We start from the raw sequence: 56712 nt of genomic DNA, 5'->3' as shown, positions 1-56712 counted from the left end.
ACGATCGATCTGGGCCGCAATCATATCGTGCGGTTCCTGCCTGACAACCGGACCGAGATTGAAATACCCGACTTCCAGCTGATCGAAGTGCAGGCCAAGGGACGTCGCCTGACGACAAATCTGCCCTCTGAACTGCCCGACTGGATTTCCGCATCTGAACGGCGTGTTGGCGTCACAACGCCTGAGGGCCGGATCACCATGACGGGCGCTCGGACTGAAGTGTTCAACTATTTCCCGGGTTGGGAGCTGTTCTGGTTCACGCTTGACAGTCCCTACCACGGCCATGGGCTTGGAGAGATCCTGTTTGGCGCGCAGATCGATCCAAACCGTTCGAATATCGCAGGCGCAATCTCTGACTGGTGGAACAACGCGATGTGGCGGCATAAGGATGTGGCCTGGGCCATCGGAGAAACGATCCTGATGGCATTTCTGGGCACGATGGGTGCCGCGATGATCGCGCTGCCTCTGGCCTTTCTCGCCGCCAAACGGTTCTCGCCGATCATGCTGCTTCGCGCCGCAACGCGCCGTCTGTTCGACTTTGTGCGCGGCGTGGATGCTCTGATCTGGACCGTGGTTCTGGCACGTGCCTTCGGTCCCGGACCATTGACGGGGGCCTTGGCCATCCTGATCACCGACACGGGTACGTTTGGCAAGATTTTCTCGGAAGCGTTGGAAAACGTTGATCAGAAACAGATCGAAGGGGTGTCCTCGACCGGGGCTAAACCGCTACAGCGTTACCGGTTCGGGGTGATCCCGCAGGTCGTTCCCGTGTTGCTGGCACAAGTTCTTTATTTCCTCGAATCCAACACCCGTTCAGCAACGATCATCGGTGCGATCACCGGAGGTGGCATCGGCCTGATGCTGACACAAGCCATCCAGACGCAAAAGGATTGGGAAGAGGTTGCCTATTATATCGTCCTGATCATCATCATGGTGATGTTCATGGATTGGGCCTCGGGCTGGTTGCGCGGCAAGCTGATCGGGCGGAAAGACTGATGGCGCGGCTTTCAGCGGAACAGCCCTGCATTCACCCCGAATGTGAGATTACCGAAAGCACGTTCGGGGCCTATGTTGAAATCGGCAAGGGCAGCCGCGTCGTACATACAAAAATGGGCGACTACAGCTATTGCGATCGTTATGCCGACATCGCCAACGCGAAGGTCGGTAAGTTCGCCAACATCGCCGCGTTTTCGCGGATCGGCGCGACTGATCACCCGCTGCACACGGCGTCCTGTCACCATTTCCTGTATCGCTCGAACGATTATTGGGACGATGCGGATCGGGACGAGGTGTTTTTCAGTCACCGCAAATCCCGAATTGTCCATATCGGGAACGATACATGGATTGGCGCAGGCGCGATGATAAAGCCCGAGGTCACACTGGGTGACGGGGCTGTTGTTGCTGCGGGTGCCTTGGTGACGAAGGATGTAGACCCCTACACAATTGTTGCCGGTACACCTGCAAGACCCTTGCGACTGCGTCAGCCACGACACATCGCCGATCGGTTGATCGCTTTGGCCTGGTGGAATTGGTCTCATGACAAGTTGCGGTTGGCGCTCGACGATTTCCGTGCTCTGAAGGCTGATGCGTTTCTGGAGAAATACGAACCTTAGCTCTCAAGGGTCAGTGTCACCCGATCTCCAACAAACCAGGTTCGGCCAAATTCAACCGGTTGTCCCTGTTCGTCAACATTCACTCCGGATGATCTAAGCAGCGGATCACCTTCCGAAACCTGCAGATGCAGAGCTTGAGTGGCCGTTGCGCGCGTGGCCGTCAGACGGGTTGAGGCCCGAGTATAGTCAGTGACGCCCGACCTGTTTAACGCCTCGGTAACGCTGCTGGTCTCTTGCAGCGCAGCAGTGATGCCAGGCAGGCGCTCAAGGGGAAACATGCTTTCGAACACGGCAATCGGGTGTCCATCCGCCAATGAGAGGCCGTGATACGCACAGATCTGATCACCGGGTGAAACGGACAGTGCGGTGGCCTCGCCCTCGGTCGCTGCCCGTTCTTCAACATGAAGCACCCTCTTTTCTGGTCTGCGACCAGCAGCGATGAGGTTTTCATGGAATCGCACCCGCGAGCCGATGGGGTAATCGGTGGGCGTGGCTGCCACGAAAGCGCCCGCGCCCCGGCGCGTTCGGATTAGGCCCTCATCCACAAGGGCCGAGATGCCGTGACGCACCGTATGGCGGTTCACACCGAACCGCTCTGCCAGTGCCGCTTCGGTTGGCAGCTTATCACCCGGGCCATAGCGCCCTTCGGCCATATCGCTGCGAAGTGCGTCGGCGATGGCCTTCCAGATCGGGGTTTTGGTGGGAGTGTCACGCAAGTTTCACAAAATTCCTCTGTCTGACGGCGGCAAATATGATAAGATGTGTATAGTTGTATAGTATATGGAAAAGTTGTCGAGATGAAAGACACTTTTGATGAAAACGCGGACCGGAAGGCTTGGATGAGCCTGCTGGCCAAAGCGCCGGAGGGACGCGTGGCCGCCCTGTTGGATGCAGCGATGCCTCGCCCCGGCTTCACATGGCTGCGTGCTCCTGAGATTGGCAGCACCATGGTTCGGGCTCGCGCAGGTGGGACTGGTGCGCCCTTCAATCTGGGCGAAATGACGGTAACACGCTGTGCGCTGATGCTGGGCACGGGCGAAGTCGGGCATGCCTATATACAAGGCCGTCGGAAAGAAGATGCCGAAGTCGCCGCGCTGGTTGATGCACTGATGCAGACAGATGTGTCTGATCTGTTGCGCACAAAAGTGCTGACCCCTTTGCGAGATGAGCTGACCAATGCAAAGGCCGCGCGTGCCTCCAAAGCCGCAGCCACTAAGGTTGATTTCTTCACCATGGTACGAGGAGAGGATTGATGCAGTCAGAAGCCCTGATCGGCGGTTTCAAGGATCCCGCGATCCAATCTGCTCACGCCTTTCGCAGCGTGATGGAAGCAATGGCGCGTCCCGGTACCGTGCAAGAGATTTCTGGCGCAGTTCCTCCGGCCCCAATGTCACCAGCAGCGGGTGCGGTGTTGTTGACGCTTTGCGACACTGAGACGCCCGTTTATCTGGCAGGTGCGCTAGATTGTGACGCCGTACGCAGCTGGCTTGCATTCCACACCGGCGCACCGCTGACCGGCCCGTCGCATTGTATGTTTGCCATTGGTGCGTGGTCGGATCTGGGACCATTGAACGCATACCCGATCGGGACGTCTGAATATCCGGATCGTTCTGCCACGTTGATCATGGAATGCCCCGAACTCATCGCTTCAGGGGCGACTCTGACAGGTCCGGGAATCAAGGATAAAGCCGCGCTTTCATTGCCCGAGCTTGAGGCGTTTCAGCATAATCAGACGCTATATCCACTGGGGCTCGACTTCATCTTCACGAATGGCAACCGCCTAGCGGCTTTGCCAAGAACGACCGAGGTGTCCTGATGTATGTCGCAGTAAAAGGTGGCGAGCGTGCGATTGAAAATGCCCACACTTGGCTTGCCGAAGAACGCCGTGGTGATACCGATGTGGCGGAACTGAGCATCGCGCAAATCCGCGAACAGCTGAGCCTGGCGGTCAATCGTGTCATGGCCGAAGGCTCGTTGTTCGATCCGGATCTGGCCGCGCTTGCGATAAAGCAGGCGCGCGGCGATCTGATCGAGGCGATCTTCCTGATCCGCGCCTATCGCACGACGTTGCCACGCTTTGGCGCATCCGAGCCTGTTGATACCGGGGCAATGGCTTGCGACCGGCGCATTTCGGCAACCTTCAAGGATTTGCCGGGCGGGCAGGTGCTTGGGCCGACCTTCGACTACACTCATCGCTTACTGGATTTCAAACTGGCTGCTGATGGTGAGGTGCCCAAAGCCCCAGCGCGCGAAGCTGAACTGGGTGAAGTGCCGCATGTCACGGATTTCCTCAATCGCGAAGGCCTGATCGAGGAAGCGCCGCATGACGATACGCCGCCACCTGATCTGACCCGCGAGCCGCTTGAAATGACCGCCGATCGCGCCCTGCGCCTTCAGGCGCTGACCCGCGCGGATGAGGGTTTCACCCTCGGTCTGGCGTATTCCACACAGCGCGGATACGCGCGCAATCACGCCTTTGTTGGTGAGCTTCGGATCGGGTCCGTACCGGTTGAAATGGAGATCCCTGAACTCGGCTTTGCCATCGAAATCGGTGAGGTCGTTCTGACCGAATGTGAAACGGTTAACCAGTTCAAGGGCTCCAAAACCGAGCCGCCGCAATTCACCCGAGGTTATGGGCTTGTGTTTGGTCAGACTGAGCGCAAAGCGATCTCGATGGCTCTGGTCGACCGCGCACTTCGGTGGGAGGAACTGGGTGAGGACAATGTCGGCGCACCTGCTCAGGATGCCGAGTTTGTCCTCTATCACGCGGACAACATACAGGCGACGGGGTTTCTAGAGCATATCAAGCTGCCGCATTACGTCGACTTCCAGTCTGAACTGGAACTGGTGCGCAAACTACGCCGCGAGGCTGGCGCGGATCAGGTGCAGGAGGCTGCGGAATGAACGCCTATAACTTTGCTTATCTGGACGAGCAGACCAAGCGGATGATCCGCCGTGCAATTCTGAAAAGTCTGGCGATCCCGGGCTATCAGGTGCCGTTTGCCTCGCGCGAAATGCCTATGCCGTATGGCTGGGGTACGGGCGGTGTGCAGGTCTCGGCCGCTGTGTTGACCCCGGATGACACGTTCAAGGTGATCGATCAGGGCTCGGACGATACCACAAACGCGGTCTCGATCCGCACCTTCTTTGAACGCACTGCGGGGGTTGAAACAACCACAACGACAAGCGACGCCTCCGTGATTCAGACCCGCCACCGGATTCCCGAGGAGCCGCTGCAAGAAGGTCAGATCCTTGTCTATCAGGTGCCTATCCCTGAGCCGTTGCGCTTTCTGGAACCGCGAGAGAGCGAAACCCGCAAGATGCACAGCCTTGAGGAATACGGGCTGATGCATGTGAAGCTGTACGAAGATATCAGTCGTCACGGGCATATCGCGACGTCGTATGCTTACCCGGTGAAGGTCGAAGGCCGCTATGTAATGGACCCGTCGCCAATCCCGAAATTCGATAACCCAAAGCTTGGTGATATGGCTGCGATCCAGCTGTTCGGAGCTGGGCGTGAACAACGGATCTACGCGCTGCCACCCTACACGCAGGTTGTCTCACTGGATTTTGAGGATCATCCGTTTGAGGCGTCCAAGGCCGACCAAGCCTGCGGCTTGTGCGGTGCCGAAGACAGCTATCTGGACGAGGTAATCATCGATGACGCGGGTGGGCGGATGTTCGTCTGCTCGGATACCGACTATTGCGAGGCGCGCCAGGCGGCGGGTCACAAAGGAAAGGACGCCGCATGACACCTTTGCTGTCTGTTCGGGACATCACAAAGCGCTATGGCCCAAATATCGGCTGTGCCGATGTGTCATTCGACCTCTATCCCGGTGAGGTCATGGGGATCGTTGGCGAAAGCGGGTCAGGTAAGTCGACACTGCTGAATTGCATGGCCGGGCATCTGACCCCGGATGCCGGAGAGGTTGTGTTCGACACCCGCGCAAAAGGTCCGCAGGACACGGTAACGATGTCCGAGCCCGAGCGCCGGATGCTGAGCCGCACCGATTGGGCATTTGTCCACCAACATGCGCGCGACGGGTTGCGCATGGGCGTCAGTGCCGGTGGGAATGTAGGTGAACGGCTGATGGCCGTTGGAGAGCGTCACTATGGCGACATACGTGACAAGGCCACGGATTGGCTTCAACGAGTTGAGATCGATGCCTCCCGCGTGGATGATCGCCCGACGACCTTTTCGGGCGGGATGCAGCAACGCCTGCAGATTGCACGAAACCTCGTGACCGGTCCTCGGCTGGTGTTTATGGATGAGCCAACGGGCGGTCTGGACGTGTCCGTTCAGGCGCGGTTGCTCGACTTGTTGCGCGGGTTAGTTCGCGACATGGGCTTGTCGGCGATCATCGTCACGCATGATCTGGCCGTGGTGCGCCTGCTGGCAGATCGGTTGATGGTGATGAAATCGGGCCGCGTGGTCGAGGCAGGCCTGACCGATCAAGTGCTGGATGACCCGCAACACGCCTATAGCCAACTTCTTGTCAGTTCCGTTTTGCAGGTGTGAGCAATGATTGAGCTTAACAACGTCTCAAAGACTTTCACTCTCCATAATCAAGGTGCGGCCGTGATCGAGGTGCTGAGCGATGTATCCTTCTCGGTCTCTCCGGGCGAATGCGTGGCGCTGACGGGCGCGTCGGGGGCGGGCAAGTCCACCCTCATGCGTATGATCTATGGCAACTATCTGGCCCGAAGCGGAGAAATTCGCATCGGTGATGTGGATATCGTGCAGGCAGAGCCTCGGACAGTTATCGCCCTGCGCCGCGAGGTTCTGGGCTATGTCAGCCAGTTTCTTCGCGTGGTTCCGCGCGTGCCCACCGTCGATGTCGTGGCCGAGCCCTTGCGGGCTGTGGGCATTTCCGCTGCTGACGCGAAGGCGCGGGCTGAAGCTCTGTTGCGGCAACTGAACATTCCTGAGCGGCTCTGGACCCTTTCACCGACTACCTTCTCGGGTGGTGAACAGCAGCGTGTCAACATCGCACGCGGGTTCGCCCATTCTTATCCCGCGATGCTGTTGGATGAGCCGACTGCCAGTCTGGATGCGGCCAATCGCGAGGTTGTTCTAAGGCTCATCGAAGAGGCAAAAGCGCGTGGTACTGCAATCATCGGCATCTTTCACGACGAAGCGGCTAGGGCGCGCGTTTGTGATCGCGAAATCAACGCCAGTCAGTTTTCACCCGAGGTCGCTGCATGACCCGGGGTCGCCTCATCGCTGTGGTTGGCCCGTCGGGGGCTGGCAAAGACAGTGTGATGCTAGGGCTTTGTGACTTGTTGCCCGATTTGCATTTGGTGCGCCGCGTCATCACCCGGGCACCAGAGTTGGGCGGGGAGGACTATGACACCGTCGAAATCGCCGAGTTTGAAGAAATGGCAGCGAATGGTGCCTTTGCGGTGCATTGGGTTGCTCATGGGCTTTGCTACGGGATACCGGTTGCCGTCAAAGATCGGCTGAGTGATGGCGCAGACTGTCTGGCAAATTTCTCGCGCAAAGCTCTGCTCGAGGCCGAAGAAAATTTCCCACGCTTCATTGTCCTGAATATCACGGCGAAGCCGGAAACTCTTGCACGGCGTTTGGCGTCTCGCGGCCGAGAAAGCGATAGCGAGATTGCAAATCGGCTTGCTCAGGCAGAAAAACCCTTGCCCGATGGGTTGGACGTTATCACCATTTCCAACGATGGCCCACTGGCCGAGACGGTTGCGCGCGCCGCAGGGGTCCTTCAACCGGCGAGCGCGTACCGATGAATAAGCTCGAAACGCCCATCAATGCGCTCGCCGCACAAGGCAATTTGGTCGATGACGAAGGGCTCGGGCAAGGCTGGCAAATGGCGGCGCAGCGCCTCGGTCCATACAGGAATATCGCCATTCGGCAGCCGACCCGTCAGCGTCATGTGAAACCGAAACTCGTCCATCACATAGGGATAACCCCACTCGATCAACAGTGCGTCTTGACGTGGGCTCAACCTTGCACCGCGCCGACGCTCAAGTTCAGCCTCATTGGTTGGGGCGCGAAACGGGTCAAGCTCACGTACACAGGCCGCAGCAATTCTTTGCAAGCCGCTCACATCGCCCTGTGGGGTCAAAGCGAGAAACCGGCCCAGCCTCGTCAGACTCAGCCCTTCACAGCTCGAAGGCGCCAGGCCAGCGGCCATCTCAGACGCCGCCGCTTTCAGGGCTTCAAGCGAATAACCTCCGGCAAGATGAAAGGGTGGTTTCAGCGTTCCGTGAAAGCCGTATTTGCGCGGTGTCATCGTAACGTCATGCAAATCGGGCAGATCGGGCTGAGGCACCTCGCAGCCCTGCACGACATCCCATCCCAGCCAGCGCGCGCCGAACTGTTCCAATGGTCCTTCGGGCGGCACGTAGTAGATTGCAAATCGAGAGTATGACATGAATTCCCCTTTTCCCGCGCCCTCTTTGGCAAAGGCTTGTGACAGCGATATGTCAGATAATCTGTGCCTTGCGAATGCCCAGCTTGTGATGCCCGATCGGGTAGTAACCGGTTCGGTGACAATCGAACAGGGCATCATTTCCGAGATCACCGAAGGGGATCATGTTCCGACCGGCGCGGTCGATTGTGCAGGTGATTACATCCTTCCGGGACTGGTCGAGCTGCACACCGACAATATCGAACGTCATATCGAGCCTCGCCCGGAAGTGGACTGGCCTCATCTTCCGGCCCTGATCGCGCATGATAGCGAGCTGGCTTCGACCGGAATCACAACTGTGTTCGACGCCATGCGAGTAGGTTCCATTCACAGCGGCAAGGGCCGTTACATCGACTATGCCCGCAAACTGGCGGACGAACTGTTGTCGGCGCGCGCCGCAGGCTATTTCAAGATCAGCCATTTCCTTCACCTGCGGGCCGAGATCTGCTCGGAGACACTGCTTGAGGAATTGGCGACCTTCGGGCCGGAAGACAGGGTTGGCATTGTCAGTCTGATGGACCACACGCCGGGTCAACGCCAATTCAGCGATCTGAGTGCATTGAAGACCTATGTCGCCAAAAAGCGCGGTATGACCGACGCCGATTTCGTTGCACATGTCGAGAACCTGCGTGGTCTGCAGCAACGTTTCGGAGAAAAGCACGAAGCCGGTGCAGTGATCGAGGCCGCCCGTCTTGGCGCCGCGCTGGCCAGCCATGACGATACCACGGCGCAGCATGTCGAAAAATCGTCCGAAAATGGTGTGACTTTCGCCGAGTTCCCAACCACGTTCGAGGCGGCCGAGGCCTGCCGTACCCGCAACATCGCCGTCATGATGGGTGCCCCGAATCTGATCCGTGGCGGCTCGCATTCCGGCAATGTCGCGGCTGAAGATCTTGCAAAGGCCGATCTTCTGGAAATTGTGTCTTCCGACTACGTGCCCTCTGCGCTACTGCTGTCGGCTTTTCATCTTGCCAATGTTTGGGACGACCTGCCTCGTGCTGTGGCCACGGTTACACGTAATCCTGCGACGGCTGTTGGTCTTGATGACCGTGGCATCCTGAATGTTGGCCTGCGCGGTGACGTTCTGCGTGTGCGTCGCATGGGTCAAACACCAGTTTTGCGCGGTGTCTGGAGCCAAGGCAACAAGGTTGGATGAGTTGTGATTGGTTGAATCGCACTTGCCAAACAGAACATGGCTGGCGGCCGAAAGCTCGCGGATTACCAGATGGGATCTGCGCCCTTGCTCCGCTTGATTTTTTTGGACCCGCATCTTGATAAACCGATGTCGTGCCAGAACATTAAACTCGTAAAGAATATGGTTACTTTTTTACCGCACTTTCTCCTGTAACGCAAAATGCGGGCAGCAAGCTCCACGATTAACTGACTGGAAATTTGTTGCTTATCTCAGAGTTGAAATCAGGAGCTTTAGCGGGATGAGGGCATGGTTGTCGGTTGTGATAGCCACTATTATTTTGGCGGGCTGCAGTCAGGATTTACAGGGAACCAAGTCCTTTGATCCCGGGGCGACACCAGCCCCCGCTCCCTTATCGGGGGGGAATAATCTGAAGGGAAATGTCGCACGCACTGAATTCGCTGAGTTGGTGCGAAGGTCTGTCGCGACATCGCCCACCACCGCAGCCGGAGCCGCCAGCGTTTTGGCTTCGAAATCCCGCATTGATGCCGAGCAAGGCGCGTTCCTGCCGCAGATCGAGGCCGAGACATCCCTGACGTCCGATGGGGATACAGTACCGATCCTGCGGCTTAGCCAGATCATCTATGATGGTGGCAAAGTCTCGGGTCGTGTGGGTTTGCGTCAGATTGAAGCCCGGCAGACCTGGTTAAACGAATTGTCAGAGCTGAGCGCGCTGAGCTTCGAGGCCATCGAGACCATAATTGATCTGGATCGAAATCGCCGCCTCGAAGAACAAGCCCAGCAGAATCTGGATCGTACGGACGTTTTGGTCAGCGACCTCCAGTCCCGTTTTGATGCCGGGGCCGGATCGGTGGCAGATTTGCTGGCGGGGCAGGGGCGGAAGTCTAACGCCGAGACAGAATTAGCGCAGGCTCAGACGGATGTGGAACTGGCGACGGCAACATGGGTCGAAGTCTTCGGAACGCGACCCGATATAATTCCGACCATCCCCCCCGCACCCATTCTGGCAGCGGCCACCTCGCAGCAAATGGTTGCACGCAGCCCGCGTCTGCGTACTCAGGTCGCCTTCAGTCAAGTGCGTGCGCAAGAGGTTGTGGTTGCCGAACGAGCGACCCGCCCAACACTCTCTGCGATTCTTGAGACAGATTTCGACCAGGGCAGTATCGACGACGGTGTGCAGGCCCGATTGGGTGTAACGGTCCCGATTTACCAAGGGGGATCCGCGCGCGCCAATGTCGAAACCGCAAGGGCGAATCTTCAACAAAGCCGGGCTGATGAAGAAGAATTGCGGCGCGAGTTGCAACGTAATCTCTCCCAGGCCTTGGAAGAGACCAATTCAATCCAGCGACGGCTCGCCACAGCCCGGCGCGCTGTCGAGATCAATGAGCAAGCGCTGGATGCAGCTCGTGGACAGTTTGATATCGGGCGCAGCACGCTGGTACAGATATTGGATGCGTTGCGCGAGTTGAATCTTGCGCAGGTTCGGGTGATCCAGCTTGAGGCCCAGGCACGTCGTGCAGAATATGCCGTGCTGGCGGTCACGGGCGATATCCTGGACGCGTTGGGTGTTGCACAGCCGACCGATCCAACCTTGTGATATCCGTCATGAACCCGACTGCGACTATCCCGCTGAATACGCACCTCCGACTTCTGACAGAGCATTTGGGTCTTGGGTTGTCCGAGGTGGATATCTTTCGGGTGTTCTAGGGCGATGAAGTCGCCTAGGCCGTCAGCGCAGTGGAAGCGGTGGGCTACAGTCAGGTTTTGGGAAAGCGCGGTTACTCAAACTGGACCTGTACTTGTTTCTGGTCCTGGCGTTTGCCCCAGATGTTCAACCTTTAGTGGTTCTGGATCGAGAAGACACCGACGCTTTCTTGCGATCGATGTCAGCACCGGATTCAGCGAACCTCAGATCTGGCGGCGACAGGAAACACGACTGCGCAAGACGCGCAGGATATTGCGCGCATAATGCTCGCGCCGTTCGGACGAGGACCGCTCTGCCCCGCAAGGCCAATGGTTTTGGTCTGCGTTCAGCGATCTGCGCGTGGTCTACATTCAGAATATGTTGGCCGCGATGGTGATAAGTGTGCTTGGGCCGACGACGTCGCTGTTCACCATGGTCGTTCATGACCCCAATCTGCCAAACGAAGTGGTTGATAGCTTACTGGCTCTGGTCGTCGGAGTTGGCCTTGCACTGTTGTTCGATTTCCTGATCAAGAAATTGCGGACACGGTTCATCGATGCAGCGGGAAAACGGGCGGACCTGAAGATCACCGAGCGGCTGTTCAATCAGTTGATGGCGCTTATAATGAAAGCCCGGGGCGGGCAGAATGGACGCATGGCCTCGATCCTTCAGGACTTTGAAGTCGTGAGGGATTTCTTTACGTCTGCCTCGCTGGTTGCTTTGGTCGATCTGCCCTTCCCGTTCGTATTCGTGGCGTGATCTAGGCGATTGGCAGGCCGCGACAGGCGATTGCGATCGCGTCGCGAGCGAGACTTGAGGCTCAGATATCCGGACAAGAATTTGATCTTCCCGACCGTACAGGTGTGGAGGCGGCGTTTCTGGAGGAATAGATTGGCGTGATCCAACCTCTGGTCGAGCGCGGCATCGAAAGTCCGCTGGCGATGATTGACTTGCGCCGGCAGCTTAGCCGCCAAATTGGACAGCTTAGAGAGGCCGGTAGCCGAATACTGATGACTTTGTTGGAACGATGAGCGGAGAACTCTGTCTGATTTCAGCCTGGCCAGAACCAACTCCCAACCAGGCTGTTGATTGAGTCAAAGGCACTCAGACAGTGTTTTGGCCAGATTGCGGATGAGTTGCGGGTACAGATTTACTCCGGGTTCCAGATCAGATCCCAGCGGGTCCATGATGCCGGTTTTAGCTTCGGTGCCGTCGAGAACGGTTGCGACAATTCCGGGGTTGAACTGGGGTTCAGCCATGACACAATCCACACCTTCGTCGCGGATACGCCCCTGAATTTCGGCGATCCTTGCCGGGCTTGGATCGGTCGCATCGCTGAGGGAAATTGCACCCGAGGCCGGGAAGCCAAAGGCATCTTCGAAATATTGATAGGCATCGTGGAACACGATGAAGCTGCCACCTTTGACCGGCGCCAGCGTTTCGGCCACTTCCGCAGACAAAGCAGCCATTTCTTCACGCGCAGCTGCCGCATTTGCAAAATAAGCACCTGCGTTGTCTGGGTCAGCCGAAGAAAGCTGCGCCGCGATCGTTTTCAGCCAGATTTCTGCGTTGACCGGAGAGAGCCAGGCGTGCGGATCATGTTCGCCATGCGCGTGGCCCTCATGGTCGTCATGTCCGGCGTGGTCCTCATTATCATCGTGGTCATGCTCATCCGCATGCTCTTCGTCATGATTATGATCATCATGCTCTTTGTCCTCGGCATGATCCTCGTGATCGTGGTCATCGTCTTTTGCATGATCGTCGTGGTCGTCGTGATCATGACCATCATCCTCAGCATGGTCGTGATCGTCATGATTGTCATCCCCATGATCTTCGTCGTCGCCATGGTCATGCGCTTCGAACAAAGCACTTTCACGGAAATCGAGCAGAACCGTTCCGTCCGACTCAAGCAACACCGTAACAGTCGCCCCGTCGCTGAGCGTCTCGACAGCGCCTTCCATCCACGGGGTCAGGTCCTCGCCAATCCAGAATACCAGATCTGCCTCTTGCAGTGCGGCTGCTTCTGACGGACGAAGTTTGTATTCGTGTGGCGAGGCACCGGGCTGCACTATCAATTCAGGCGTTCCTACCCCCTCCATCACCCGGGCCACGAGTGAGTGAACGGGTGCGATGTCAACCGCAACCTTGGGTGCATCCGCCATGGCGGTTCCGCCCATCAATGCAGCGGTAATCGATAGTGGGAGCAGCTTTCTGGACATCAGACCCTCTGTGTGATTTTATAACGTTACGAGCGGCATATATGATATGGTATAACATGACAAGTGAGATGCACTCCATTTCGGTTGGTGAAGATGCGCCGGTAGGATTTCAGGAGCATGATCACAAGAATTGCGTCGAAACGGCGTTGGCCACAGCGGATGCTCGGTGCAGGGAAGAAGGGTTGCGGCTAACCCCTGTGCGGCGAAAAGTTCTTGAAATGCTGTTGCAAGATCACAAGTCGCTTGGGGCTTACGCTATACTTGATCGTTTGCGCGAAGCCGGTTTTGGCTCGCAGCCGCCGGTGGCTTATCGCGCGCTGGATTTTCTGGTCCAGTACGGGTTCGTCCATAAGATTGAACGTTTGAACGCCTTTGTGGCCTGCTCTCATCCCGGAGAGGTCCATTCCCCGGCCTTCATGATCTGCAGAAAATGCGACGCTGTCGCCGAAGCTCAGTCGGCACCGTCCAATGGCGTCCTCGGCGCAGCCGCGCGCGCGGCGGGTTTCGAAATCGAACGAACCGTTGTAGAAGCCGAGGGACTCTGCCCAGACTGCACCGAGAAGGCGTAGACATGACCCTGATCACCGTTGAGAACCTCAGCGTGCGTTATGGCGCGAATACCGTTCTGCGCCATGTCGGTATGACGATCGAGGCTGGTGAAATCGTCACGATCGTTGGTCCAAACGGATCGGGCAAGACCAGCCTGTTGCGTGCCATTATCGGCGCGACCAAGCCTGCGGAAGGTAAGGTTACACTGAAGCCTGGGCTAAAAATCGGGTATGTCCCCCAAAAACTTCACATTGATCCGACCCTGCCGATATCAGTGGAAAGATTCATGCGTCTGACGGATCGTGTCTCTAGGCTTCAATGTACAGAAGCGCTTGAAACTGCTGGGGTGCCGGATCTGCTAAAGCGCCAAATGTCGCAATTGTCAGGCGGACAGTTTCAGCGCGTCTTGCTGGCGCGGGCGTTGATCAATCGGCCCGACGTTCTGCTTTTGGACGAAGCCACTCAGGGTCTCGACCAACCGGGGTCTGCGGCGTTTTATCGTCAGATCGAAGAGGTCCGGCGTGAATCCGGATGCGCCATATTGATGATAAGCCATGAATTGCACGTGGTCATGAGCGCGTCGGACAGGGTGATCTGCCTCAATGGTCATGTGTGCTGCCAAGGGTCCCCCGCAGTCGTAGCCTCGGCCCCGGAATATCGGGCCCTGTTCGGAACGGGTACCGGAGGCGCACTGGCCCTCTATCGCCATGATCACGACCATGATCACGATCACGATCACGGTCATTGTGAAACCTCTCAGGAAGCCGCAGAATAATGCTGGATGATTTCATGACGCGCGCGACGCTTGCAGGTGTTGGCGTTGCTTTTGCTGCGGCACCACTGGGGTGTTTTGTTGTCTGGCGTCGAATGGCCTATTTCGGGGATGCCACCGCCCATGCGGCAATCTTGGGTGTCGCTTTGTCGCTGACGTTTCAGTTGTCCGTCTTTACTGGGGCGCTAGCTGTTGCGCTTGCAATGGCACTTACCGTGACACTGTTGTCCGGACGTGGCTACGCGATGGATACACTGCTGGGTGTTCTAGCACATTCTGCACTTGCCTTCGGTCTAGTCGCCGTATCGTTCCTGTCCGGTGTTCGCATCGACCTGATGGCCTATCTCTTCGGTGATATTCTGGCGGTGTCACGCACCGATCTGGTTGTGATCTGGGGGGGCGCAGCGCTTGTCGTGGCCCTGATCGTATGGCGCTGGTCGCAGCTATTGACAGCGACCATGAATGAAGAGCTGGCCTATGCCAGCGGCTTTGACCCCAAGCGAGAGCAGTTGATCCTGACGCTGTCTCTGGCAGTTACAGTGGCCGTGGCGATAAAGGTCGTAGGTGTTCTACTGATTGCTGCAATGCTGATCATCCCGGCGGCGGCTGCGCGCAGTTTGGCCAGATCTCCGGAAGCGATGGCATTGATTGCGGCGGCGATTGGCGCATTCTCCGCAATCGCCGGGCTACGGGCTGCTTACATGTTTGATACGCCTGCAGGGCCATCCATTGTTTGTGTTGCTGCAGTAGTGTTTGCATGTTTCAGCCTGATCGGATGGCAAACGCGGCGCGGAACCTAGGGCATCTGCGAAGATCAATGCGGTCGCGTCGACACGGTCACGAATTCAATTTCGTCTGACAGGATGTCCCGCACCCCATGTGGGAGCTTGGCGTCGAAGCTGAGCGTGTCACCTTCTGACATCTCGAACTCTTCGGTCCCACAGCCATAGATGGCACTGCCTTCAATCATGTAGATGAAGACGTAGCCTTCGTGCTGATAGTTAGGCAACTTGCGTTGGTCTTGTTTTGAGATGCGGATGCGTGCGGATTGGAATGACCCGCTAGGCCCGCTATGTTTGCCGAGCAGTAGATAGTCATGGGCATGGTCTGGTGTGATACGCCGCGACGGCAACCCGGTTCCCGCCTGAACGTGATGCACATCCGAGGTCGTGTCGGTATGGCTGAACATCGCCATCAGAGAGACAGATAGTGCATCTGCCAACGCGTGCAAGGTACTAAGGGACGGCGAAACATGACCATTTTCGATTCGGCTGATCATGGGCGCGGAAACCTTTGACTGCGCAGCAAGTTCGGTCACCGTGAGCTGACGTTCCTGTCGCAAACGCTGCAGGGTGCGCCCGATCTCAAGTTCTGGTTCTGTTTTCTTGTCCTGCATCGGGCCGCTTTGACATTCCTTCTTCCAGTTAAAGTAGCTGTGGCCTGAATTGCAGGATAGTAAAAGTGTGTTCTGACAAAAAACAAGCTTAGCTGAGCGATTGGCGCAAAACTGCGCCAATGCGATGAAGGCAGCGGTGTTTTGAACTTATTTTCCTTTCCAGACCGGATCACGCTTTTCAGCGAAGGCCTTTGCGCCTTCAAGCTGATCCTCGCTGGAATAGAGGATATCGACGGTGCGCAGCTGGCGCTTGGTGATGCGGTTCATGGCGTCCTGAAATTTGCTGTCTTCAGCTTCGCGCACGACCTCTTTGATCGCAGCATAAACCAGCGGAGGACCCGAGGCGAGCAGACGCGCCAATTCCCAGGCACGATCCATCAGTTGATCGGCGGGCAGGACTTCATTGACCAAGCCCCAGCGCTGACCTTCTTCGGCATCGAACCAGCGTCCAGTCAGCAATAGCTCCATCGCGATGTGGTAGGGAATGCGTTTGGGTAGCTTGACGCTCGCCGCATCTGCAACGGTTCCGGATCGAATCTCAGGCAGGGCAAAAGTTGCGTGTTCAGCGGCCAGGATCATATCGGCTGAAATCGCAAGCTCGAGCCCGCCACCACAGGCAATACCATTGATGGCCGCGATGACCGGTTTGTTCAGATCGCGTAACTCCTGCAAACCGCCAAAGCCACCGACACCATAATCTCCATCTACGGCATCGCCTTCGGCGGCTGCCTTCAGGTCCCAGCCAGGGCAAAAGAATTTATCACCTGCTCCGGTCAAGATCGCGACGCGCAGTTCGGGATCATCGCGAAACTCGGCAAATACCTGCCCCATGATGCGGCTGGTAGCTAGATCGATTGCATTGGCTTTTGGCCGATCCAGCGTCACTTCGAGAATTGCGCCGTCACGGCGGGTCTTGATCGGGTCCATTTCTCAGGCCTTTCTGATGAGCGCATCCACCGCCACCGCCCGGGTGGGCGTGCAGAGAAGCGGGTTGATTTCGACCTCGCCGAGCGTTTCGGCATTTTGCATTACATAGTCTTGAACGGCCTGAATGGCGGCAACGATTTCATCCATATCAGCCGCTGGTTGGCCGCGATAGCCTGACAGCAGCGGCGCGACTTTCAACTCGCCCAGTGCCGCGCGAATACTGCTGGACGTTGCCGGGATCAAAAGCGAGGTGGTGTCGCGCAGTATTTCGGTCAGGACACCTCCGGCACCCAGAGTCAGCACAAAGCCGTGGGCAGGATCCCGCACGACGCCGACGAGTATTTCTGCCACCGCACCTGTGATCATCTCTTCGATCAGAATCTCTTCGGTTCCAATATCCGCTGCTACACCCGCCACATCGGCAGCCTGTACCCCCAGCCGTACAGCGGAATGTTCAGACTTGTGGGCAAGGCCGACACCTTTGACGGCAAAGGGCGCTTCCATCTCGCGCGTCGCGCTTAGGGCTTCTTCGGCGCCTCGGACAGACCTGTTCTGAGGAATGCGCAAACCATGCGCGGCCAGAGCCTGCTTCGCCTCGGCTTCGGTCAGCGTCTGCGTGGCATCTAATGTGCCCGGCAGGCAGATTGGCGTGTCCGAAGGCGCGGCGACTTGAGCCGCCGCGCGTGTAGCGGCAAGCGCTTCACGAAGGCCAATGAAGGGAACTACACCGCCTTCTACCAGGGATTGCGCAGTGTTTTCAGGGAACAATTCGGGCAGTGTAGAAACCACTGCGAAGCGCGCGCCCGTTTCTGCCCGCACCTTTAGTGCCGTGCGTGTCGCGGCAGCCCAATCCGTTGGATCGGTGGTCGGGTAGTCGACGATCGAGAAGGTCAGATCCAGGTCGTCGCCTGTCATCCCGGCCCAAGCTTTCGCCATCGCATCTTCATCGCGCCAGATATAGGTGTGGTAATCGAGTGGATTGCTTAGTGCGACCATCGGACCAAGCGCATCGCGCAATCGGGTTTGCTTATCTCTGGACAGTTCTGGAAATCTGAGGCCAGTGCCGATCGCCATATCTGCGATCAGGCTGGCCTCGCCGCCCGAGCAGCTGATCGAAGCAATGTTGCCCCCCGGCAAAGGCCCATAACAATGCAACAATTTCAGGGTTTCCAGAAACTCGGGCAGCGAGGACAGGCGCGGGATGCCCAGCCGGTTTAGCAAAGCCTGCGCACCCGCATCACTCCCAGCCAGTGAGGCGGTATGAGAAACTGTTGCTGCCTGCGCCTGTTCGGATGCGCCCACCTTAAGTGCGATCAGAGGCACGCCTTTCCGATGTGCCTTGGCAGCAAGGGCCTCCCATTCGCGGATATCCTTGAAGCCCTCGATATGTAAACCGACGGCAGTGACCCGTGGATCATCGATCAGCGACATGGCGATCTCAGCCTGACTGGTCTGCGCCATGTTCCCGCAAGTCACCATATAGGCAATCGGCAGAGCTCGTTTCTGCATAGTCAGGTTGATCGAGATGTTGGAGCTCTGGGTCAGAATGGCAACGCCTCGATCTACTCGAGCAGCTCCATGCTGATCGGGCCACAATAGCGCACCATCAAGCGCATTTATAAAGCCATAGCAGTTCGGCCCAAGAATGGGCATGCTGCCTGCAGTATTGATCAACTCTGATTGCAGATCTCCTCCTGCCTGATCCTCGGCTGCAGCTTCCGAGAAGCCAGAGGCAAAGCAAACTGCGCCGCCGCTGCCCATGTCTGACAGAACCTGAACTGCCTCAACGGTGGCGTGACGGTTGATGCCAACAAAGGCCGCGTCCGGGGACGATGGCAGGTCTTCAATCCGTGCGTAGGCCTTGTGCCCGGCAATTTCATCCGCCTTGGGATGGACAGGCCAGATTTTCCCTGCGTAGTCCATGCGTTCCGATTGCAGGATAACCTGCTTGCACCACGCGCCGCCGCCGATCACCGCGATGGATTCCGGGCGTAGAAGACGGGAGATATCCTTGCTCATTCGGGCCTCAGGCACCCAGAGGCCGCAGCAGATCACGACTGATGATATGCCGCTGGATTTCACTCGTACCATCCCAGATACGTTCTACGCGCGCATCCCGCCAGAACCGTTCGATCGGGAAGTCGTCCATCAGACCCATGCCACCATAGATTTGCAGCGTCGTATCCGTGACCTTAGCCAGCATTTCCGAAGCATAAAGCTTGGCCGAGGCGATCTCGCGATTTGAGGGCAAGTCCTGATCCAGACGCCATGCGGCCGCGAGCGTCAGCCAGTCAGCAGCGTCGATCTCGGTGATCATGTCGGCGATCTGAAAGCCGACACCCTGAAACTTACCGATCGGCTGGCCGAATTGCTTGCGTTCAGCCGCGTAGTTCAGCGCATAATCAAAACAGCGCCGCGCGCGCCCGACCGAAAAAGCAGCAACCGTCAGGCGCGTTGCATAGAGCCACTCGTTCATCACGGCGAAACCGCCATCGACCTCGCCCAGAACCTGTGCGTCGGGCAGGCGGCAATTGTCAAAATACAGGATATAGTTCTTGTAGCCTTTATGGCTGACTGAGTTGTACCCCTCGCGCACTTCAAAACCCGGCGTACCACGATCTACGAGGAAGGTAGTGATCCGTTTTTTGGGGCCTTTGGGAGTTTCATCCACACCTGTTGCGATGAACACGATGAAGAAATCCGCGTGCTCCGCGCCCGAGATGAAGTGTTTCGAACCGTTGACGACCCAGTCACCGCCATCGCGTACGGCCTGACATTTCATGCCCCGAACATCTGAACCCGCGTCAGGTTCGGTCATAGCCAGAGCATCCATCTTTTCGCCACGCACGGCAGGCAAAAGATAGCGTTCACTCTGGTCAGCGTTGCAGGCCATCAGGATATTCTGCGGGCGACCGAAGAAATGGGTCAATGCCATCGAACCTCGGCCGAGCTCGCGTTCGACAAGAGTGAAATCAAGATGCGAGAGACCTGCGCCACCAACTTCTTCGGGGAAGTTACAGGCATAAAAGCCCAGTTCGATGCATTTCCGCTTGATTTCGTCGCCCAGCTCCTGCGGCACCTGTCCGGTGCGTTCGACCTCAGCTTCGTAGGGGTAAATCTCGTTCTCAACAAAGCTCCGCACTGTTGAGACGATCATTTCCTGTTCTTCGGTTAAGCCAAATTGCATGACGCGTTCCCTTGATGTCTGATTGGCAATGAAACGTAATTGCCTGACACGATGACATGCAGTAATCGTACGATATCATGCCGAGTTAGAAAAATTTGACCCAGATATATAACTTTTTGCTGTTCAACGGGTTCTCGAACCTTTGCCTCGCCAACATGGTCGAGCCTCTGCGCGCGGCGAATACACTGGCGGGGCAGGATCTCTATGCCTGGCAGTTTTATTCACCCCATGGTGCGCCAGTCCAAAGCTCCAGCGGGTTGCAGGTCGCGCCTCATGGAGCGATGGGCATTGAGGCGGGTGATGCTTTGGTTATCATGCCGTCTTATGGGTATCTGGAACACTCGGTTCCCGATACTCATCGCGCTTTGCGCAGGGCCGCGACCCGTCATCGCAAACTGGCTGGTCTGGACACAGGGAGTTGGTTGCTCGCGCGCGCGGGACTGTTGGAAGGGCATCGCGCGACCATTCACTGGGATGAACTTTCCCGGTTCGAAGAAACTTTTACCGATGTCGAGGTCGTGCAGGAACGTTTTGTGATCGACCGGGACCGGATCACCTGCTCAGGCGCGATGGCTGCTTATGATCTGGCGACTGCGCTGATTCTTGCGGATCACGGGCCGCTGTTGTCGATGGAGGTGGCGCATCTTCTGATGAACCGTGGTGAACCAAGTGCTGCTTCACCACAGATGAAATCCGAAGACAGGCTGGTGAATCGGGTGCTGGGCGTCATGCAGGGCACGTTGGATGCGCCAGTAATGATAAAGGATATCGCTCGTCAGCTCGGGTGCTCTCAAAAGAAGATTGAGACCCGGGTTTTGTCCGAGCTGGGTGTAACACCGCAGGCGCTCTATCGTCGCCTGCGTCTGAATTTGGCGCGTAAACTTGCGGTCGAGACCCAGCAGTCCGTGGCCGAGATCGCCAGCCGCTGCGGGTATGAGAACCCAAGCGCAATGACGCGGGCGTTCCGGATGCAATTCGGGCAGACACCAACAGCCTATCGAAACGGGGAGTAACTTTGGGATTAGCCTCGCACGCGTGAGAGGTCCGGGTCATACGGGGACGGCGCAATCACCTCGGCCGCGATCATTTCTCCGCACAGGTCAAGTTGCATTCGGCTGCCGGGTTCGGAAAATTCCGGATTCACAAAGCCGTAAGCAAGGTTTAGCCCTGTTCTGTGGCCCCAGTCACCTGACGTGATTGTGCCAATAAACATGTCGTCCAACATCAGGGAGGCTCCACCATGCGCCGGTGCTTTGGTTGCATCGATTTTCAGGCTTACCAGTTTCTTCTTCGGACCGCTCTCAAGGCGTCTCTGCAACGCATTTCGGCCAATGAAATCGCCTTTGGTCAGTTTCACGAACCGATTCAAACCGGTCTCAAACGGGTCGAACTCTGTGAGCAGATCGGCTTTCCAGTGCAAGAACCCTTTCTCCATCCGCATGGACTCGACGGCGCGAGCACCAAATAATTTCAAGTCATGCGTCTCGCCAGCTTTTCTGAGCGCCAGATAGGTCGCGTATAGTGAGGCGTTCGGGACATGTATCTCGTAGGCCAGTTCCCCTGAGAAGCTGATATTCAATACAGTTGCTGGCGCGAACCCGACAAAGCACTCGCGAACTGACAGCCAGGGAAAAGCTTCTCGCGACCAGTCTCCTCGAGCACAAGCGGACAGCACGTCGCGCGATTTGGGTCCGGCCAGCACTAATATTGTCTGATCATTGGTGAGTGAGCGGATTTGCACATCTTCGCCATCATGCAGATGCGCCTTTAGCCAGTCCATATCATGGTATTCGCTGGCGGCGGCGGACCCGTACCAGACCCGTGCCGGGCCGCGATCACTCGCGGGAAGGTTGGCGATGGTGGCCTCGGCTTTGACCATCCCGTGGTGGTTCAGCAGATAACCAAGGCCGACCCGCCCGTCGCGTTTTGTCACCGCGCCGCACATCATCCGATCCAGAAACCGATGCCGATCGGTTCCAGTGATTTCCAGCCGGTTGAAGCCGTTCACTTCGGCCAGTCCGACATTTTCTTGAAGGTTTCTGATTTCCGCTGCCACGACGTCAAAGGTCTCATCAAAACTGAAACTCAGCGTTGGGTGAAAATCTGGTGCAGGCTTGATGTAGTCGACCCGCTCCCAACCGTTGACCACTGTAAATTCAGCCCCTTCTGCTGCGAGGATCGGGGTCAGCGGTGTGGTTTTGGCGGGGCGACCGGCAGGCCGGTGTTCGTGCGGGAAATGAAAGCGGAATTCATTCTGGTAATCTTCGATGGCTTTCAGCGCGGTCAGCTCCACATTTGTGTGGCCGGTAAACCGACGCGGATCAAGGCACCACGTGTCATAACAGGCCTCGCCGTGAACGATCTGTTGGGCCAGCAGCCAGCCATGGCCACCCCCTTCGCCCAAACCCGCGCGCAGACCGATGATGCAGAAAGCATTGCGCTTTCCGGGGATTGGCCCGACCAAAGGTGCGCCGTCAATTGTGTAGGTGATCGGACCATTCACCACTGTATGAATACCGACATCCATCAGTGCAGGCATGCGTGCGAAGGCACCTTCCAGCACATCCGTCACGCGGTCCAGATCGTCAGGGCACAGCGCGTTCACAAAATTCGGATCGATCCCGTCCATGCCCCAGGTTTTGCAATCCTGCTCGTAGAAGCCGACCAGCAAGCCGTTCTTCTCCTGCCGACAATAATAGTCGCTGATCGGACAGCGCAGCAGGGGCATCCGATGGCCTGCGTCGCGGATCGCTTCGATTTCTTCTGTCAGAAAATACTGATGCTCCATCGAAGCGACAGGGTGGTGCACGCCCATCATCGCGCCCACTTCGTTGACCCGATAACCACAAGCGTTAACTACGATATCGCAATCAATATCGCCGTGTTCCGTGCGAACCGTCCAGGTATCGTCCTTGTGCTGTGTCAGTCCTGTGACCGGAGTATTGCGATAAACCTCGGCCCCGGCTTTGCGCGCACGGCGCGCCAGAGCTTGGCACAGTTGAGCCGGATCGATGTCGCCATCTAACGGATCCCATAGCCCACCGAGAAGGTTGTCGGTGGAAATCAACGGGTGCCGGCGGGCGCATTCCACTGCATCTATGACCTCGAAATGCACATCCATTCCGCGCGCCATAGACGCAAAATGGTGGTACCCCTGCATCTGCTCAGGCGTATTTGCAAGCCGGATGCCGCCGTCACCGTGATGGTAGTTGATAGGATAGTCCGGATCCTCGGCCAGTTCCTTGTACAGGTTGATCGAGTGGGTCTTCAGACCAACCATGGTCTGGTTCATGCCAAAATTGGTCACCTGCGCGGCCGAATGCCAAGTTGTGCCGCTGGTCAACTCATCGCGCTCGACCAGCACCACATCGGACCAACCTTCACGGGTCAAGTGATACAGAGTCGAGCAGCCGGCGATACCGCCGCCAATGACGACCACTTTAGTGCGCGATTTCATCAAGGACCCTCCGGTACGTAGTTTTTGGGGATTAGCCTGTTCTGTCAGTTGGTTCACAAGCGGCTGGATATTGTTACGTAAAAAATCGAAAATAAAAGCTCATTAACTCGTAGTAATTCGAATGCGGTTGAAATTGGCTTTAGACGTTTAGTTGAATTGATCAACCTGATGCGGTTGGAGGATCACAAATGGCTGCGCCGCAGGCGAAAAGGTCCGGTCGAAAAGGACGTATCGCACAGCGGGCTGAAAAGCCTGCGCTCGACCCCTGTCCGCCAGGTCAACCGGGAGGCACTTACAAACCCTTGACTGGGGTTGAGCTTGAGCGGATTTACAACACAGCTCTGGATCTTCTTGAGAAGCTGGGGATCGGCGAGGTGCCGGATCGTTTGCGTTCTGATTTGTTGGCGGTTGGGGCGCAAGATAGCGGGGAGGGGAGGATACTTTTTTCGCCTCAACTTGTGGAACAGGCGATTGATCAGGCCGCCAAGACCTTCGTTCTGCACGGGCGTGATCCAGCCCGATCCATCGAAGTTGGCGGTAATCGCGTCTATTTCGGAACCGGAGGGGCGGCGGTTCAGACGCTTGATCTGCGCAGTGGTCGCTATCGGCCTTCAACCTTGCAGGACTTGCATGATTTCACGCGTCTTCAAGATGTCTTGCCAAATGTCAGCTGGTTCACCCGCTGTTGCGTTGCAACCGATCTGGAGGAAACCTTCGATCTGGATGTGAACACCGTCTATGCGCTGTTGAAGAATACCTCCAAGCCCACCGCGACGTCATTTACATTGGCGCAGCACGTTGCGCCAATTGTTGAGATATTGGATATCGCAGCCGGGGGACCCGGTGAATTCGCAAAACGCCCGTTCATGAAAGCACATATAAGCCCGGTGATCTCGCCGATGCGCTACGGCGAAGACGCGGTGGATGTGGTCTACGCCTGCATCGAACACAATATTCCGATTTCTTGCATCACCGCTGCTCAGGCCGGCGCGACTGCACCAGCGACCTTGGCTGGTTTTCTGGCGCAGTCATTGGCAGAAACTCTTGCGAGTCTAGTAATGGTCCACGCGATCCAGCCCGGGTTTCCTATGGTCTTTTCGAATTGGCCACTGGTGATTGACCTTCGGACCGGCGCGTTCTCAGGTGGCAGCGGAGAGACGGCTGTCCTGAATGCAGCATCAGCACAATTATCAAATTGGCTTGGGCTGCCTTCAGGTGTGGCCTGTTCGATGTCTGATGCCAAGGCGATCGACGCTCAATACGGGATGGAAAAGGGACTGACCTCAATGGCGGCAGCGCTGGCAGGTGGTAATCTGATCTATGAAAGCTCGGGCATGACGGCCTCGTTGCTGGGTGCAAGTTTTGAGGCGTTCGTGCTGGATGATGAGATGCACTCGTACACCTACCGCGCTTTGAGGGGCATAGAGGTGACACACGAGAATCTGGGCTTTGACGCGATCTGCGAAGCAGTTCTGGGCGAGGGCCATTTTCTGGGTGGTCAGCATACTTTTGCGGCCATGGAACGGGATTACTTTTATCCCTCACTCGCAGACAGGGACGAGCCGCGAACCTGGGCAGAAAACGGAGCGCAAGATGCCTGGAGCCGCGCGCGACATCGGGCGCAAGAAATTTTGCAGACCCATACGCCAAGATACCTGTCAGACGAACAGGATCGGCAAATCCGAGATCGCTTCAACATTCTTTGAAGGCTGATCCAGTGCTATTCGATAAGTTTGAAACTATCCGTCAGCCACGGGGTATCATCGCGCAGTGGTGAAATGATGCGGTCATTGATCAGTGATCGGGTTTTGGCATCCACAAGCTCAATCACTGATCTTGAACAATCCGGCGTCGCGACCAGCGCCAGTGTGCGTGCAAAGCTCTTGCCCGGAAACGGGTGCATGCACAGCTTTGATTGGAACCGCTTTGCCCGAGAATACAGCAGCGGCGTCGTGATGGTCCAACCCGCACCGGAGGACACCATCGACATCAACGTCTGATTGTTGCTGCATTCAAACCTGTGAGAGGACGAAATCCCCATCCGGCGTAATTGGGACTCGATCTGGCGCGCGATGATCAGATTGCTGGAATATCGTAGAAACGGCAATTTAGTTCGACCCTCAACAATGTCTTGCAAAGACTTGTCACTCACCGCAGGCAAAACGATCACAAATGGATCGCGCAGAAGGGGGCGATCCTGCAGATCGCGCATACGTTCGCTAGGAGTAGTGGAAATCCCCAGATCCAACTGCCTGTCGCGCAGCATGTCGATAATCGCGTGGCTGGAATCCGTGTGGTACATGAAATCACAGGCGGGCATATTCGCGAATAGATAGACCGCCAGCTCTGGAATTATGTCGCTGTCGAAGTCTTCGATCGTGCCGAAACGCAGATAGCTGGCCTCGGTGATGCTTCCTGCAGACGCTTCGGCCTTGGCCTTTCGGATCAGGTGCAGCGCATCGTCGATATTGCGCAGGAAGACCCGGCCCTTTGGGGTCAGAACCATGGGTCTGCGGGTGTGGTTGAACAGCTCAACGCCCAGATGGTCTTCGAGATTGCGCAGGTGATGGGAAACGGTGCTTATCGTCAGCCCTGTTTCCTTTGAGGCCGCCTGCAGCGACCCTTTCTGCGCGCATATCTGAAACAGTTCCAGCCATTTGAGGCTGAGGTCTTTCGGAGTAGACTGACGCGGCATTCCGGTGCTTTCGTGAGATCAGGGCATTCCCGGCAAATCTACGCAGATAATGAGAGCTTTGATATCAGAATCTTGGAATTCTGGCTCAATTGCCGAGCACTCAGGTTTCAGAGCTTTCCAAAAAGCCGCGCGCGGTCTGTGCAGCATCCGCGATATGGCTTTCGACTGCTTTTCGGGCTTTGGCAGGATCACCACTGAGGATGGCATCATGGATTGCAGTCATGTGGCTCATCCCAGAACGCTCTCGATTCCGCGCTGCGAGGGTCAAGGCCCGCAGGCGGCTGATCCGGCCGTTCAGACGTTGCACGACATCCCAGGCGATGCTGTGCCCAGCCTGTAGAAAAATCAGTTCATAGAAGCGAGTTGTGGCCTGTAGCAGATTTGACCATTCGGTGTCATTCTGCGCCGCGCCCACTGCTTTCAATGCCTTGCCCAGATCGTTTGCGAAACCTGTCTCATGCGCTTGTGCACAGGCGGCGGCGGCTGAGCCTTCTAGCTGTAAGCGGATGTCATAGATTTGCTGCGCTTGGTCCCAGCTGAGGGTCGAGACGATTGGCCCGCGGTTGGGGATAATCTCAACCAAACCTTCGGCTTCCAGAAACCGGATCGTCTCGCGGATGACGGTGCGGCTGACACCAAGCTGATCGCAAAGCGGGCGTTCAACAAGCCGCTCACCGGGGGCAAAATGCCCGGCGATGATCGCTTCGCGCAGGCGGGCTTGCACGATATCCCGCAAGGTTTGCGGTGCTTTTTCGATCTTTTGCAGGGTGGAGTCGGTGTTCATCATCGACGCTTTCATATCTGTGGTACGGATCCGGAACAAGTATGATTGACATATCGTATTATGGTATACCATATTCTCGACCAAAGGCTTGCCAAAGGAATCACCATGTCCGCCGAAATTCGAAAAACGCTTCTGCATGTCGAAGACACTCTGATCGAGGGTGGTAAGTTGGCGGACACTCCGCTGAAGCTAATTGCCGCAATAGCTGTCATTCGGAACCCTTGGGCTGGTCAGGGTTTTGTCGAAGATCTTGGCCCCGCGATCCGCGATTGCGCCCCCGGATTGGGGGAGTTGCTGACCAAAATGATTTTGGATGCTTCAGGTGGCGGCGACCGGGTCGAAGCCTATGGAAAATCCGCGATTGTGGGCTTGAACGGAGAGGTCGAGCATGCGTCGGCCCTGATCCACACGCTGCATTTTGGCAATCATTATCGCAAAGCAGTCGGCGCGAAATCCTACCTTTCCTTCTGCAATACGCGCGGCCCTGCCAATGCGCCGCTGCTGATCCCCTTGATGGACAAACATGATGGGGGTCGTCGCTCTCACTACCTTACGATCCAGACTTCGGTCGCAGATGCACCTGCGGCAGATGAGATTCTGATTGCACTGGGTGCATCGATTGGAGGGCGGCCGCACCACCGGATCGGGGATCGCTATCAGGACATCGAGGAACTTGGTCATGACGTTGACAACCCTGCAGCTGTCTAACTCGGGCCGATCAGTCGCGTTCAGAGAGGCGGGCGAAGGGCAACCGGTCTTTATGATCCATGGCGTTGGCATGCAATCTGCGGCCTGGGGCCCTCAGTTTGACACGCTGAGCCAGCATTGCCGTATAATTGCGGTTGATCTGCCGGGGCATGGAGGCAGTGACCGTCTGTCATCTGGAAGCCAATTGCCGGATTTTGTTGGCTGGATGCATGATGTTGTCGACGCATTGAATCTGGCTCCGGTCGCAATCATCGGGCATTCAATGGGGGCTCTGATTGCCGCCGGCTTTGCGGCGGAGCACCCCGACATCACTAGCCGTGTTGCTATGTTGAACGGCGTCTTCTGTCGCGATGCCTCAGCCCGCGCCGCAGTCATCCAACGGGCCGCTGAAATCAGCGCGGGTCGAGTTGATCTGGAAACGCCGTTGTCGCGCTGGTTTGGTGACAGTCCGGGTGATCTGGCTGCCCGTGCGCAGGTGGCGTCGTGGCTTGGGTCTGTGGATCAACGAGGCTACGCCATCGCCTATTCCGCTTTTGCGCGGGGCGATGCCACCTACGCCAGCAAGATGAATCGGATTTCATGCCCGTTTCTGGCGCTCACCGGCGACGGAGACTCGAACTCAACCCCGGCTATGTCACAAGCTATGGCCGCAGCAGTTCAAAACGGTCGGGCCGTTGTGATCCAAGGCCACCGACATATGGTGAACTTGACAGCACCCGATGAAGTAACAGCGCATCTGGTTGAATGGCTCGGCCAGCCCGCCGAAGAAAGGATTGCGCAATGACCTCACTTGATCCCCGCACGCTGCGAAATGCATTTGGAGCGTTCATGACGGGCGTCACCGTGGTTACGTCGCATGATACCCAAGGTAACCCGATCGGGTTTACCGCGAACTCGTTCACATCCGTCTCACTAGACCCGCCGCTTGTGCTGGTTTGTCTCGCCAACAGTTCAAAGAACTATGACGCATTGATTGCCGCAGACGGGTTTGCCGTCAATATCCTGTCAGAGACACAGATCGAGGTATCCAATACCTTTGCCCGGCCCGTCGAAGACCGGTTTGCCAGCGTCGAGTGGCGGCGTGGACCTGCGGGATCGCCGTTGATCGATGGGTCGTCGGCCTGGTTTGACTGCGCTATGCACAAAACCGTCGAAGCGGGGGATCATGTGATCCTGATCGGCGAGGTCAAAGCCTTCGACAATACTCCGGCACCCGGTCTCGGATATGTCAGGGGGGCCTATGTAACACCATCAACAGCTGCTGGTGCCTTGATGCAGGACACCGGCCTGATCGTCTCAGCCTTGATCGAACGCGCAGGTGAGGTTCTGTTGATCGATGCTGGTGACGGCGCGCTTGCACCGCCCGAGGCAGTGGTTGGGTCAGAAGGTGTTTCAGCGGCATTGGAACAATTGATTGAGGCCACCGGGCTGACCGCAGAGCCTGGCTTTGTTTATTCGGTTTACGAGGATGCAGAGAAAAAGCGTCAACACATCGCGTTTCTGTGTCAGGCCGCAGATGGTGAGCCGAAGAAAGGTAATTTCGTCCCGCTGGATGTCGTATCCTTTGGCACTGTAACCGACACGGCGACCCGAACCATGCTGGAACGATTGTCCGAGGAATCCCGTCTGGGAGATTTTGGCATTTACTACGGAAACAAGAACAGCGGCGAGGTTCGCCCGATTACACGAGGAGGTCACTGACATGCGGTTTTCGCTTTTCGTTCATATGGAACGCACCTCTCCCGATCAGGACCAGCAGGAGCTGTATGAAAACTTCATAGAACTGGCCAAGATCGCTGATGCGGGCGGCATGCATGCGGTCTGGACCGGCGAACATCACGGGATGGATTTCACCATCTCGCCGAACCCGTTCCTGAATATCGTCGATCTGGCACACCAGACCAACAATGTGCGTCTGGGAACCGGAACCGTTATCGCTCCGTTCTGGCATCCGATCCGGCTGGCCGGAGAGGCCGCAATGACGGACATGATCACGAATGGCCGTTTGGATCTGGGCATTGCGCGTGGCGCCTACAGCTATGAATACGAGCGGATGGTGCCGGGGCTGGACGCCTGGGAGGCAGGCCAGCGTATGCGCGAGCTTGTTCCGGCAGTGCGGGGTCTTTGGGAAGGCGATCATGCGCTGGACGGAGAGTTTCATTCTTTCCCGGCAACCACATCTTCACCCAAGCCTCTGCAACAAAACGGTCCACCGATCTGGGTTGCCGCGCGCGATCCCAACAGTCATGAGTTTGCGGTATCGAACGGTTGTCACGTGCAGGTCACCCCTTTGTGGCAGGGCGACGAAGAGATTACCCGGCTGATGGATACGTTCAATGCCGCTTGTGCCAAATTCCATGACGTCCCGCGCCCCGAAATCATGCTGTTGAACCACACCTACATCGCCTCGGACGAGGCGGATGCCCGTCGCGCGGCGGAAGAGATCAATCGCTTTTATTGCTATTTCGGCGCGTGGTTCAAAAACGAACGCCCTGTGTCGCAGGGTCTGATCCAGACGCTGAGCGATGACGACATCGCTAACCATCCCTTCTATTCGCCCGAGGCGATGATCCGGGACAATGTGATCGCCACGCCCGACAATGCAATCGAACGCCTCAAGGGCTATAGCGATCTTGGATATGATGAGTATTCTTTCTGGATCGACAGTGGGATGAGCTTTGAGCGCAAGAAAGCCTCGCTAGAGCGGTTCATCGCGGACGTCATGCCCGCCTTCGCCTAAGGAGAGAAAATGCGGCAGTTTCAGCACTATATCGGCGGCACGTTTTCGGATGGGACCGCGCATTTCGACAGCCTTGATCCCGCGACGGGCACCGTTTGGGCGAAAATGCCTGAGGCCCGAACACATGATGTGAACGCCGCGGTTGAGGCTGCGTGTTCAGCGCTGAATGCCCCCGAATGGGCGACCATGACAGCAACGGCGCGTGGTAAACTGTTGTACCGGCTGGCCGATCTGGTCGCCGAAAATGCTCAGACCTTAGCCGAGCTTGAAACGCGCGATACCGGCAAGATCATTCGCGAAACCTCTGCTCAGATCGCCTATGTCGCGGACTACTACCGTTACTATGCCGGATTGGCGGACAAAATCGAAGGGGCGCACCTGCCGATCGACAAGCCCGACATGGAGGTTTGGCTGCGCCGAGAACCAGTTGGTGTGGTGGCCGCCATAGTGCCGTGGAATTCGCAACTGTTCCTGTCTGCGGTCAAGATTGGCCCGGCGCTTGCCGCCGGTTGCACAGTCGTTCTGAAAGCATCCGAAGATGGTCCGGCCCCGATGCTGGAATTCGCGCGTATTTTCGATCAGGCAGGCTTCCCGCCCGGAGTTCTGAACGTCATCACCGGCTTCGGGCCGGAATGCGGCGCCGTTCTGACCAGTCACCCGGATGTCGATCATGTTGCCTTTACAGGCGGCCCGGAAACCGCGCGCCATATCGTGCGCAACTCGGCTGAAAACCTCGCTTCGACTTCGTTGGAACTGGGCGGAAAATCCCCGTTCATCGTATTCGAAGATGCCGATATCGAAAGTGCTGTGAACGCGCAGGTTTCGGGGATCTTTGCTGCTACCGGGCAAAGCTGCGTGGCGGGATCGCGATTGGTAATCTCTGATAAGATCAAAGATGAGTTTCTGGCCCGGCTCACCGAAAAAGCGGGTGAGATCGTGATCGGGGCGCCCGATGACCTAAAGACCGAAGTTGGCCCGCTGTGCACTCAGGCTCAGCTTGTGACAGCGGCAAATTTGGTTGCTGAATCCGTCTCGGCAGGGGCTACCGTGATAGCGGGTGGGCAACCTTTGGACCGTGAGGGGCACTATTTTCCACCGACAATCATTGATTGTACGGACGCGCCTGATGCGCCCTGTCTGTCGCGCGAAGCCTTTGGTCCGATCCTCTCGGTCGTCAGTTTCGGGACCGAAGCGGAGGCGATACAAATAGCCAACAACACCGCGTTTGGGCTGGCGTCGGGTGTCTTTACCAAAGACTTGACCCGCGCACATCGAATGATCCGCAGAATTCGGGCTGGCATTGTCTGGGTTAACACATATCGCGCTGTCAGCCCGATTGCTCCATTCGGAGGTCATGGACTGTCGGGCCACGGGCGCGAAGGGGGCCTACAGGCGGCGCTTGATTACACACGGGTCAAATCGGTCTGGTTGCGCACAAGCGACGATCCGATCCCCGATCCGTTCGTGATGCGGTGAATCTGACTAATCAACAGCATCCTTGGGCCAGATTTAGCACACTTTAGACAATCGCATTTCTGCCGCGCGTGCGTGGCCTTCCATGCCTTCCATCCGACTGATCCTAGCAGTGCGTTCAGCAAGCTCGTGCGAGGCTTGCGCTGAGCAGCGCTGCCATGTCACCGTTTTGGTGAATTTATGCACTGACAGACCGCCGGTATATCGGGCCGCTCCGCTTGTCGGCAAAACATGATTTGGCCCGGACGTCTTGTCGCCGAAGGGCACTGTTGTTTCGGCACCCAGAAACAGCGATCCATAGGTGGTCAGTTGGTCCAGCCACCAATCCAGGTCCTCGGCGATCACCTGCAGATGTTCGGGCGCGTAGTTGTTGGCGACCCTGGCAGCCTCGTCGCGGCTGTCGCAAAGAATGATCTCGGCCCGGTCGCGCCATGCCGTGCGCGCTGCACTAGCGTTCGGCTCGGGAAGACTTTCGATCAGCGCTTCGGCGCGCGCGATGACGCCCTGGGCCAGAGCTTTATCGGTGCTGACCAGCCAGACAGGGCTATCGACGCCGTGCTCGGCTTGGCTCACAAGATCCCAGGCGACGGTCTCGATCGATGCTGTGTGATCGGCAATGACCAAGGTATCGGTTGGACCTGCAAACATGTCGATGCCAACCTTACCAAACAGCATCCGTTTCGCCTCGGCGACATAGGAGTTTCCCGGACCGACAAGAATATCAGCTGGCCGCGCACCAAAAAAGCCATGGGCCATCGCAGCAATCCCCTGAACTCCGCCCAGATTCAGGATCAGATCTGCACCGCTAAGGTCCATCGCATAAACTATTGCATCAGGGATGCCCGCACCGGGACGCGGTGGCGAGACCGCCGTGATGTGGGACACCCCAGCCACCTTTGCCGTGGTAATCGTCATCAACGCACTTGCGATATGGCTATACCGACCACCAGGAACGTAGCATCCCGCGCTCGAGATCGGGATCTGTTTCTGACCTGCAATCAGGCCGGGCATCACCTCGATCTCGCATTCGCTCACCGTGGTCATCTGCGCTTCGGCAAATCGACGGATATTGGCATGGGCAAAGCGGATGTCGTCTTTGACCTGTTCAGGCACACGGTCACATGCGGCTTTGCGCGCTTCATCAGTCAACACGAACTCTCCCGTCCAGCCATCGAGCGTTCCGGCATAGCGCCGAACGGCCTCTTCGCCCTCGCGCTCGATATTGGAGAGCATGATTGCGACGATATCGCGGATATCCGAATTTTCTGCATCGGGGCGGGGCAGGGCGGTTTTCAGATATGAGACGGCCATGGGAAACCTCAACGCGTCAGAGAGTGGGAGTGGATAGCGCCCGCCAGAACATCGACGGTGTCGATGATCGGAACGCTTTTGGGTAAGTCGCGGGTGAGCAGAGAGAATTCGGAGCAGGCCACAAACAAAAGTGCGGCACCCCGGCCCGAAAGGGCGTTAGCAGCGTCGGAAAGTGTGCTGAGTGCAGCGCCGGTTGGCCCTTCAGATTTGATGTGGCGGATCGTGCCGAGCATCCTATCTTCATCCTCGGGCCAGATTGCGGTAAATCCAGCGCGGTTCAGGGGGGCGTCAAAAATTCCGACCTTTCGCAGCGCTGGTGAGGCAAGAATTCCGACCTGGCTGCCAGAAGGCAGGAGCTGCGACGCTTGATCCACGGACAGGTCTACCATGTTCAGAAAGGGGATCGAGACGGCGTCCTCTATCTGCGCCGCATAGTGGTGTGCGGTGTTACAAGGCATCGCAAGCGCGGTTGCCCCTGATTGCTCCAATCCTCTCGCCATATCGGCCAGAACCGGCCCGGGATCAGACCCGTTGCCCTCGATCAGGTGCGCGATGCGGGAAGGCACCTGTGGGTTCATGTCAATCAGTAGTGGCAGGTGATCGGCATCATCCGCCGCCTGTACCGTGGATAACACGCGCTGCTGCAACAGAATTGTCGCCTCGGGGCCCATTCCGCCCAATATGCCGGTGACGCGGGGTTTCATGCGAAGACCTGCTTGCTGGAACTTATCACCGTGATTTACAGATTGACCCAGCGGTCGGTGTGATCGAAAGCGAAATCATAACCGAACAGGCCAACCGAGCCTCCGGTATGCAAGAACACCACACGCTCATCCTTGAACGAGCCTTTGCGCGCCAGATCGATCAGACCGGCGGCCCCTTTGGCGGAATAGACCGGGTCGAGCAGAATGCCTTCCAGTTCGGCAAACATGCGGATCGCCTCAATGCCGCTTTCGGTCGGCAAGCCGTAGCCGTCGCCTACATAGTCGGTATTGGCCATCACATCCTCGCGCTGCACCACGTCTGGGCAACCCAATTTCTCAGCCGTGTTGCAGGCTAGATCATAGACCATCTGCTCTTGCTTGGGCTGCGGTGCGCGGGTGCCAATGCCAAGAACCGGAATGCCCGTATTCATGGCGCAAAGCCCGGTGACCAGCCCGGCTTGCGTGCCCGAGGAGCCCGTCGCATGCACCACGCGATCGATTTTGAGACCGGCGTTATTGGCCTGGCTCACAAGCTCTAGCGCGCAGTTTACATAGCCAAGCGCTCCGGTCGGGTTCGAACCTCCGCCCGGAATGACATAGACGTTGTGACCTTCTTCACGCTTCTTCGCGGCCGAACGCTCCATCTCGGCGGGCATGTCGTGGCCGCCGGGAAACTTCTCGGTGGTTGCGCCATGCAGATGATCCAGCAGGACATTGCCATTGTTGTTGTAGTTGGCGTTGTTATAGCTGGTGCGGTCTTCCAGTAGGATATGACATTTCAAACCCAGCCGGGCAGCGAATGCAGCGGTTTGACGCGCATGGTTCGATTGCGTTGCCCCTTGTGTCATCACCATGTCTGCGCCTTGTTCGAGCGCTTCGCCGAACAGAAACTCTAGTTTGCGGGTCTTGTTGCCACCCGTCGACATGCCGGTGCAGTCGTCTCGCTTGATCCAAAGATCGATTCCCAGAGCCTCGGACATACGATCCATCCGTTCAAGCGGTGTTGGCAGATGGGCAAGAAAAACACGGGGAAAACGGGAAAGATGCATCAAGCTGTCCTAATCTGAGCCCGGCACATGGTTCAAGACCGGTAGGTCTTGCCAACACGGGCCGCTGGGTAGGTTTCTGGGTTTAGAATGCCGCCTGTAGTCAAGCCGCAAGGTTAGGCCTAATCACAGCGGATGGGGCGCGTCGGTCAAGCGCACTGTACCCGGTTTCGAAAAAGCCGGAAAATAACTTCGATATTGCGCTCAGATTACCTGGTTGCTCATTCGGGGGGTGCGGGAATGGTTCGAAAGTCGTCATTCAACCACGGAAACCGCGAATTCATAGGCTCGGTCACATGACGACGGATCAGGTTTTGCAGTGTGTTGTGGATCAGTCGTGTGGTTGTCGACGGATAGATATTGGTCGTGAACAACGATACGGTACGCGCAAAGCTTTTGCCCGGGAAAGGTAATGCGCGTGTATCTTTGTGGAATCGCCGTGCGCGATAGTAGCTGGCGGCAGTCGTGATCGTCCAACCACTGCCCCCGGCGACAAGTCCGATAATTGACTGATTACATTCAAGTTCGAACCGGTTGGGTAGGTTAATCTTGCTGCGGGTTAGCTGAATTTCGATGAGTCTGCCTATGGTGTGATCACGCGAATATCGTAAAAGCGGAAGCAGACTGTCTGATTTGGTCAGTTCCTCGACCGGTCCGTCATATGCAGGCGGAAGAATGACGATAAACGGATCTCGAAGTAGCGGGAATTCGATTAACCCCTCAAAGTGCTCAGGAGGTCGGGTCGCAACGCCTGCATCCAGCTTTTGAGACTGCAGTTTGTCAAGAATCTCATGGCTGGGGCGGGTAAAGTGGCGAAAATTGCACCGCGGCAGGCTTGCAGAGAGATGACGGAAGAGTTCTGGCGCGACCCGGCTGTCAAAATCGTCAATCAGGCCCAGACGCAAATCTGTTGCATGTTGCCAACTGCCCGAGCGAAGCTCGGCCTCGCCCCGTTTCAAGGCGATCAGGCCGTCATGCACATGTCGTGAGAACACCGTGCCTGCGGGTGTCAGACCCATGGGTCTGCGGCTGTGGTCCACCAAATCCACATCCAGCGCCTTTTCAAGACTGCGCAAGTGATTGGAGACCGTACTGATTGACAAACCGGTTTCAGCTGACACCTTTTGGATTGAACCCAACTTGGAAATAAGTTGGAAGACCTCCAGCCACCTGAGACTGAGTGCTTTCTTTGTCATCGGGTGCTCCCAAACCAGCGAACTATCAGTCAAAAGCGAAACAAAGTTTCGCTTTTTACGCAACCAGTATTTTGATTTACTAATTCAACGCGTAAGGACTATGGTTTTTCTACTGTTCCAGAGTTCGGACGTTTCAAGAGCCGACAAGTGGAACCAGCAGGGAGAAAATAGTCAAAATGATCAAGAAATATCTGCTCACAACAGCATATGCCGGGATTGCGGCCGTTACCGCTTCACAAGCCGCCGCGCTTGATGAACTGACGGTTGCATATTTCCTCGAATGGCCGATGCCGTTCCAGTATGCGAAAGCAAACGGAACCTACGAAGAAGAACTGGGCGTCAAGATCAACTGGGTGTCTTTCGACACCGGTACCGCCATGTCAGCTGCGATGGCCTCGGGTGATGTACAGATCGCGGTCAGCCAAGGGGTACCACCGTTTGTGGTAACCACTTCGGCTGGTCAGGACATCCAGATCGTCGATGTGGCGGTCAGCTATTCAGACAACGACAACTGCGTTGTTGCCGAAGCGCTTGAAATCGACAAGGGCAATGCGGGTGAATTGAACGGCAAGAAGGTCGGTGTTCCGATCGGCACAGCTGCGCATTACGGTTTCCTGTCGCAAATGTCTCACTTTGGTGTCGACATCGGTTCAATGGAAATTGTTGACATGGCTCCGGCCGATGGCGCCGCGGCATTTGCGCAGGGCAACCTCGACATGGTTTGCGGCTGGGGTGGCGCGCTTCGTCGCATGACCGAGCATGGCAACATCCTGCTGACCGGTGCTGAAAAAGAAGAGATCGGTATCCTGGTGTTCGACGTCACTAGCGCTCCGGCAAGCTTCATCGAAGAAGAGCCCGAGCTTCTGTCGAAGTTCCTTAAGGTTACCGCAGATGCCAACGCCAAGTGGAACGCAGGCGACAGCAAAGATGAAATGCTGCCGGTGATTGCCAAGGATGCTGGTATGGATCCTGCAGACGCTGAAGCCACAATCGCGACTTTCACCTTCCCGTCAGTTGAAGACCAGCTGTCCGAGAAGTGGCTGGGCGGTGGCGCGCAAGACTTCATGCAGGGTGTTGCAAACGTGTTCGTGTCGGCAGGCAGCATCGAATCCGCTCTGGATTCGTATGATGGTGCCGTTAATGCAGGCCCGCTGACAGCTGCGAATAACTAATCACGCAGGACATTTCATGCGACCGGCCCCGGTTTCGGGCCGGTCGACAGCTATGAAAGCAGGAAGGAGGCAGGATGCCTGAACTGGACATCGTAGAATTGTCCATGCGCTTTGACTTACCCAACGGCTCCTCAGTACAGGCCCTACAAGATGTTTCACTCAGCCTTAAAGAGGGTGAGCTGATGTCTGTCCTTGGCCCGTCGGGCTGTGGTAAAACGACGTTGCTGAACATCGTTGCAGGATTTCTGGCGCCGACATCTGGCAAGATTGAACTGAACGGCCATCTGGTCAAAGGCCCTGATGCTGAACGCGGGATGGTGTTTCAGAAGGGCGCGTTGTTCGAATGGATGAACGTGCGGGAAAATGTCGAGTTTGGCCCGCGTATGAAAGGCATGCCCAAAGCCGAGCGTGACCAGATTTCCGACCATCTGCTTGAGGTCGTCGGGCTTCAGGATTTCAAGGACAAGGCGGTTTATGAACTATCGGGCGGGATGCAGCAGCGTGTTGCGTTGGCGCGGTGCCTGGCAAACGAGCCGGACGTCATCCTGATGGACGAACCGCTGGGTGCTTTGGATGCGCTGACCCGTGAGAAAATGCAGGGCCTTGTCCTGAAGCTTTGGAAAGAAACGGGCAAGACGATCATCCTGATCACCCACTCGGTCGAAGAGGCCTTGTTGCTGGGTGAGCGTCTGATTGTCATGGCCCCTAGACCGGGGCGCATTCACCGCGAATATAATCTGCCTTTTGCTGAACGCGGTGTGAATGCCGATCTGCGTGATGTGAAGAAATCCGAAGGTTTTGCGGAAAAGCGCGATGAGATCCTCTCGATGATCTGGGAGATGGAAGAAGAAATTATGGGTCGGACGGAGCAGGCATCATGATTGTACTTCTCTTCTATATCGGCCTGTTCGGTGGCGCGTTTTTTATCGTCTACGCGTTACGCCGCGGTTTGCAATCGCGTCAGGATTTCACAAGCTTGAAAACTGTGACTTTCGGCGACGAAAGTGCCGTACGAGCGGATAGGGCTGCGTCGATAATCTCGGTTCTCGTGATCTTTGTGATCTGGGCGGCTTTCACCGGCTCGAAGTTGTTTCCGATCCATGTGCCGGGCCCATTTGTGGGTGATACGCAATTCACCTATACGCTCGAAAACGCGGATGGCAGCACGGATGAAGCCACGATTTTTGTTCGTGTTCCAGCCTTCGGTGAGGAAGCAGAAAAATTCGAGGTCGAGCCCGGCAGCGGATTTGCCAAAGACGATGCGGTTGCTGCTGCTGCGGGCCGCTCATCGACGATCCTGTTCGACAAGAACGATGATGCTAAACGTAATGAGGGTGCAAAGATCGTCGCGATCAACGGCACACCTATAGGTGAAGGCCAAAAGGTTGATACAGGCGATGGTACCGTAACGCTGACCGGGAAAGGGGCGATCAGTTTCACCCCCAAACAGGGCTTGCAGATGAACCCCATCTGGCTTCCAGCCCCTGAAACCGTTGTGGCCCGGTTCTTTGAGATTGCGAATGAAGGCTACCAGAACTTCTCGCTTTGGGAGCATCTGGGCTGGTCGCTGTTGCGCGTGATTGCTGGGTTTATCGCAGGTGCGCTTGTGGGGATTCCGCTGGGTTATGCAATGGGCCTATCCGGTTGGTTCCGAGGCTGGTTCGATCCGATTGTCGAGTTCATGCGACCGGTGCCGCCACTTGCGCTGATCCCACTGGTGATCATCTGGTTCGGCATCTGGGAGACCGGCAAGATCGTTCTGCTGTTCCTTGCGGCCCTTTGGATCATGACCATCGCCGCGCGGGCTGGTGTGTCCGGTGTGAACATCTCGAAAATCCACGCAGCGTATTCTCTGGGGGCGTCGAAATGGCAGATCATGCGCCATGTGATCGTGCCCAACTCGCTGCCCGAGATTTTCACCGGTGCACGTGTGGCCATGGGTGTCTGTTGGGGAACTGTTGTTGCGGCTGAACTGGTTGCCGCACAAAAGGGCGCCGGCATGATGATCATCGCCGCATCCAAATTCCAGCTGACCGACATTGTCATCATGGGGATCGTCCTTATCGGGGTGATCGGATATGGAATCGATATCCTGATGCGCAAGGCCGAGAATTGGCTGGTGCCATGGAAAGGCCGCAGCTGATCGGTCTTTCCGATACTGTGGTAACAAAGCGGCCCCCGAGCAATCTCGGGGGCCTTTTGTTTCAGCTGCGATTAAGAACGCGGCGTTGGACCTTGCTGCTAACTTAGCTTGAACACGGCATCGGTCTGTATACCTTCAGAGCTCCTGTGCCCAAGGCGGGTTTGCCCCCGCTCGGGATACGGTGACGGCAGCGACCTTTGCACCGTATTCAAGCGCGTCGCGAAGACTGCTTGTGGGCAAAGTGCGCAAGGCGGGCTTGTTGAGATGACCGGTTTGGCTTAGCGCAGCCAGCACACCTGCGTTGAACGTATCGCCAGCACCAACAGTATCCACGACCTTAACCTTCTGGACGGGCACGGAAACGTCCGTTCCATCAGAAAGATAGCCTGTCGCGCCATCCCCCCCTTTGGTCACGATTGCGATCGCTGGTCCTGCACGAAGCAGCAGTGGAATTTTCTCGGCATGGCTTTCGGGGCCCGGTATAATCCAATCAAGGTCTTCATCGGAAACTTTAATGATGTCGGTCTTTGCGATCATACGGTTCAAGCGGGTCCGGTATCGCGTCTGATCCTTGATAAAGCTGGGTCGAATATTGGGATCCAACATCACTGCATGATCCGCGCCATGACGATCAAGTGCGGCCGCGTACGCATCAGCGCATGGTTCGCAAGCCAGGCTGATCCCTCCGAAATACAGTGCGGAAACGCCCGGTAGTTGATCCGGCATGTCTTCGGGCCGCAGCATCCGGCCCGCCGTATTCTCATCGACAAAACTGTATGTGGCGTGCCCATCCCTCAACTGCACGAATGCAAGTGTCGTAGGACGGTCCGAGCGGATAACGTGCGAGGTCGCGACATGGCTGATCTGCAAGGCGGCGATCAACTGCTCTCCGAACATGTCGGTAGATAGCCCTGACAGCAGCCCCGTTTGTATGCCCAGACGACCCAGTGCAATTGCTGTATTGAAGATCGCGCCGCCGGAATGTGGGACAAACCCTTTGCTGCCAGAAACCGTTGGTTCGGCGATCATATCGATCAGAGCTTCTCCACAGCACAGGATCATTCCGCTACCCTTCGATCTGCCTAAAAATGCACGGCCAAATTACCGTGCCAAGGCATTCTTACAGAAATTGTTAGCGCCAACAATGCCAAACTCATTCTGCTCCGACACATACAGGTTCATTGATCGCCGCAGTTCATCAAACCGACCTCCTGCGTTGAAGGCACACAGAAAATCCTGACCAAACAGCCAGCGGTTCTTTTCGGCCACCCCGCCAACAAGAAACACACCTCCGAAGGGGATAAGAGCAACAGCAAGATCGCCCATTATGGCGCCCAGATGCTCGGTGAACATTCGCGCCGCCTTAACAGCGCAGGCATCCGAGCCGTCCTGAGCATCCTGCAGAATGTCTTTTGCCGAACGTATCATGCCGTTGGCCTGACCTTCGGCCATTCCGATCGCCTGATAGAGAACCGGTAGGCCAGTTCCGCTCAGGAACATCTCGGCCTCGATGGTGAGCGTATCGTCAAAAAAGCAGTCGGGTATGATCTGGCGCGCTGCGCTGAAAACTTCGACCTCGTCAAGATGGCGCGGGGACAATCCAACATGGCCGCCCTCGCCGGAAACGGTGTGAAAATGTCCTTCAGAGTAGAGCAGGGCGCCCACGCCCAGCCCGGTTCCCGGCCCGACAACTAGCCGTGTCCCCAGTGGTGGAGCGGCTGAGCCCTGCAATACCTCAACATCATTCTCGGTAATCTCGGCGACTGACCATGCGGCAGCAGTGAAATCATTGATGACATAGGTATGGTGCGCGCCGGTTGCTCGGGCCAGAGCGTCTTCGGAAAGATCAAGATTGGCATTGGTCAGGCGAATGGTGCCGTCCTGAACCGGACCAGCCCCGGCAGCGACGACCGCGCGCGGCTGTGTTCCGACCTCGTCGCAGAGGCTGTGCAATGCGTCTTGCAGATCACTTACGGCGCCGGTGGGATGTTTGCGAAGATCGGTTAACTCCCCCTCGGTCACGACACCCAGTCTTGTGTTGGTTCCGCCAATATCGGCCACCAGATTCCAATGGGCGTGTAGCCCTCCCTTGGGTCGAACCCATGGGGCCGGGTGGGCGTCACTTGCTTGGATTGTTTGCAGCGCCCCGACGTCAGTTCCGGACTGAACGAATATGCCCTGTACCAACGTGCCGGGTTCAAGCGCTTCATGTACCGCCTCCAGAATCTGCGCCAGGTCAGATCCCGTATCGGCGGCTATAGTCACGAAAGAAGGCAGAGATAGCTCATGCGCGCTGCGCATCAGCGCAACTATATCGGTGCCTTCTTTCACGACTACGCTGCACCAATCAATCGGCTCGGCGATGATGGAAAAATCATCCCGCCAATTTTCGGGAAAGTGGCTGGCCAATCGATCCAGCAAAGACTGCGAGTATTGCCCGTTGGTTATCGTATCAAGGATGAGCGGATCGACCTCTACACCCAGATTGGCCATCCCATAGCTCCGCATTTCCTGACGCGCCGCGCCCTGTGCAAGCAATTGATGGTGCAGGCTGCGGGCATTAGTGCGAGGGTCGCGTTCGATTCCGACGGACGGGTTCAAGGTAGAGATGTTGAATATCCGATCACCCATCCGAGCGACGACTGCCTCAGAAAACGCTGCAAAATAGTCGGCCATTACTCGATTGCGCCACCCGCCGATATCCTCCAGCGCTGGGGGGATATCGTTGTGATCCAGCACAATGCATGGCCGAATGCTGTGTGCCAAAAGCTGATCAATCCGCTGCTCGCACTGATCCAATGCGCGTGCATCAGGAATGCGACCGTCTGGTATGATGTGCTGCCAACGGACTGTAAAGCGGTGCATGTCTAGCCCAGTTGCCGGTTCTGCAGGGGCAGCCGCACCAAACAGAAAGCCATTGGGAAAGTCAGAACGGGTATATTTCATTGTCGCAACCTGTTGGAGCCATGACCAGCGTCACGCCATCTAACAGGTTATGTTAGCGGTATCTAGATTAACGTTTATATGAACCGCGCGTCCTGAACAGGACATCACATCCTTCGATCTGCTGGCCGTCCCATGTCACTGAATGCGCATTATAGTTGATCAGCACTTCGTGCGACTGCGTCTCGCGCCGCCGCAGCCCTTTGGGCATCGGATGGAGCGCCAGATCCGTTTTCTGGGCCGCCATGGCTATGACGCGATCCCAAAGGGCCTCATCGGGGAACCCCGCCAAATACCAAAGACCGGCACCGCCATGCAACGCCGCAGTGCCATCTGCGAAAGAAAGCAATTTTTGCGCGGAGCCTGACAAGCGCTCAACCCAATGTTCCGCAGCACCACCCCCTTCGACAATACGGGTTACGCCGGGTGGCAAAGTTTCGATCAGATCGACATGGCTGCTGAGGCCATCAAGACCTGGGCGCCCCGAATCAGGGATCTGAAAATCTGCGGTGATTGCCCCGCTGCGCGGTCCCAGAACAGCAAGATCACACCCTTGTATTAGCCTTTGTTCAAGATCGCCTAGGGCAGCCAGGCCCGGTGCTAGGATCAGATTATAGTGCTCCTTGCCGACCTCGTCCTGAGGCACGAAATCCACCGACAACCCAGCGTGCCGCAGCGCGCGGTAGGCAGAGAATACGAGCCGGAAATAATCGAACCCCGCGCCCTGAGGCTGCGTTGTCCAGGCCCAGTCAGATGCATAATCGAAGACGATAGCAACCTGCGCATGGATAGGCTGAACCGTGTCTATCGCGGCCAGATCATCGGCGGTCTGACGCGCCTCTGCCAAACCGGGTGCTTCGTCGCCATGCGGGGTAAGTAGACCGGCATGCATCTGTTCCTGCCCAAATGGCGCTTGCCGCCAGCGGAAATAGCTGACCACTTCGGCCCCATGGGCCACCGCCTCAAGCGACCAGAGGCGCACCATGCCGGGTAGGGGTGCCGGGTTGTAGGGGGCCCAGTTCACTGGACCGGGTTGCTGTTCCATGACCCACCAACGGCCTCGACCGACGGCGCGGTATAGGTCGTGGTGAAAGGCCTGCATGTCCGGATCACCCTGCTGCAGAAATGCAGTCTTGTGCGGCTCGTCCACTTCCAACCGATCCGACAGGAAGCCAATCGGATAGCTGTCCCACGTCGCGATGTCCAAATCCCTGCCTATATCGAAATGATCGAATTCCAGCACGCGCCCCATGTAATTGTGCAGCAATGGTTGATCCGTTAGCGGCCGCAGCGCATCGACCTGGGCCTTGTTGAACGCCACCACCTGATCCGAACTGAACCTGCGAAACGCCAAGACGTGTGCCGGGTTGGGCTCGGTCACGGTCTGGTTCGGCAGCTCGATCTGATCGAAGCTGTTATATTCCATCGACCAGAACACATTCCCCCAGGCATCGTTCAACGCGTCGATCGAGTTGTATCGGTTCGCCAGCCAGCGGTGAAAAGCATACAACGCCGCAGCACTATAGCTGAGCGTCGTATCGTGACAGCCATATTCGTTATCGATTTGCCAAGCAGCGATATGCGGGTTGCGGCCATAGCGCTGACCCATGATCTTCGTGATCCGCTTGCATTCGTCGATATAGCCGGTGTGACTAAAGCAATAATGTCTGCGTGAGCCGAACTTGCGTAGATTGCCATCAACATCCACAGCCAGCATGTCGGGATGCTTGTCCAGCATCCATCGCGGAGGTGTTGCCGTCGGGGTGCCCAGCACAATCTTCAGCCCTGCCGCACCCAAGGTTTCAATCGCGCGATCCAACCAGTCGAATTGCAGGTCTCCAGCAGTGGGTTCCATTCGGCTCCAGGCGAATTCGCCGATCCTGACCCATTTCAAGCCAGTCTCGACCATGCGCGCGGCGTCCTGAGCCCAGTTTTCTTCGGGCCAGTGTTCAGGGTAATAGCAAACGCCAAGTTCCGGCTTCATAGTATAACTCTGTGTTCAGCTTGACCTTGCGCCACATTTGGCGCGGTGAGTGTCATGCCATTCGTCGGCGTTCTTACAAGAGTGTCCGCGTCCAGCCCTTGGCGGGCGGTGGTGCAGAACAGTGTAGTCAGGTCATCACCACCAAAACTCGGGCACGAAGTGTGTTTGGCATCGAAACCAACCGCTCTCAGGAATTGACCGCCGGGCGTATAGGCTGCAACCCGGCTGGCACCCCATTGGGCGATCCAGATGTTTCCGTCGTGATCAACCACGGCACCGTCCGGGTTCAGATCTTCGCTTTGCAGGTCAAGGAAGACCGCCGCTTTGCCTATGGGCCAGCCTGTCTGCGCGTCCAGTTCCCAACGCATGACCAGTTTAGTGGCGGTATCGCTGTAATAGCCGCAGGATCGGTCCGGCGCAAAGCAGATTGCATTTGAGATGATGATATCTCGGACCAATGGCCGTAGCTCGCCATTCCAATAGCGATAGATCGAACCTGCGCCTACTTCTGCCTGTTTGCCCATGGTGCCAATCCAGAACCCGCCCCAAGGATCGGCGCGCCCATCATTGGATCGAGTCACCGGATTGTCGACCTCAAGCGGGGCGATCAAATCTTTGGCTCGACTTTCAAGCCCAAATCGCCACAGGCCGGTTTCCGACGCGATCAGCAAAGTGTCACGGTCTACCCATCCTGCGGCTGAGACATGTTCATCGAACGCCCAGCTACGCGCTTGTTCATTTTCTCGCGTCATCAGTCGTTTGCCGGTGATATCGAACCAGAAAAGCTGTTGCCGTTCGGGGTGCCACAATGGCCCCTCGCCCAGTTCGCATGGGCGGTCGTCATAGACCTGACTCATCCAACGGCCTCATCATAGGCAGCTACGATCTGCTCGGCATGGTTTGCTATGTCGCCAACCGACATTCCGGGCTTGTAGAGTGCAGACCCGATTCCGAAGCCGTCGGCGCTGGCCTTGATCCAGTCCCCAAAGTTCTCGGGGCCCGCACCGCCCACCGCAAAGACCTGAGCGCCCGTCGGCAATACAGGGCGCAGGGCAGCCAACCCTGCAAGACCGGCAAGCGAACCGGGGAAAAGTTTTAACCCCGTAGCCCCGGCCTGGAGCGCAGCGAAGGCCTCGGTCGGGGTGAACACACCCGGCCAGCTTTGCAGCCCAAGTGCGACAGAGCGTTGGATCACGGACACATCGCAATTTGGCGAAACGATCAGTTTGCCCCCGACATTGGCAACCGCGTCAACCTGATCGGGGGTCAATACAGTACCCGCTCCGATAAGCGCGCGGTCCCCGATCTCCGAGGCGAGAACTCGGATACTTTCTAGCGGATCGGGAGAATTCAGCGGAACCTCAATCCGGTCTATGCCCGCTTCCAGCAGGGCGTGACCGACCGGTAGCGCCTCGTCAGTGGTTAACCCGCGCAGAATGGCGATGATTGGGCGGCTCATGCGGTTTGCCTCGTTAATGTTCGGGCCTGCGATAGACCTGCAAGGGTTGCGATCATGGCGTCTGCGGTTTCGACCATTGCGCCTTGTTGTTGCAAGGCGGTTGCGTAGGCGTTGGATAAGCTTTCCGAGCCGATGATCGCCAATTGCTGACCCAGCCAATAGGGCCGCGATGCGGCAAGCTCGGCGCCAATCAGGAACCCTGAAAGACGGGCGCGTGCAACGCTGTTGCTTTGACCGTGCAGCAAATCAGCGGCCCGTAGCCCGAATAGGCGCGCTGCCAGCTGCTCGGGTTTCGACAGCATGTCGGCAACCGCTTCGGTAAAACTCGCGTCGTCCCAGCCCTCGTCAATTGAATGCTGCAGAACGGATTGCCCGCGCAGCAGATCAAACAACTCGCCGGTCATGAAGGTTCGGAAACTGACCACCTCTCCGGCACTGATCTGGGCCCACTTCGTATGAGTACCGGGCAGGCAAATCACACCGTCCCAATTCTGATGCGTGCTGAGGAACCCCGCGATCTGAGTCTCTTCGCCGCGCATCACATCGGGAGGGCTGGTCTGTTTCAGCCCCGGAACAACGAAGGCCCGAATGCGCGGATCGGTGTTTGGAACACGGAATGGTACGATCGGGATTGGTTCGGACGGAACAGCGGAATACGGGGCCTCGACCCAACCTTGCCGTGCCCCAACCATTCCGCAGGCGATCACATCTACCGGTTGCCCGGGCAGCCAATCTTCGATCAAAGCTAGCAGGGCTGCCTGAAAACCTCCGCCGGTTGTGCGGGACATACCATCTGACGACGCGGCCTGTGCCAAAACGCTATCACCTTGCATGGCCCATGCCCGCAGATGAGATGTTCCCCAGTCAACAGCGATCCACTCGACATTCATAGCATCACCCCGTTCCTACCACGCCGCCGTCAACCACCATGCACTGCCCGGTCATTGCACGGCTTGCGCTTGAAGCCAGAAACAGGGTTGGTGCTATCATGTCTTCGGGCGTCAGATGCTCTTTCAGGCTCTGGCGATCCATATGCGCAGCCAGATCTTCGGGTGTGGCCCACATGTCCAGCTGTTTCTGTGTCAGAACCCATCCCGGTGCCAGCGCGTTGACGCGAATTTTATGTGGCCCAAGTTCACGCGCCAACGAGCGTGTCATGCCGGTGATCGCCGCATTTGAACTGGTATAGATTGGATAACCTGCGTTCCCCATCAGGTAACTGATCGAACTGAAATTGATGATCGAACCGCCTTTGTCCTTCATCTGTCGCGCGGCTTCCTGACAGGCAAAATAGTAGGCCTTTAGGTTGACTTCGATCATCCAGTCCCAGAACTCGGTTGTAGTTTCTTCAAGTGAGTGCCGCTTGTCATTCGCAGCGTTGTTGACCAGCACTTTGATCGGGCCATGGGCTTCAGCTGCTTTGGCCATGGTGGTGTGCAACAGCTCGGTATCGGTCATGTCACCCTGCAAAAACAAGGGGGCGCGGCCGTGCTTGTCACGCATCTGTTCGACAAATTCACCGGCATCTGACCGACCGATAAAGGCAACTTTAGCCCCTTGGGCCATGAACCCGTCAGTCAACGCTGCACCAACGCCCGAACCGCCGCCGGTTATATAAACAGAGGCTCCGTTGAGGTCTTGAAATGTAGCAGGTTGATCCATCAGTGGCTCTCTCTCGTCACTAAGCGCGTGTCTTTGCCCACAAGGAAATCAAGGTCCGCGCCGCGATCAGCCTGCAACACGTGGTCGATATAAAGCTTCGCATACCCGCGCGAGTAATGCGGATCGTCCGGTTGCCACAGGGCGCGGCGGGCGTCCAGTTCCTTTTCGTCGACCAGCAGCTGCAGCTCGCCCTTGTTGGCGGACACGCGAATACGGTCACCGGTTTTGACCAACGCCAACGTACCACCGGCCTGAGCCTCAGGGCTGACATGCAGGATAACTGTCCCGAATGCAGTACCAGACATACGCGCGTCCGAGATCCGGATCATGTCGCGTACGCCGTCTTTGACCAGCTTGGCCGGGATCGGCATGTTCCCAACCTCGGGCATCCCTGGATAGCCCTTGGGCCCACAACCTTTGAGGACCAGAATGGTCTCAGGTGTAACTGGTAGGTCGTCGCGGTCGATATTGGCTTTCAGATCTTCGATGCTTTCAAAAACGTATGCTTCGGCCTCGGTTTCCAGCAGTGCATCTGTGGCCGCCGAAGGCTTCACGATTGCCCCGTTGGGCGCAAGATTGCCGCGCAGAACCCGCAGGCCTGCGGCGGGTTTTACCGGATCGTCAAATGGGCGGATGACGTCTGTGTTGAAACACTCAGCCCCTTCACAGTGGGCCGAGATGTCCTTGTTCAGAACTGTTCTTGCCGGGCGCAGGAAAGGTTTGAGTTCGCTCAGAACCACTGGCACACCGCCTGCATAACAGAAATCCTCCATCAGGTATTTGCCAGAAGGCATGCAATTGACCAGCAGGGGGATTTCCGATCCGATTTCAAAGTCTTTCAACGTCAGGTCGACACCCACGCGACCTGCAAGTGCCAACAGGTGGACCACTGCGTTTGTCGATCCTCCGACGGCTGCATTGGCGAGGATGGCATTCTCAAACGCCTCCCTGGTCAGGATATCTGATGGCTTGAGGTCCTCGTCCACCATCTCGACAATGCGCTTGCCGGTCAGATGCGCCAGTGCCATGCGGCGGGCATCAACGGCAGGCAGGGCGGCGTTGGTGGGCAGCGACATGCCCATCGCCTCAACCAATGAGGCCATGGTACTAGCGGTGCCCATAGTCATGCACACGCCCGCGCTACGCGACATGCCTGATTCAGCGTTCATGAAATCCTGAAGTGTCATTTCTCCGGCACGAACAGCCTCGGAAAACTTCCAGACATCTGTGCCCGAGCCGATATCCTGACCCCGGTATTTGCCGTTCAGCATCGGGCCAGAGCTAACCACGATGGACGGCAAATCGACCGAGGCTGCACCCATCAGCTGCCCCGGGGTGGTCTTGTCGCATCCACCCAGCAGGACAACGCCGTCGATACCATAGGCGCGGATCGATTCCTCGACATCCATCGCCAGCAGGTTGCGAAACAGCATGGCGGTGGGTTTCATCTGGGTCTCGCCCAGCGACATAACGGGGAATTCCACTGGAAAGCCGCCGGCCTCCCACACGCCCCGTTTCACGCCTTCGGCCAGATCACGAAGGCCCGAATTGCAGGGCGTCAGTTCCGACCATGTGTTGCAGATGCCGATGATGGGGCGCCCGTCAAAAGCGTGATCCGGAAAGCCCTGGTTTTTCATCCAGGACCGGTGAATGAACCCGTCCTTATCGAGTTTTCCGTACCAATGCTGTGAACGGCGTTTCTTGGTCATTATTGGCTCTGTCTGTCTGGCGTTGGAATTGAGTGTTTTTTGAGAAGACGAAGATTAAGCTGCGCGGGCGGGGCGGCACCAATCTGGCAGCCAATCACCATGGGCAGAAAGCAGATCGGTGACGAGGCCGCGAATTTGGCGCAGATCCAGCTCGGCCGCAGTATGGGGATCCATCATTGCGGCGTGATAGATGTATTCGGGGTTTTCTTCGGTCAGCGCGCGAACCGTTAGCTCTTGTACGTTGATTTGGGTCCGCATCAACGCGATCAGTTGTGGCGGGATATCCGTGACCACGGAAGGTTGGACGCCATTCGAGTCAACCAGACACGGCGTTTCAACCGCTGCACCTAGGGGTAATTGCGGAATCTGACCCGTATTTGGCAGGTTGCCGTAGGCTGTGTACGGCGTGTCTGTCACGATTGCGTTCATAAGGTCGGCGGCGAATTCATGGCTTCGGGTTACTTCAATGTTCCGACCATCTGTCAGGGTCTTGGCCTGTTCCTTCCAATTGGCCACCTGCTCGACACAGCGGGTCGGGTATTCGTCCAGCGGTATGCTGAACTGTTCGATCAGGTCATTGCGACCGTCTTTGATGAACCAAGGAACGTATTCTGCAAAATGCTCGGAACTTTCGGTGCAGAAGTATCCAAGATGGTCCATCACTTCGTACCGGACTTTGTTTGGACAGCGCGGCATTAGCAGCGGAGGCTTGGGTAAATGCCCGGCGCGATAGCCCTGACGCAAAGCCGGATACAGATCGCGGCCTTCATGCTCGAGCTTGAGGAAGAACGCGACGTGATTGATACCGGCAACTTTGTAGCGAAAGTCCGCCTTGGGCAGGTCTAGATCATGCGCCAATTCTTCGACCGTGTTCTGGACAGAATGGCACAGGCCGACATGTTTCAGATTAGGGAAGCGCTCAGCCAGAGACCAGGTGTTGATGGCCATCGGATTCACGTATTGCAGCAGCGTTGCGTTGGGGCACAACTGCATCATGTCCTGCGCGACGCCCCACAGAACGGGCACAGTGCGCAGGCCGCGCATAATGCCTCCAACACCCAGCGTATCGGCGATAGTCTGACGCAGGCCATATTGTTTTGGGATTTCAAAATCTGTCACCGTGCAAGGCTCATACCCGCCAACCTGAAAGGCAGTGATCACGAAATCTGCGCCGTCCAGCGCCGCGCGACGATCCGAGTGGGTTGAGACGGTTGCACCCGTGCCGACTGAGCGGATCATGGCCTTGGCCACAGCTTCGCTTTCGGCCAAGCGCACCGGATCGATATCCATCAGCGCAAAGTGGCTGTCTGCAAGGGCAGGGGTGAGCAGGGCGTCGCCCACGATGTTCTGCATGAAGATCGTGGAACCTGCACCTACAAAGGTGATCTTGGTCATGAGGTAAACCTCTGGTTTGACGTTATTTTACGGCACCGAGGGTCAGGCCCGCGATGAAGTGTTTCTGCATCAGGAAGAACATGGCAACCGGCGGCAGGGCTGCCACTATAGAACCGGCACTCATCAACTGATAAGCAGCGCGAAATTGCGCGTTAAAGCTGGTGATCCCGGCTGTCACGGGCTGGCTTTCGGCCCCTTGGGTCAGAACAACAGCCCAGAAATAGTCGTTCCAGATGAAGGTGAAAATCAGGACACTGAGTGCGGCGATGGCCGGTTTCATCAGTGGTAGAACGACGTACCAGAAGATTCGCCATTCGCTAATGCCCTCGACCCGTGCGGCCTCGATCAGTTCGAATGGCAGGGCGCGGATGAAGTTGCGCATGAAGAGCGTGCAGAACCCGGTCTGGAAGGCGATGTGGAATAGCACAAGCCCTGTTTTGGTGTTGTAAAGGCCCAACTCCAGCGTGAGATCGCGCACAGGGACCATCAGGATCTGGAAGGGTACGAAATTGCCCGCCACAAACATGAAGAAGATCCAGAGGTTCGATTTGAATTTGTAGATCCCCAGCGCGAAGCCTGTCATGCAACTGAGTGCAACGGCCCCGATTACCGTTGGTACGGTGATCAGGAACGAGTTCATCAAGTAACGTGGCATATCCGAATTGAAAAAGACCTGACCATAATTGAACGCGCCCTCAAAACTTGACGGCATCCCCCAGTAATTCGCATTGGTGAAGTCTGCGGCAGGTTTGACCGAGAAAAGCGCGACCGCCAAAAGGGGCCCCAGCCATAGTAGCAGTGCCAGAGGCAACATCGCCTGATAGGTGATCTGCGCTGCGCGGGGTTGTTTTTCGATCGGTTTGGGAAACATCTCAGTGCCCCCTTTCTTCGCGGTACATCGACCACAGGAAGTAGGCGATGAAGCAGAGCATAATCAGGAACAGGATCACAGCGATAGCTGCGCCATATCCCATGCGGAAGCCGTATTCGGACAGCGCGACCTCGAACATGTAGTAGGCCAGCACGCGGGACGAGCCAAAAGGACCGCCCTGTGTCATGATCGAGATCAGGTCAAAGCTGCGCAGCGCGCCGATGATTGTCACAACGAATGCGATGAAGGTTGCCGGGCGCAGCTGCGGCAGAATAATGTGCCACAGCATTCGCCCACCTTTTGCGCCGTCCAGACGCCCGGCTTCGATCTGTTCGGGGTCGACGGCGTTAAGGCCGGTGAGGTAGAGGATCATGCAATAGGCCGTTTGTGGCCATAGACCTGCGAAGATGATGCCGTAGGTTACGAAGCGCTCATCCCCCAGCACGTTCAGTGGACCGAGGCCAAAGAGGCTTAGGAATTCGTTTAGAAGGCCAAAGGTTGGGTCGTAGAACCATGTGAATACTAGCCCAACGACGACCTGAGAGATGACGAAGGGAAAGAAGAACAAAGACTTGTAGAGGCGGATGCCCCAGACCGTCTGGTTCAGGAACAGTGCAATAAACAAGCCTGCAGGAATTGCGGCCAGATACAGGATCAGCCAGATCAGGTTGTTCTTGAGCGAGATGTAGAAAGCGTCGCGGTCCACCCATTCCCAATACAGATCTTCATAGTTGCGAAAGCCGACATATTCAGCTGCACCTAAACCGTCCCATTCATAAAGAGACAGATTGAAAGACTGAAAGACCGGGATGATCACATAGACCATGAAGAACAACAGACCCGGAGCCAAAAACAGCCAGGGCGCGATGCGCTGTTGGTTTCTGTGGAACCAGCTTTCTTGCTCGGGGGCGTCAACGGCAGCGGTCATGGGCATCTCGGATCTGGTGGGTGAAGGCGGGCTGAAGCCCGCCCTACTATTGTGCAAGGTGTAGGCCGGGCTTCAGCCCGACCCTGGACAAGATTTAGTTGTCGTAGATGCGCTCGCGCGCACGTTCCAGCTTGGCCAGAATCTTGTCAGCGTTGTCCGGCTTGACCATGAATTCCTGGAAGCCTTCCATCGACACTTTTGCCATTTCCGCTGGTGCGTCGCGGTCCCAGAACTGTGCAACACCGCCGGGGCTGTTAGACGATAGCATGACAAAGCCCTGCTGCAGGAACTTGTCGTCGTCCACTGCGGATTGCGCGTTCACAGGCAACTGGCCGAGGTTTGCACCGTTGTTGATTTCGGTCTGTTCGTCCGCAGAGACTGCGAAACGCAGGAACTCACGCGCGGCTTCCTTGTTCGAGGCATTGGCCGGGATATGGAACGTATCGGTCGGCGCGTCTTCGGCCAGTTCAACATCGGGGTTGATGGCGACAAACTGATAGAAGTCCAACTGATCGTCGGTCAGGCCTGCTTCACGCAGCGGAGCCACAGCGAAGTTACCCATCAGATAGGCGGCGGCCTCACCGTTGACCATAAAGGGCAGGGCTTCTTGCCAGCTATATGTCTGGTGGTTGTCAATGAATGCGCCCATGTCGATCAGCTGTTTCCAGTTGGCGAAGGTCTGCTTAACCCGGTCGTCTTCCCAGCTGATCTCGCCATTTGCGAGTTGATTGTGAAAGTCGAACCCGTTGGTGCGCATGTTCAGATAGTCAAACCAGCCACCTGCTGTCCACAGGAACTTGGTGCCGATGGTATAACAGGCGCGGCCGGAATCGACGATCTTCTGGCAGTTGGCCAGTTCTTCTTCCCAAGTGGTCGGCTCGGTCAGACCCAGCTCATCAAAGATGTCTTTGCGGTAATAAACGCCCCATTGATAGTAGGTGTACGGAACGCCCCACTGTTTGCCATCAATGGTCATCGCACCTTTGGTCGAGGCCAGATTGTCGGCGATTTCAGGTTCAGCCCACAGGTCCGAGACGTCTTCGAAAAGACCCGCTTCAACATAAGGCTTCATTCGGTTGGCTGCATACCAGGTGGCAACGTCTGGCGTGTCAGCCGTCAGGAAGTTGCGAATCTGGGTCTTGTAGGCCTCACGGTCGATCACGGTGGTTTCGATTTCTAGACCGGGATGCTCGGCCGCGAATCGCTCGATCATCGCTTCCATCGTCGCGCGCGGCGCCGGGTTGGACGTATCGAGGAAGATTCGCAGCTCGCCGGTCAGCTCTGCTGCGACGGGCGCAGCAAGTGCCACACTGGCAGCCAAAGCAGCCGCTGTGCGCTTGAACATGGAATGCATAGTTTCCTCCCTTAAGCTTCCATATTGGTCTCAAATATTGAAACCTTGTTTTATATATTGAAAACTACACATCGACTCGGCTACTCTTGTCAAGACCCTCGTGCCCAAAGCCGAGGGAAAGTGGAGGAGAACAGGCACCCGTGGCAGGTGACGGAACAATAGGAAAAGCATGTGACGTGTTGGAACAGGTCGCGGCCTTCGAACGCCCGGTGCGGTTCGGGGAATTGCTGGAGCGCAGTGAATTTCCCAAGGCGACGCTATACCGCTTTCTGCAGTCGCTAACCAATCAGGGCATGCTGCATTACGAACCGGAACGGCAGACCTATTCGCCAGGTATGCGATTGGTGCGCCTGGCACATTCGGCATGGACGCATAGCTCATTAGCTCCAATTGCGCGGCCTTTCCTGGACGCTCTCAGCGCCGAGACAGGGGAGACCGTGCACTTGGCGCAACTTGATTCCGGGCAGGTGCTTTATGTGGATAAGCGCAACGCGCAACGACCAATTGAGATGTATTCCGAGGCCGGCAAGGTCGGCCCGGCCTATTGCACAGGCGTTGGCAAAGCGATGATGGCCTATTTGGACGAGGCACAGTTGGAAAAGACGATCTCGCAACAAAGCTTTCATCGGTTCACTGACAAGACCTTGGCCTCGGAAAAGGCATTACGGGCTGATCTCGTTAAGATCCGCAGCCGGGGTTACGCAGTTGATGATGAAGAGCATGAGCCTGGCATCATCTGCATTGCCTGCCCGATTCTGACTAATGGGGGCCGCATGTTGGGGGCCCTATCGGTGACAGGATCGACTGGGCGAATGGATTTCGAGCAATTGCAATCTTGGGTGCCGCGCGTCCGGCGCGTCGCTGAACAGATCGGCGCAGAAGCACAGGCGTGGCGGTTCCCCGAGGGCCAACAGAATAGGATGCAAGCAACATGACAGGTGTAACCCTGAAAGGCGCGATCAAACGGTATGGCCAGACGCAGGTCATTCACGGGATTGATCTGCAGATTGAAGATGGTGAGTTTTGCGTGTTCGTGGGCCCCTCGGGCTGCGGTAAGTCCACGCTGTTGAGGATGATCGCGGGTTTGGAAGAAACCTCGGACGGGGAAATCCATATCGGCGCACGTGAAGTCACGCATGTGGATCCTGCCAAACGCGGAGTGGCGATGGTTTTTCAAACCTATGCGCTCTATCCTCATATGACCGTGGCCGAGAACATGGGATTTGGTCTGCGTATGAACGGTGTTGCCAAGGCCGAGATCGATCAGAAGGTTCAGGAAGCGTCAAATATTCTGAAGCTCGACCAATATCTGAAACGCAAACCCAAAGCGTTGTCCGGCGGTCAGCGTCAGCGTGTCGCGATCGGGCGTGCCATTGTGCGCGGCCCCGAGGTGTTCCTGTTCGACGAACCGCTCTCGAATCTGGATGCAGAACTTCGCGTGGAAATGCGGGTTGAAATTGCGCGGCTTCATCAGGAAATCGGCGCGACGATGATCTACGTTACGCACGATCAGGTCGAGGCGATGACCATGGCCGACAAGATTGTGGTATTGCGCGACGGTCGGATTGAGCAAGTGGGAGCCCCTATGGACCTGTATCGCGACCCCGACAATAAGTTCGTGGCGGGTTTCATCGGGTCTCCTGCAATGAACTTCCTTGAGTGCGATGTCGTGGACGGCATGGTGCGGCACCCTGCACTTACTGATGATGTCCCGGTCACCGAGAGCGTTCCCAAAGGAGCGACGAAAGTAACATTGGGTATTCGCCCCGAGCATATTCAGGTGGATCGAAACGGTGACACCTGCACAGTTGATCTGACCGAAGCGCTCGGTGGTGTTTCATATTCTTATCTGCTGACGCCAAATGGCGATAAGCTGATTGTGGAAGAACGGGAAGACCAACGCAGTACGACCGGTGACCGCATCGGGCTTTCGGTTCGTCCTGAGCGTGCGATGCTGTTCGATCCCGAGACGGGTCAGCGGCTGCGATAGGGCTTGCCAGACCGGATCTGTTTTGCATGACTGCGCATTATCCATCGGCTTTCCGGAGGCTTTATGCGCAGTTCCAAAACCATCCATGTGATCTCGGCCCATGCTGAAGGCGAAGTGGGCGACGTTATCGTCGGCGGCGTCGCTCCGCCTCCGGGAGAGACGGTATGGGACCAAAGGACCTTTATCGCTGAAGACCAGACATTGCGGGATTTCATGCTGAATGAACCTCGCGGCGGTGTCTTTCGCCATGTGAATCTTCTGGTTCCACCAAAAAAACCCGAGGCGGATGCAGCGTTCATCATCATGGAACCGGAAGACACGCCACCGATGTCAGGCTCCAACTCGATTTGTGTCTCAACGGTTCTGTTGGACAGTGGCATTCTTCCGATGCACGAGCCTGAAACCCATCTGACATTGGAAGCCCCAGGAGGGTTGATCCGCGTCCGCGCCGAATGCCGAAATGGCAAGGCCGAACGTATCTTTGTGCATAATGTGCCAAGTTTCGTCGACAAGCTGGATGCCCGGATCGAGGTTGAGGGCATCGGGACGTTGCGCGTGGATACCGCGTTTGGTGGCGACAGTTTTGCAATTGTAGATGCCGCCGATCTGGGTTTCGAGCTTACCCCTGATGAAGGGGCTGATCTTGCAAGGACTGGCGCGCGTATCACCGATGCCGCCAATGAGCAGCTTGGCTTCGATCACCCTAGTAAAGACTGGAGCCACATTTCGTTCTGCCAGATTGCAGGCCCGCTCGATCGTCAGGGCGATATTCTCATCGGACGTAATACTGTCGCCATCAAACCGGGTAAGCTGGATCGTTCACCTTGTGGCACCGGTGCTTCAGCGCGGATGGCGGTTTTGCTGGCCAAGGGAGAAATGACGATGACCGATCGCTACCACGCGCGTTCAGTCATCAACAGTGAATTTCGCTGTCGTATCGTAGAGCGGCATGATCTGAACGGCCGCGTGGCGATCACCCCGGAAATCTCGGGGCGAGGCTGGATTACGGGTACGCACCAGCACATGCTGGACCCCGATGACCCATGGCCTG

General features: G+C 56.8%; 54 protein-coding genes (2 of these 54 running past the window's edge). 28 read left to right on the top strand and 26 right to left on the bottom strand.

Annotation, left to right across the window (positions count from 1 at the left end; translation table 11 throughout):
• Together phnE and ACR0DE_RS01350 are read left to right on the top strand one after the other, a co-directional pair.
• Positions 1–996, top strand: the 3' portion of a protein-coding gene (gene phnE / locus ACR0DE_RS01355; protein WP_480751283.1) for a phosphonate ABC transporter, permease protein PhnE. The gene continues 330 nt to the left of window position 1, outside the view; only the last 996 of its 1326 coding nucleotides appear in the window; its start codon lies off the left edge, out of view; its stop codon occupies positions 994–996.
• On the top strand, positions 996–1613 hold the full coding sequence (locus ACR0DE_RS01350; protein WP_480751281.1) for a DapH/DapD/GlmU-related protein: 618 nt from the start codon (positions 996–998) through the stop codon (positions 1611–1613). The genes phnE and ACR0DE_RS01350 overlap by 1 nt, the downstream gene beginning before the upstream one ends.
• Here the strand turns inward: ACR0DE_RS01350 and phnF are convergent.
• Entirely contained in the window at positions 1610–2329 is a 720-nt protein-coding gene (phnF, locus tag ACR0DE_RS01345; protein ID WP_480751277.1) for a phosphonate metabolism transcriptional regulator PhnF, read from the bottom strand. The two genes, ACR0DE_RS01350 and phnF, sit on opposite strands and share 4 nt — an antisense overlap.
• 81 nt (positions 2330–2410) lie before the next feature.
• Between phnF and phnG the strand changes: the two genes are divergently transcribed.
• The 7 genes from phnG to phnN are packed head-to-tail and all read left to right on the top strand — an operon-like array spanning position 2411 to position 7367.
• A complete protein-coding gene (gene phnG / locus ACR0DE_RS01340) occupies positions 2411–2866 on the top strand; it encodes a phosphonate C-P lyase system protein PhnG (protein WP_480751274.1) in 456 nt (151 codons plus the stop codon).
• Positions 2866–3429, top strand: a complete 564-nt coding sequence (phnH, locus tag ACR0DE_RS01335) for a phosphonate C-P lyase system protein PhnH (protein ID WP_170394310.1) — start codon at positions 2866–2868, stop codon at positions 3427–3429. The genes phnG and phnH overlap by 1 nt, the downstream gene beginning before the upstream one ends.
• Complete coding sequence (locus ACR0DE_RS01330) at positions 3429–4517, top strand: carbon-phosphorus lyase complex subunit (RefSeq protein WP_480751272.1); 1089 nt, start codon at positions 3429–3431, stop codon at positions 4515–4517. Before phnH ends, ACR0DE_RS01330 begins: the two co-directional genes overlap by 1 nt.
• The gene (locus tag ACR0DE_RS01325; protein WP_170509531.1) at positions 4514–5365 is read left to right on the top strand and encodes an alpha-D-ribose 1-methylphosphonate 5-phosphate C-P-lyase PhnJ; all 852 of its coding nucleotides are present in this window, start codon (positions 4514–4516) and stop codon (positions 5363–5365) included. The genes ACR0DE_RS01330 and ACR0DE_RS01325 overlap by 4 nt, the downstream gene beginning before the upstream one ends.
• On the top strand, positions 5362–6132 hold the full coding sequence (phnK, locus tag ACR0DE_RS01320; RefSeq protein WP_170394315.1) for a phosphonate C-P lyase system protein PhnK: 771 nt from the start codon (positions 5362–5364) through the stop codon (positions 6130–6132). Before ACR0DE_RS01325 ends, phnK begins: the two co-directional genes overlap by 4 nt.
• Before the next feature lie 3 nt (positions 6133–6135).
• The gene (gene phnL, locus ACR0DE_RS01315) at positions 6136–6819 is read left to right on the top strand and encodes a phosphonate C-P lyase system protein PhnL (RefSeq protein WP_480751269.1); all 684 of its coding nucleotides are present in this window, start codon (positions 6136–6138) and stop codon (positions 6817–6819) included.
• A complete protein-coding gene (phnN, locus tag ACR0DE_RS01310; protein ID WP_480751266.1) occupies positions 6816–7367 on the top strand; it encodes a phosphonate metabolism protein/1,5-bisphosphokinase (PRPP-forming) PhnN in 552 nt (183 codons plus the stop codon). The genes phnL and phnN overlap by 4 nt, the downstream gene beginning before the upstream one ends.
• Here phnN and ACR0DE_RS01305 read toward each other — a convergent pair.
• Complete coding sequence (locus tag ACR0DE_RS01305) at positions 7343–8014, bottom strand: DUF1045 domain-containing protein (protein ID WP_480751264.1); 672 nt, start codon at positions 8012–8014, stop codon at positions 7343–7345. The two genes, phnN and ACR0DE_RS01305, sit on opposite strands and share 25 nt — an antisense overlap.
• On the opposite strand from ACR0DE_RS01305, the gene ACR0DE_RS01300 reads away from it, so the two are divergent.
• From ACR0DE_RS01300 to ACR0DE_RS01290, 3 genes are all read left to right on the top strand, one after another.
• Positions 8013–9206, top strand: coding sequence for an alpha-D-ribose 1-methylphosphonate 5-triphosphate diphosphatase (locus ACR0DE_RS01300; RefSeq protein WP_480751262.1), 1194 nt, complete (start codon positions 8013–8015; stop codon positions 9204–9206). The genes ACR0DE_RS01305 and ACR0DE_RS01300 overlap by 2 nt on opposite strands.
• Before the next feature lie 499 nt (positions 9207–9705).
• Entirely contained in the window at positions 9706–10800 is a 1095-nt protein-coding gene (locus ACR0DE_RS01295) for a TolC family protein (protein ID WP_480751260.1), read from the top strand.
• Between the two features lie 447 nt (positions 10801–11247).
• The gene (locus ACR0DE_RS01290; protein ID WP_170422901.1) at positions 11248–11646 is read left to right on the top strand and encodes a 6TM ABC transporter family protein; all 399 of its coding nucleotides are present in this window, start codon (positions 11248–11250) and stop codon (positions 11644–11646) included.
• A gap of 335 nt (positions 11647–11981) precedes the next feature.
• On the opposite strand, the gene ACR0DE_RS01285 is transcribed toward ACR0DE_RS01290, so the two are convergent.
• Complete coding sequence (locus ACR0DE_RS01285; protein ID WP_480751256.1) at positions 11982–13106, bottom strand: zinc ABC transporter substrate-binding protein; 1125 nt, start codon at positions 13104–13106, stop codon at positions 11982–11984.
• A gap of 56 nt (positions 13107–13162) precedes the next feature.
• On the opposite strand from ACR0DE_RS01285, the gene ACR0DE_RS01280 reads away from it, so the two are divergent.
• Genes ACR0DE_RS01280 through ACR0DE_RS01270 form a run of 3 tightly spaced genes read left to right on the top strand, consistent with a single transcriptional unit; the run spans position 13163 to position 15227 of the window.
• Complete coding sequence (locus ACR0DE_RS01280) at positions 13163–13675, top strand: Fur family transcriptional regulator (RefSeq protein WP_170801717.1); 513 nt, start codon at positions 13163–13165, stop codon at positions 13673–13675.
• Between the two features lie 2 nt (positions 13676–13677).
• A complete protein-coding gene (locus ACR0DE_RS01275) occupies positions 13678–14430 on the top strand; it encodes a metal ABC transporter ATP-binding protein (protein ID WP_480751250.1) in 753 nt (250 codons plus the stop codon).
• Positions 14430–15227: a metal ABC transporter permease gene (locus ACR0DE_RS01270; protein ID WP_170596216.1), complete on the top strand. Its 798-nt coding sequence runs from the start codon at positions 14430–14432 to the stop codon at positions 15225–15227. Before ACR0DE_RS01275 ends, ACR0DE_RS01270 begins: the two co-directional genes overlap by 1 nt.
• 14 nt (positions 15228–15241) lie before the next feature.
• Here ACR0DE_RS01270 and ACR0DE_RS01265 read toward each other — a convergent pair whose 3' ends face one another.
• From ACR0DE_RS01265 to ACR0DE_RS01250, 4 genes are all read right to left on the bottom strand, one after another.
• Entirely contained in the window at positions 15242–15823 is a 582-nt protein-coding gene (locus ACR0DE_RS01265; protein ID WP_170561599.1) for an XRE family transcriptional regulator, read from the bottom strand.
• A gap of 147 nt (positions 15824–15970) precedes the next feature.
• Positions 15971–16750, bottom strand: a complete 780-nt coding sequence (locus tag ACR0DE_RS01260; protein ID WP_170407705.1) for a carnitinyl-CoA dehydratase — start codon at positions 16748–16750, stop codon at positions 15971–15973.
• Positions 16751–16753: 3 nt separating this feature from the next.
• Positions 16754–18769 (bottom strand): acetate--CoA ligase family protein, encoded by a 2016-nt coding sequence (locus tag ACR0DE_RS01255; RefSeq protein ID WP_480751247.1) that lies wholly within the window; start codon positions 18767–18769, stop codon positions 16754–16756.
• A gap of 7 nt (positions 18770–18776) precedes the next feature.
• Positions 18777–19937, bottom strand: coding sequence for an acyl-CoA dehydrogenase family protein (locus ACR0DE_RS01250; protein ID WP_480751244.1), 1161 nt, complete (start codon positions 19935–19937; stop codon positions 18777–18779).
• Between the two features lie 95 nt (positions 19938–20032).
• Here ACR0DE_RS01250 and ACR0DE_RS01245 point away from each other — a divergent pair, with 95 nt between their 5' ends.
• Positions 20033–20950, top strand: a complete 918-nt coding sequence (locus tag ACR0DE_RS01245; protein ID WP_480751242.1) for a GlxA family transcriptional regulator — start codon at positions 20033–20035, stop codon at positions 20948–20950.
• A gap of 8 nt (positions 20951–20958) precedes the next feature.
• Here the strand turns inward: ACR0DE_RS01245 and ACR0DE_RS01240 are convergent, their stop codons facing one another.
• Complete coding sequence (locus ACR0DE_RS01240) at positions 20959–23394, bottom strand: GcvT family protein (RefSeq protein ID WP_480751240.1); 2436 nt, start codon at positions 23392–23394, stop codon at positions 20959–20961.
• Between the two features lie 188 nt (positions 23395–23582).
• On the opposite strand from ACR0DE_RS01240, the gene ACR0DE_RS01235 reads away from it, so the two are divergent.
• The gene (locus ACR0DE_RS01235) at positions 23583–25100 is read left to right on the top strand and encodes a trimethylamine methyltransferase family protein (RefSeq protein ID WP_170561577.1); all 1518 of its coding nucleotides are present in this window, start codon (positions 23583–23585) and stop codon (positions 25098–25100) included.
• Positions 25101–25114: 14 nt separating this feature from the next.
• Here ACR0DE_RS01235 and ACR0DE_RS01230 read toward each other — a convergent pair whose 3' ends face one another.
• Positions 25115–26089: a LysR family transcriptional regulator gene (locus ACR0DE_RS01230; RefSeq protein WP_170422881.1), complete on the bottom strand. Its 975-nt coding sequence runs from the start codon at positions 26087–26089 to the stop codon at positions 25115–25117.
• 100 nt (positions 26090–26189) lie between these two features.
• Positions 26190–26876 carry a GntR family transcriptional regulator gene (locus ACR0DE_RS01225; protein ID WP_170422879.1) on the bottom strand — a complete coding sequence of 229 codons (687 nt, stop codon included), beginning with the start codon at positions 26874–26876 and terminating at the stop codon, positions 26190–26192.
• Positions 26877–26978: 102 nt separating this feature from the next.
• On the opposite strand from ACR0DE_RS01225, the gene ACR0DE_RS01220 reads away from it, so the two are divergent.
• The 5 genes from ACR0DE_RS01220 to ACR0DE_RS01200 are packed head-to-tail and all read left to right on the top strand — an operon-like array spanning position 26979 to position 31797.
• Positions 26979–27581 carry an amino acid synthesis family protein gene (locus ACR0DE_RS01220; protein ID WP_170394379.1) on the top strand — a complete coding sequence of 201 codons (603 nt, stop codon included), beginning with the start codon at positions 26979–26981 and terminating at the stop codon, positions 27579–27581.
• The gene (locus tag ACR0DE_RS01215; protein ID WP_223118489.1) at positions 27553–28365 is read left to right on the top strand and encodes an alpha/beta fold hydrolase; all 813 of its coding nucleotides are present in this window, start codon (positions 27553–27555) and stop codon (positions 28363–28365) included. Before ACR0DE_RS01220 ends, ACR0DE_RS01215 begins: the two co-directional genes overlap by 29 nt.
• Entirely contained in the window at positions 28362–29282 is a 921-nt protein-coding gene (locus tag ACR0DE_RS01210; RefSeq protein WP_170596195.1) for a flavin reductase, read from the top strand. Before ACR0DE_RS01215 ends, ACR0DE_RS01210 begins: the two co-directional genes overlap by 4 nt.
• Position 29283: 1 nt before the next feature.
• A complete protein-coding gene (locus ACR0DE_RS01205; protein WP_480751234.1) occupies positions 29284–30321 on the top strand; it encodes an LLM class flavin-dependent oxidoreductase in 1038 nt (345 codons plus the stop codon).
• A 9-nt stretch (positions 30322–30330) separates the two neighbouring features.
• Positions 30331–31797 (top strand): aldehyde dehydrogenase, encoded by a 1467-nt coding sequence (locus ACR0DE_RS01200; RefSeq protein ID WP_480751232.1) that lies wholly within the window; start codon positions 30331–30333, stop codon positions 31795–31797.
• 33 nt (positions 31798–31830) lie between these two features.
• Here the strand turns inward: ACR0DE_RS01200 and hisD are convergent, their stop codons facing one another.
• From hisD to ACR0DE_RS01180, 4 genes are all read right to left on the bottom strand, one after another.
• On the bottom strand, positions 31831–33105 hold the full coding sequence (hisD, locus tag ACR0DE_RS01195) for a histidinol dehydrogenase (protein WP_480751230.1): 1275 nt from the start codon (positions 33103–33105) through the stop codon (positions 31831–31833).
• Between the two features lie 8 nt (positions 33106–33113).
• A complete protein-coding gene (gene cuyB / locus ACR0DE_RS01190) occupies positions 33114–33809 on the bottom strand; it encodes a cysteate racemase (RefSeq protein ID WP_170635860.1) in 696 nt (231 codons plus the stop codon).
• A 35-nt stretch (positions 33810–33844) separates the two neighbouring features.
• Complete coding sequence (gene cuyA, locus ACR0DE_RS01185; RefSeq protein WP_480751227.1) at positions 33845–34858, bottom strand: D-cysteate sulfo-lyase; 1014 nt, start codon at positions 34856–34858, stop codon at positions 33845–33847.
• A 218-nt stretch (positions 34859–35076) separates the two neighbouring features.
• Positions 35077–36051 (bottom strand): LysR family transcriptional regulator, encoded by a 975-nt coding sequence (locus ACR0DE_RS01180; RefSeq protein WP_480751225.1) that lies wholly within the window; start codon positions 36049–36051, stop codon positions 35077–35079.
• 176 nt (positions 36052–36227) lie between these two features.
• Between ACR0DE_RS01180 and ACR0DE_RS01175 the strand changes: the two genes are divergently transcribed.
• From ACR0DE_RS01175 to ACR0DE_RS01165, 3 genes are all read left to right on the top strand, one after another.
• Positions 36228–37223, top strand: a complete 996-nt coding sequence (locus ACR0DE_RS01175; protein ID WP_170394406.1) for a taurine ABC transporter substrate-binding protein — start codon at positions 36228–36230, stop codon at positions 37221–37223.
• A 74-nt stretch (positions 37224–37297) separates the two neighbouring features.
• Positions 37298–38104 (top strand): taurine ABC transporter ATP-binding protein, encoded by an 807-nt coding sequence (locus ACR0DE_RS01170; protein WP_170394409.1) that lies wholly within the window; start codon positions 37298–37300, stop codon positions 38102–38104.
• Positions 38101–39366, top strand: coding sequence for an ABC transporter permease (locus tag ACR0DE_RS01165; protein WP_170394412.1), 1266 nt, complete (start codon positions 38101–38103; stop codon positions 39364–39366). The genes ACR0DE_RS01170 and ACR0DE_RS01165 overlap by 4 nt, the downstream gene beginning before the upstream one ends.
• A gap of 135 nt (positions 39367–39501) precedes the next feature.
• Here the strand turns inward: ACR0DE_RS01165 and ACR0DE_RS01160 are convergent, their stop codons facing one another.
• The 12 genes from ACR0DE_RS01160 to ACR0DE_RS01105 form a co-directional block, all read right to left on the bottom strand.
• Positions 39502–40428 carry a carbohydrate kinase family protein gene (locus ACR0DE_RS01160; RefSeq protein ID WP_170422864.1) on the bottom strand — a complete coding sequence of 309 codons (927 nt, stop codon included), beginning with the start codon at positions 40426–40428 and terminating at the stop codon, positions 39502–39504.
• 39 nt (positions 40429–40467) lie between these two features.
• Positions 40468–42312 carry a family 1 glycosylhydrolase gene (locus ACR0DE_RS01155; RefSeq protein ID WP_480751222.1) on the bottom strand — a complete coding sequence of 615 codons (1845 nt, stop codon included), beginning with the start codon at positions 42310–42312 and terminating at the stop codon, positions 40468–40470.
• A gap of 67 nt (positions 42313–42379) precedes the next feature.
• Positions 42380–44293 (bottom strand): beta-galactosidase, encoded by a 1914-nt coding sequence (locus ACR0DE_RS01150; protein ID WP_480751220.1) that lies wholly within the window; start codon positions 44291–44293, stop codon positions 42380–42382.
• Complete coding sequence (locus ACR0DE_RS01145) at positions 44290–45150, bottom strand: SMP-30/gluconolactonase/LRE family protein (RefSeq protein ID WP_480751218.1); 861 nt, start codon at positions 45148–45150, stop codon at positions 44290–44292. The genes ACR0DE_RS01150 and ACR0DE_RS01145 overlap by 4 nt, the downstream gene beginning before the upstream one ends.
• Positions 45147–45752 carry a 2-dehydro-3-deoxy-6-phosphogalactonate aldolase gene (locus tag ACR0DE_RS01140; RefSeq protein WP_170509607.1) on the bottom strand — a complete coding sequence of 202 codons (606 nt, stop codon included), beginning with the start codon at positions 45750–45752 and terminating at the stop codon, positions 45147–45149. The genes ACR0DE_RS01145 and ACR0DE_RS01140 overlap by 4 nt, the downstream gene beginning before the upstream one ends.
• The gene (locus ACR0DE_RS01135; RefSeq protein ID WP_480751216.1) at positions 45749–46642 is read right to left on the bottom strand and encodes a 2-dehydro-3-deoxygalactonokinase; all 894 of its coding nucleotides are present in this window, start codon (positions 46640–46642) and stop codon (positions 45749–45751) included. The genes ACR0DE_RS01140 and ACR0DE_RS01135 overlap by 4 nt, the downstream gene beginning before the upstream one ends.
• A 4-nt stretch (positions 46643–46646) precedes the next feature.
• Positions 46647–47414 carry an SDR family NAD(P)-dependent oxidoreductase gene (locus tag ACR0DE_RS01130; protein WP_480751213.1) on the bottom strand — a complete coding sequence of 256 codons (768 nt, stop codon included), beginning with the start codon at positions 47412–47414 and terminating at the stop codon, positions 46647–46649.
• Positions 47414–49123: an IlvD/Edd family dehydratase gene (locus tag ACR0DE_RS01125; RefSeq protein WP_480751211.1), complete on the bottom strand. Its 1710-nt coding sequence runs from the start codon at positions 49121–49123 to the stop codon at positions 47414–47416. The genes ACR0DE_RS01130 and ACR0DE_RS01125 overlap by 1 nt, the downstream gene beginning before the upstream one ends.
• A 54-nt stretch (positions 49124–49177) precedes the next feature.
• Entirely contained in the window at positions 49178–50518 is a 1341-nt protein-coding gene (melA, locus tag ACR0DE_RS01120; RefSeq protein ID WP_480751209.1) for an alpha-galactosidase, read from the bottom strand.
• A 22-nt stretch (positions 50519–50540) separates the two neighbouring features.
• Positions 50541–51389, bottom strand: coding sequence for a carbohydrate ABC transporter permease (locus ACR0DE_RS01115; RefSeq protein WP_170394442.1), 849 nt, complete (start codon positions 51387–51389; stop codon positions 50541–50543).
• A 1-nt stretch (position 51390) separates the two neighbouring features.
• Positions 51391–52317 carry a carbohydrate ABC transporter permease gene (locus ACR0DE_RS01110; protein WP_170394445.1) on the bottom strand — a complete coding sequence of 309 codons (927 nt, stop codon included), beginning with the start codon at positions 52315–52317 and terminating at the stop codon, positions 51391–51393.
• A 94-nt stretch (positions 52318–52411) separates the two neighbouring features.
• Entirely contained in the window at positions 52412–53671 is a 1260-nt protein-coding gene (locus tag ACR0DE_RS01105) for an ABC transporter substrate-binding protein (protein ID WP_170394448.1), read from the bottom strand.
• Between the two features lie 140 nt (positions 53672–53811).
• Here ACR0DE_RS01105 and ACR0DE_RS01100 point away from each other — a divergent pair, with 140 nt between their 5' ends.
• The 3 genes from ACR0DE_RS01100 to ACR0DE_RS01090 form a co-directional block, all read left to right on the top strand.
• Positions 53812–54606, top strand: a complete 795-nt coding sequence (locus tag ACR0DE_RS01100) for an IclR family transcriptional regulator (RefSeq protein ID WP_480751206.1) — start codon at positions 53812–53814, stop codon at positions 54604–54606.
• Entirely contained in the window at positions 54603–55661 is a 1059-nt protein-coding gene (locus tag ACR0DE_RS01095) for an ABC transporter ATP-binding protein (protein ID WP_170407775.1), read from the top strand. Before ACR0DE_RS01100 ends, ACR0DE_RS01095 begins: the two co-directional genes overlap by 4 nt.
• A gap of 63 nt (positions 55662–55724) precedes the next feature.
• Positions 55725–56712, top strand: the 5' portion of a protein-coding gene (locus ACR0DE_RS01090) for a trans-3-hydroxy-L-proline dehydratase (protein ID WP_480751204.1). 35 nt of this gene lie beyond the right edge of the window; the window shows 988 of its 1023 coding nt (coding positions 1–988); the start codon lies at positions 55725–55727; its stop codon lies off the right edge, out of view.

The sequence above is a fragment of the Ruegeria sp. C10 genome, assembly GCF_056537805.1.
The sequence above is the reverse complement of the archived record's forward strand: the minus strand, read 5'-3'. Positions and strand labels throughout refer to the sequence as shown.

Coding starts and splice junctions, on each gene's coding strand:
- ACR0DE_RS01220 (WP_170394379.1), top strand. CDS start 26,979: ATGTCCGCCGAAATTCGAAAAACGCTTCTGCATGTCGAAGACACTCTG.
- ACR0DE_RS01250 (WP_480751244.1), bottom strand. CDS start 19,937: ATGCAATTTGGCTTAACCGAAGAACAGGAAATGATCGTCTCAACAGTG.
- ACR0DE_RS01225 (WP_170422879.1), bottom strand. CDS start 26,876: ATGATGAACACCGACTCCACCCTGCAAAAGATCGAAAAAGCACCGCAA.
- ACR0DE_RS01170 (WP_170394409.1), top strand. CDS start 37,298: ATGCCTGAACTGGACATCGTAGAATTGTCCATGCGCTTTGACTTACCC.
- ACR0DE_RS01155 (WP_480751222.1), bottom strand. CDS start 42,312: ATGAAATATACCCGTTCTGACTTTCCCAATGGCTTTCTGTTTGGTGCG.
- ACR0DE_RS01325 (WP_170509531.1), top strand. CDS start 4,514: ATGAACGCCTATAACTTTGCTTATCTGGACGAGCAGACCAAGCGGATG.
- ACR0DE_RS01200 (WP_480751232.1), top strand. CDS start 30,331: ATGCGGCAGTTTCAGCACTATATCGGCGGCACGTTTTCGGATGGGACC.
- ACR0DE_RS01210 (WP_170596195.1), top strand. CDS start 28,362: ATGACCTCACTTGATCCCCGCACGCTGCGAAATGCATTTGGAGCGTTC.
- ACR0DE_RS01350 (WP_480751281.1), top strand. CDS start 996: ATGGCGCGGCTTTCAGCGGAACAGCCCTGCATTCACCCCGAATGTGAG.
- ACR0DE_RS01260 (WP_170407705.1), bottom strand. CDS start 16,750: ATGGACCCGATCAAGACCCGCCGTGACGGCGCAATTCTCGAAGTGACG.
- melA (WP_480751209.1), bottom strand. CDS start 50,518: ATGACCAAGATCACCTTTGTAGGTGCAGGTTCCACGATCTTCATGCAG.
- ACR0DE_RS01265 (WP_170561599.1), bottom strand. CDS start 15,823: ATGCAGGACAAGAAAACAGAACCAGAACTTGAGATCGGGCGCACCCTG.
- ACR0DE_RS01230 (WP_170422881.1), bottom strand. CDS start 26,089: ATGCCGCGTCAGTCTACTCCGAAAGACCTCAGCCTCAAATGGCTGGAA.
- ACR0DE_RS01150 (WP_480751220.1), bottom strand. CDS start 44,293: ATGAAGCCGGAACTTGGCGTTTGCTATTACCCTGAACACTGGCCCGAA.
- ACR0DE_RS01285 (WP_480751256.1), bottom strand. CDS start 13,106: ATGTCCAGAAAGCTGCTCCCACTATCGATTACCGCTGCATTGATGGGC.
- ACR0DE_RS01095 (WP_170407775.1), top strand. CDS start 54,603: ATGACAGGTGTAACCCTGAAAGGCGCGATCAAACGGTATGGCCAGACG.
- ACR0DE_RS01205 (WP_480751234.1), top strand. CDS start 29,284: ATGCGGTTTTCGCTTTTCGTTCATATGGAACGCACCTCTCCCGATCAG.
- ACR0DE_RS01235 (WP_170561577.1), top strand. CDS start 23,583: ATGGCTGCGCCGCAGGCGAAAAGGTCCGGTCGAAAAGGACGTATCGCA.
- ACR0DE_RS01180 (WP_480751225.1), bottom strand. CDS start 36,051: ATGACAAAGAAAGCACTCAGTCTCAGGTGGCTGGAGGTCTTCCAACTT.
- ACR0DE_RS01215 (WP_223118489.1), top strand. CDS start 27,553: ATGACGTTGACAACCCTGCAGCTGTCTAACTCGGGCCGATCAGTCGCG.
- hisD (WP_480751230.1), bottom strand. CDS start 33,105: ATGGCCGTCTCATATCTGAAAACCGCCCTGCCCCGCCCCGATGCAGAA.
- ACR0DE_RS01140 (WP_170509607.1), bottom strand. CDS start 45,752: ATGAGCCGCCCAATCATCGCCATTCTGCGCGGGTTAACCACTGACGAG.
- ACR0DE_RS01160 (WP_170422864.1), bottom strand. CDS start 40,428: ATGATCCTGTGCTGTGGAGAAGCTCTGATCGATATGATCGCCGAACCA.
- phnH (WP_170394310.1), top strand. CDS start 2,866: ATGCAGTCAGAAGCCCTGATCGGCGGTTTCAAGGATCCCGCGATCCAA.
- ACR0DE_RS01105 (WP_170394448.1), bottom strand. CDS start 53,671: ATGCATTCCATGTTCAAGCGCACAGCGGCTGCTTTGGCTGCCAGTGTG.
- ACR0DE_RS01115 (WP_170394442.1), bottom strand. CDS start 51,389: ATGTTTCCCAAACCGATCGAAAAACAACCCCGCGCAGCGCAGATCACC.
- cuyB (WP_170635860.1), bottom strand. CDS start 33,809: ATGAAACCCCGCGTCACCGGCATATTGGGCGGAATGGGCCCCGAGGCG.
- ACR0DE_RS01280 (WP_170801717.1), top strand. CDS start 13,163: ATGACAAGTGAGATGCACTCCATTTCGGTTGGTGAAGATGCGCCGGTA.
- phnL (WP_480751269.1), top strand. CDS start 6,136: ATGATTGAGCTTAACAACGTCTCAAAGACTTTCACTCTCCATAATCAA.
- phnN (WP_480751266.1), top strand. CDS start 6,816: ATGACCCGGGGTCGCCTCATCGCTGTGGTTGGCCCGTCGGGGGCTGGC.
- ACR0DE_RS01330 (WP_480751272.1), top strand. CDS start 3,429: ATGTATGTCGCAGTAAAAGGTGGCGAGCGTGCGATTGAAAATGCCCAC.
- ACR0DE_RS01130 (WP_480751213.1), bottom strand. CDS start 47,414: ATGGATCAACCTGCTACATTTCAAGACCTCAACGGAGCCTCTGTTTAT.
- ACR0DE_RS01175 (WP_170394406.1), top strand. CDS start 36,228: ATGATCAAGAAATATCTGCTCACAACAGCATATGCCGGGATTGCGGCC.
- ACR0DE_RS01305 (WP_480751264.1), bottom strand. CDS start 8,014: ATGTCATACTCTCGATTTGCAATCTACTACGTGCCGCCCGAAGGACCA.
- ACR0DE_RS01110 (WP_170394445.1), bottom strand. CDS start 52,317: ATGACCGCTGCCGTTGACGCCCCCGAGCAAGAAAGCTGGTTCCACAGA.
- ACR0DE_RS01240 (WP_480751240.1), bottom strand. CDS start 23,394: ATGAAATCGCGCACTAAAGTGGTCGTCATTGGCGGCGGTATCGCCGGC.
- cuyA (WP_480751227.1), bottom strand. CDS start 34,858: ATGCATCTTTCCCGTTTTCCCCGTGTTTTTCTTGCCCATCTGCCAACA.
- ACR0DE_RS01275 (WP_480751250.1), top strand. CDS start 13,678: ATGACCCTGATCACCGTTGAGAACCTCAGCGTGCGTTATGGCGCGAAT.
- phnG (WP_480751274.1), top strand. CDS start 2,411: ATGAAAGACACTTTTGATGAAAACGCGGACCGGAAGGCTTGGATGAGC.
- phnK (WP_170394315.1), top strand. CDS start 5,362: ATGACACCTTTGCTGTCTGTTCGGGACATCACAAAGCGCTATGGCCCA.
- ACR0DE_RS01255 (WP_480751247.1), bottom strand. CDS start 18,769: ATGAGCAAGGATATCTCCCGTCTTCTACGCCCGGAATCCATCGCGGTG.
- ACR0DE_RS01125 (WP_480751211.1), bottom strand. CDS start 49,123: ATGACCAAGAAACGCCGTTCACAGCATTGGTACGGAAAACTCGATAAG.
- ACR0DE_RS01300 (WP_480751262.1), top strand. CDS start 8,013: ATGAATTCCCCTTTTCCCGCGCCCTCTTTGGCAAAGGCTTGTGACAGC.
- ACR0DE_RS01135 (WP_480751216.1), bottom strand. CDS start 46,642: ATGAATGTCGAGTGGATCGCTGTTGACTGGGGAACATCTCATCTGCGG.
- ACR0DE_RS01270 (WP_170596216.1), top strand. CDS start 14,430: ATGCTGGATGATTTCATGACGCGCGCGACGCTTGCAGGTGTTGGCGTT.
- ACR0DE_RS01145 (WP_480751218.1), bottom strand. CDS start 45,150: ATGAGTCAGGTCTATGACGACCGCCCATGCGAACTGGGCGAGGGGCCA.
- ACR0DE_RS01165 (WP_170394412.1), top strand. CDS start 38,101: ATGATTGTACTTCTCTTCTATATCGGCCTGTTCGGTGGCGCGTTTTTT.